This is a genomic window from Sphingomonas sp. UBA978 (genome assembly GCF_002292295.1).
In the GTDB taxonomy this organism is placed as follows: Bacteria; Pseudomonadota; Alphaproteobacteria; order Sphingomonadales; family Sphingomonadaceae; genus Sphingomonas.
On record NZ_DBBS01000020.1, the window covers coordinates 1 to 57,671 of the forward strand.

At 67.1% G+C, this 57,671-nt stretch carries 45 protein-coding genes and 9 pseudogenes (1 of these 54 running past the window's edge); 36 read left to right on the top strand and 18 right to left on the bottom strand.

From position 1 onward, the window contains the following. The 3 genes and pseudogenes from B2515_RS12635 to B2515_RS12645 form a co-directional block, all read right to left on the bottom strand. A pseudogene (locus tag B2515_RS12635) lies at positions 1-334 on the bottom strand (electron transfer flavoprotein subunit alpha/FixB family protein); the annotation flags it as partial. Beyond that, the gene (locus tag B2515_RS12640) at positions 331-1,080 is read right to left on the bottom strand and encodes an electron transfer flavoprotein subunit beta/FixA family protein (RefSeq protein WP_293876833.1); all 750 of its coding nucleotides are present in this window, start codon (positions 1,078-1,080) and stop codon (positions 331-333) included. The gene B2515_RS12640 and the pseudogene B2515_RS12635, both read right to left, overlap by 4 nt. 52 nt (positions 1,081-1,132) lie before the next feature. Next, positions 1,133-3,556, bottom strand: coding sequence for a GcvT family protein (locus tag B2515_RS12645; RefSeq protein ID WP_293876835.1), 2,424 nt, complete (start codon positions 3,554-3,556; stop codon positions 1,133-1,135). 269 nt (positions 3,557-3,825) lie between these two features. Here B2515_RS12645 and B2515_RS12650 point away from each other — a divergent pair, with 269 nt between their 5' ends. Further along, on the top strand, positions 3,826-4,140 hold the full coding sequence (locus B2515_RS12650) for a hypothetical protein (protein WP_293876837.1): 315 nt from the start codon (positions 3,826-3,828) through the stop codon (positions 4,138-4,140). On the opposite strand, the gene B2515_RS12655 is transcribed toward B2515_RS12650, so the two are convergent. Together B2515_RS12655 and B2515_RS12660 are read right to left on the bottom strand one after the other, a co-directional pair. Beyond that, a complete protein-coding gene (locus tag B2515_RS12655) occupies positions 4,108-4,428 on the bottom strand; it encodes a hypothetical protein (RefSeq protein WP_293876839.1) in 321 nt (106 codons plus the stop codon). The genes B2515_RS12650 and B2515_RS12655 overlap by 33 nt on opposite strands. A gap of 53 nt (positions 4,429-4,481) precedes the next feature. Beyond that, a complete protein-coding gene (locus B2515_RS12660; RefSeq protein ID WP_349676249.1) occupies positions 4,482-5,183 on the bottom strand; it encodes a transposase in 702 nt (233 codons plus the stop codon). Here B2515_RS12660 and B2515_RS12665 point away from each other — a divergent pair. The 4 genes and pseudogenes from B2515_RS12665 to B2515_RS12680 all read left to right on the top strand — a co-directional run. Beyond that, positions 5,142-5,462, top strand: a pseudogene (locus B2515_RS12665) (IS701 family transposase); the annotation flags it as partial. The gene B2515_RS12660 and the pseudogene B2515_RS12665 sit on opposite strands and share 42 nt — an antisense overlap. Positions 5,463-5,659: 197 nt before the next feature. Then, complete coding sequence (locus B2515_RS12670; protein ID WP_293876843.1) at positions 5,660-7,180, top strand: methyl-accepting chemotaxis protein; 1,521 nt, start codon at positions 5,660-5,662, stop codon at positions 7,178-7,180. A 58-nt stretch (positions 7,181-7,238) separates the two neighbouring features. Continuing rightward, positions 7,239-7,744 (top strand): annotated as a pseudogene (locus B2515_RS12675) (helix-turn-helix domain-containing protein); the annotation flags it as partial. Beyond that, the gene (locus tag B2515_RS12680) at positions 7,699-8,445 is read left to right on the top strand and encodes an ATP-binding cassette domain-containing protein (protein ID WP_293876845.1); all 747 of its coding nucleotides are present in this window, start codon (positions 7,699-7,701) and stop codon (positions 8,443-8,445) included. The pseudogene B2515_RS12675 and the gene B2515_RS12680, both read left to right, overlap by 46 nt. Before the next feature lie 527 nt (positions 8,446-8,972). Here B2515_RS12680 and B2515_RS12685 read toward each other — a convergent pair. Beyond that, positions 8,973-9,838: pseudogene (locus B2515_RS12685) on the bottom strand (IS3 family transposase); the annotation flags it as partial. 21 nt (positions 9,839-9,859) lie between these two features. On the opposite strand from B2515_RS12685, the gene B2515_RS12690 reads away from it, so the two are divergent. The 11 genes and pseudogenes from B2515_RS12690 (at position 9,860) to B2515_RS12740 (ending at position 19,028) form a co-directional block, all read left to right on the top strand. Then, the gene (locus B2515_RS12690; RefSeq protein WP_293876847.1) at positions 9,860-10,285 is read left to right on the top strand and encodes a hypothetical protein; all 426 of its coding nucleotides are present in this window, start codon (positions 9,860-9,862) and stop codon (positions 10,283-10,285) included. Positions 10,286-10,290: 5 nt separating this feature from the next. Beyond that, entirely contained in the window at positions 10,291-11,523 is a 1,233-nt protein-coding gene (locus B2515_RS12695) for an ROK family protein (RefSeq protein ID WP_293876849.1), read from the top strand. 328 nt (positions 11,524-11,851) lie between these two features. Further along, positions 11,852-12,148 carry a helix-turn-helix domain-containing protein gene (locus B2515_RS12700; RefSeq protein ID WP_293876851.1) on the top strand — a complete coding sequence of 99 codons (297 nt, stop codon included), beginning with the start codon at positions 11,852-11,854 and terminating at the stop codon, positions 12,146-12,148. Between the two features lie 13 nt (positions 12,149-12,161). Then, positions 12,162-13,268, top strand: coding sequence for an NAD(P)-dependent alcohol dehydrogenase (locus B2515_RS12705; RefSeq protein ID WP_293876852.1), 1,107 nt, complete (start codon positions 12,162-12,164; stop codon positions 13,266-13,268). A gap of 5 nt (positions 13,269-13,273) precedes the next feature. After that, positions 13,274-14,079: pseudogene (locus B2515_RS12710) on the top strand (NAD(P)/FAD-dependent oxidoreductase). 115 nt (positions 14,080-14,194) lie between these two features. Further along, positions 14,195-14,799: pseudogene (locus B2515_RS12715) on the top strand (nitroreductase). A gap of 160 nt (positions 14,800-14,959) precedes the next feature. Continuing rightward, positions 14,960-15,076, top strand: a pseudogene (locus B2515_RS12720) (3-hydroxyacyl-CoA dehydrogenase); the annotation flags it as partial. Next, positions 15,073-15,921 (top strand): enoyl-CoA hydratase-related protein, encoded by an 849-nt coding sequence (locus B2515_RS12725; RefSeq protein ID WP_293876854.1) that lies wholly within the window; start codon positions 15,073-15,075, stop codon positions 15,919-15,921. The pseudogene B2515_RS12720 and the gene B2515_RS12725, both read left to right, overlap by 4 nt. Continuing rightward, positions 15,918-17,039: an acyl-CoA dehydrogenase family protein gene (locus B2515_RS12730; RefSeq protein ID WP_414711396.1), complete on the top strand. Its 1,122-nt coding sequence runs from the start codon at positions 15,918-15,920 to the stop codon at positions 17,037-17,039. The genes B2515_RS12725 and B2515_RS12730 overlap by 4 nt, the downstream gene beginning before the upstream one ends. Beyond that, entirely contained in the window at positions 17,036-18,217 is a 1,182-nt protein-coding gene (locus tag B2515_RS12735; protein ID WP_293876858.1) for a thiolase family protein, read from the top strand. Before B2515_RS12730 ends, B2515_RS12735 begins: the two co-directional genes overlap by 4 nt. Positions 18,218-18,242: 25 nt before the next feature. Next, positions 18,243-19,028: an SDR family NAD(P)-dependent oxidoreductase gene (locus tag B2515_RS12740; protein WP_293876860.1), complete on the top strand. Its 786-nt coding sequence runs from the start codon at positions 18,243-18,245 to the stop codon at positions 19,026-19,028. Here the strand turns inward: B2515_RS12740 and B2515_RS17315 are convergent. Continuing rightward, positions 18,946-19,113 (bottom strand): annotated as a pseudogene (locus tag B2515_RS17315) (AMP-binding enzyme); the annotation flags it as partial. The gene B2515_RS12740 and the pseudogene B2515_RS17315 sit on opposite strands and share 83 nt — an antisense overlap. A gap of 306 nt (positions 19,114-19,419) precedes the next feature. On the opposite strand from B2515_RS17315, the pseudogene B2515_RS12750 reads away from it, so the two are divergent. The 5 genes and pseudogenes from B2515_RS12750 to B2515_RS12770 form a co-directional block, all read left to right on the top strand. Continuing rightward, positions 19,420-19,608: pseudogene (locus B2515_RS12750) on the top strand (nitronate monooxygenase); the annotation flags it as partial. Continuing rightward, entirely contained in the window at positions 19,605-19,922 is a 318-nt protein-coding gene (locus tag B2515_RS12755; protein WP_414711397.1) for a 2Fe-2S iron-sulfur cluster-binding protein, read from the top strand. The pseudogene B2515_RS12750 and the gene B2515_RS12755, both read left to right, overlap by 4 nt. Before the next feature lie 2 nt (positions 19,923-19,924). Next, positions 19,925-20,968: a CaiB/BaiF CoA transferase family protein gene (locus B2515_RS12760; RefSeq protein WP_293876862.1), complete on the top strand. Its 1,044-nt coding sequence runs from the start codon at positions 19,925-19,927 to the stop codon at positions 20,966-20,968. A gap of 368 nt (positions 20,969-21,336) precedes the next feature. Continuing rightward, complete coding sequence (locus tag B2515_RS12765; protein ID WP_293876864.1) at positions 21,337-21,588, top strand: Arm DNA-binding domain-containing protein; 252 nt, start codon at positions 21,337-21,339, stop codon at positions 21,586-21,588. Positions 21,589-21,604: 16 nt separating this feature from the next. Next, positions 21,605-21,970: a phage integrase central domain-containing protein gene (locus B2515_RS12770; RefSeq protein ID WP_293876866.1), complete on the top strand. Its 366-nt coding sequence runs from the start codon at positions 21,605-21,607 to the stop codon at positions 21,968-21,970. 34 nt (positions 21,971-22,004) lie between these two features. Here the strand turns inward: B2515_RS12770 and B2515_RS12775 are convergent, their stop codons facing one another. After that, complete coding sequence (locus B2515_RS12775; RefSeq protein ID WP_293876867.1) at positions 22,005-23,750, bottom strand: DUF5695 domain-containing protein; 1,746 nt, start codon at positions 23,748-23,750, stop codon at positions 22,005-22,007. Between the two features lie 201 nt (positions 23,751-23,951). Here B2515_RS12775 and B2515_RS12780 point away from each other — a divergent pair, with 201 nt between their 5' ends. From B2515_RS12780 to B2515_RS12795, 4 genes are read left to right on the top strand one after another with little or no spacing between them, the layout of a single operon-like run. After that, positions 23,952-26,318, top strand: coding sequence for a glycoside hydrolase family 127 protein (locus B2515_RS12780; RefSeq protein WP_349676250.1), 2,367 nt, complete (start codon positions 23,952-23,954; stop codon positions 26,316-26,318). Beyond that, positions 26,315-27,352 (top strand): Ldh family oxidoreductase, encoded by a 1,038-nt coding sequence (locus tag B2515_RS12785; RefSeq protein WP_293876868.1) that lies wholly within the window; start codon positions 26,315-26,317, stop codon positions 27,350-27,352. The genes B2515_RS12780 and B2515_RS12785 overlap by 4 nt, the downstream gene beginning before the upstream one ends. Further along, positions 27,349-29,106: a DUF885 domain-containing protein gene (locus B2515_RS12790; RefSeq protein ID WP_293876869.1), complete on the top strand. Its 1,758-nt coding sequence runs from the start codon at positions 27,349-27,351 to the stop codon at positions 29,104-29,106. The genes B2515_RS12785 and B2515_RS12790 overlap by 4 nt, the downstream gene beginning before the upstream one ends. A gap of 1 nt (position 29,107) precedes the next feature. Continuing rightward, positions 29,108-30,661 carry a family 43 glycosylhydrolase gene (locus tag B2515_RS12795; protein ID WP_293876871.1) on the top strand — a complete coding sequence of 518 codons (1,554 nt, stop codon included), beginning with the start codon at positions 29,108-29,110 and terminating at the stop codon, positions 30,659-30,661. A gap of 137 nt (positions 30,662-30,798) precedes the next feature. On the opposite strand, the gene B2515_RS12800 is transcribed toward B2515_RS12795, so the two are convergent. Then, the gene (locus tag B2515_RS12800; RefSeq protein ID WP_293876873.1) at positions 30,799-32,034 is read right to left on the bottom strand and encodes an NAD(P)/FAD-dependent oxidoreductase; all 1,236 of its coding nucleotides are present in this window, start codon (positions 32,032-32,034) and stop codon (positions 30,799-30,801) included. Between the two features lie 71 nt (positions 32,035-32,105). Between B2515_RS12800 and B2515_RS12805 the strand changes: the two genes are divergently transcribed. The 4 genes from B2515_RS12805 to B2515_RS12820 all read left to right on the top strand — a co-directional run bounded on the left by B2515_RS12805 (position 32,106) and on the right by B2515_RS12820 (position 36,180). Further along, positions 32,106-33,020 carry a dihydrodipicolinate synthase family protein gene (locus B2515_RS12805; RefSeq protein WP_293876875.1) on the top strand — a complete coding sequence of 305 codons (915 nt, stop codon included), beginning with the start codon at positions 32,106-32,108 and terminating at the stop codon, positions 33,018-33,020. Between the two features lie 12 nt (positions 33,021-33,032). Beyond that, positions 33,033-34,031 carry a 4-hydroxyproline epimerase gene (locus B2515_RS12810; RefSeq protein WP_293876877.1) on the top strand — a complete coding sequence of 333 codons (999 nt, stop codon included), beginning with the start codon at positions 33,033-33,035 and terminating at the stop codon, positions 34,029-34,031. A gap of 61 nt (positions 34,032-34,092) precedes the next feature. Then, the gene (locus tag B2515_RS12815; protein ID WP_293876879.1) at positions 34,093-34,746 is read left to right on the top strand and encodes a GntR family transcriptional regulator; all 654 of its coding nucleotides are present in this window, start codon (positions 34,093-34,095) and stop codon (positions 34,744-34,746) included. Positions 34,747-34,767: 21 nt separating this feature from the next. Continuing rightward, positions 34,768-36,180, top strand: a complete 1,413-nt coding sequence (locus B2515_RS12820) for an amino acid permease (protein WP_293876881.1) — start codon at positions 34,768-34,770, stop codon at positions 36,178-36,180. 59 nt (positions 36,181-36,239) lie between these two features. On the opposite strand, the gene B2515_RS12825 is transcribed toward B2515_RS12820, so the two are convergent. Further along, entirely contained in the window at positions 36,240-38,666 is a 2,427-nt protein-coding gene (locus B2515_RS12825) for a S9 family peptidase (RefSeq protein WP_293876883.1), read from the bottom strand. A gap of 378 nt (positions 38,667-39,044) precedes the next feature. On the opposite strand from B2515_RS12825, the gene B2515_RS12830 reads away from it, so the two are divergent. From B2515_RS12830 to B2515_RS12850, 5 genes are all read left to right on the top strand, one after another. Continuing rightward, on the top strand, positions 39,045-39,692 hold the full coding sequence (locus B2515_RS12830) for a sigma-70 family RNA polymerase sigma factor (RefSeq protein ID WP_293876885.1): 648 nt from the start codon (positions 39,045-39,047) through the stop codon (positions 39,690-39,692). Then, complete coding sequence (locus B2515_RS12835) at positions 39,673-40,638, top strand: FecR family protein (protein ID WP_293876887.1); 966 nt, start codon at positions 39,673-39,675, stop codon at positions 40,636-40,638. Before B2515_RS12830 ends, B2515_RS12835 begins: the two co-directional genes overlap by 20 nt. Before the next feature lie 98 nt (positions 40,639-40,736). Further along, positions 40,737-43,673: a TonB-dependent receptor gene (locus tag B2515_RS12840; protein WP_293876889.1), complete on the top strand. Its 2,937-nt coding sequence runs from the start codon at positions 40,737-40,739 to the stop codon at positions 43,671-43,673. Positions 43,674-43,732: 59 nt separating this feature from the next. After that, on the top strand, positions 43,733-46,558 hold the full coding sequence (locus B2515_RS12845; RefSeq protein ID WP_293876891.1) for a M16 family metallopeptidase: 2,826 nt from the start codon (positions 43,733-43,735) through the stop codon (positions 46,556-46,558). Next, a complete protein-coding gene (locus tag B2515_RS12850; RefSeq protein ID WP_293876893.1) occupies positions 46,555-48,105 on the top strand; it encodes a M28 family peptidase in 1,551 nt (516 codons plus the stop codon). The genes B2515_RS12845 and B2515_RS12850 overlap by 4 nt, the downstream gene beginning before the upstream one ends. Positions 48,106-48,488: 383 nt before the next feature. Here B2515_RS12850 and B2515_RS12855 read toward each other — a convergent pair whose 3' ends face one another. The 6 genes from B2515_RS12855 to B2515_RS12880 all read right to left on the bottom strand — a co-directional run bounded on the left by B2515_RS12855 (position 48,489) and on the right by B2515_RS12880 (position 52,291). Next, positions 48,489-48,632, bottom strand: coding sequence for an entericidin A/B family lipoprotein (locus tag B2515_RS12855; protein ID WP_414711398.1), 144 nt, complete (start codon positions 48,630-48,632; stop codon positions 48,489-48,491). A 65-nt stretch (positions 48,633-48,697) separates the two neighbouring features. Continuing rightward, positions 48,698-49,579 (bottom strand): hypothetical protein, encoded by an 882-nt coding sequence (locus tag B2515_RS12860; RefSeq protein WP_293876895.1) that lies wholly within the window; start codon positions 49,577-49,579, stop codon positions 48,698-48,700. Positions 49,580-49,613: 34 nt separating this feature from the next. Further along, complete coding sequence (locus B2515_RS12865) at positions 49,614-49,811, bottom strand: CsbD family protein (RefSeq protein ID WP_293876897.1); 198 nt, start codon at positions 49,809-49,811, stop codon at positions 49,614-49,616. Further along, positions 49,808-51,328 carry a helix-turn-helix transcriptional regulator gene (locus tag B2515_RS12870; protein ID WP_293876898.1) on the bottom strand — a complete coding sequence of 507 codons (1,521 nt, stop codon included), beginning with the start codon at positions 51,326-51,328 and terminating at the stop codon, positions 49,808-49,810. The genes B2515_RS12865 and B2515_RS12870 overlap by 4 nt, the downstream gene beginning before the upstream one ends. Positions 51,329-51,334: 6 nt before the next feature. Continuing rightward, positions 51,335-51,700 carry a CsbD family protein gene (locus B2515_RS12875; RefSeq protein WP_293876900.1) on the bottom strand — a complete coding sequence of 122 codons (366 nt, stop codon included), beginning with the start codon at positions 51,698-51,700 and terminating at the stop codon, positions 51,335-51,337. Between the two features lie 48 nt (positions 51,701-51,748). Next, positions 51,749-52,291, bottom strand: a complete 543-nt coding sequence (locus B2515_RS12880) for a hypothetical protein (RefSeq protein WP_293876902.1) — start codon at positions 52,289-52,291, stop codon at positions 51,749-51,751. Between the two features lie 503 nt (positions 52,292-52,794). On the opposite strand from B2515_RS12880, the gene B2515_RS12885 reads away from it, so the two are divergent. Further along, on the top strand, positions 52,795-53,691 hold the full coding sequence (locus B2515_RS12885; RefSeq protein WP_293876904.1) for a glycosyl hydrolase: 897 nt from the start codon (positions 52,795-52,797) through the stop codon (positions 53,689-53,691). 34 nt (positions 53,692-53,725) lie between these two features. Beyond that, complete coding sequence (locus B2515_RS12890; protein ID WP_293876906.1) at positions 53,726-55,060, top strand: glycoside hydrolase 5 family protein; 1,335 nt, start codon at positions 53,726-53,728, stop codon at positions 55,058-55,060. 8 nt (positions 55,061-55,068) lie between these two features. Here B2515_RS12890 and B2515_RS12895 read toward each other — a convergent pair whose 3' ends face one another. Both B2515_RS12895 and B2515_RS12900 read right to left on the bottom strand, forming a co-directional pair. Continuing rightward, positions 55,069-56,499, bottom strand: a complete 1,431-nt coding sequence (locus B2515_RS12895; protein WP_293876908.1) for a tryptophan halogenase family protein — start codon at positions 56,497-56,499, stop codon at positions 55,069-55,071. Next, positions 56,496-57,671, bottom strand: the 3' portion of a protein-coding gene (locus B2515_RS12900; protein WP_293876909.1) for a tryptophan 7-halogenase. The gene runs 276 nt beyond the window's last position; the window shows 1,176 of its 1,452 coding nt (coding positions 277-1,452); its start codon lies beyond the right edge, outside the window; it ends in the stop codon at positions 56,496-56,498. The genes B2515_RS12895 and B2515_RS12900 overlap by 4 nt, the downstream gene beginning before the upstream one ends.

A 57,671-nucleotide genomic window follows, 5' to 3' on the forward strand; every position in this document is an offset into this window, starting at 1 on the left:
CGCTGATCTGCATCACGTCGAGCAACGCGGCGACGCGCGGCGCGACGTTCTTGCCGGTCGTGGTCGACGGCGCGACGAAGGCGTCGTGATGCCCCATCAGTTCGACGACCAGCGGCGCGATATTCTCGGCGAGCGCATGGCCATAGGCCGCATCGTCAGCGACATGCACCTTGCCCACGCCCGCAATCTGCGCAGCGGCAGCGGCAACGCCATCGACGCCTTCGCCAGCGACCAGCAGATGCACTTCGCCGAGCTTGGCAGCGGCGGGGATGGCCGAAAGCGTCGCGTCCTTGACCGCGCCGCCCTCATGTTCAACCCATACAAGCGTCTTCATGCGGCAACTCCCATGGCCTTGAGCTTGGCAACCAGTTCATCGACATCGGCGACCTTGACGCCAGCGGTCCGCTTGGGCGGTTCGACCACCTTCAACGTCTCTAGCCGTGCGCCGATATCCACACCATAATCGGCAGGCGTCTTCTGCGCGAGCGGCTTGGACTTGGCCTTCATGATGTTGGGCAGCGACGCATAGCGCGGCTCGTTCAGGCGCAGGTCGGTGGTCACGATCGCCGGCAGCGTCAGCGCGATCGTCTCGGACCCGCCGTCGACCTCGCGGGTGACGGTCAGCGTGTCGCCGGCCACCTCGATCCGGCTGGCGAACGTGCCCTGCGCCCAGCCCATCAGCGCGGCGAGCATCTGCCCGGTCTGGCCGTTGTCGCCGTCGATCGCCTGCCGGCCGAGGATCACGAGCCCGGGCTGCACCTCGTCGGCGACGCCCTTCAGGATCTTGGCGACCGCCAGCGGCTCGACCTCGACGTCGGTTTCGACCAGCACCGCGGTATCGGCGCCCATCGCCAGCGCGGTCCGCAGCGTATCCTGCGCCCGCGCCGGCCCGATCGATACCACGACGATCTCGCTGGCGATGCCCCGCTCCTTCAGCCGGATGGCTTCCTCGACGGCGATCTCGTCGAACGGATTCATGCTCATCTTGACGTTGGCGAGGTCGATGCCGCTGCCGTCCGCCCGGACCCGCGGTTTCACATTATAGTCGATCACTCGCTTGACGGGTATCAGTACGCGCATATCGTCCTCGCACGGTGCCGGCTGGCACGGAAATGGGCAGGGAAACGGGGGCTCAGGCCTTGATGCGAAGTCCGGCCGGGTCGTACCAGGGGCGCAACTGCGCCTGCACCGCATGGCGTTGCCATGCGATCTCGACCTCGAAGTCATGCGCGTCGAGGAACGCCTGATCGACGCCGGCCTCGTGTTCGATGAACGCCATCCCCAGCGACGCCCCGAGGCGGTGACCATAGGCGCCCGACGTCACCTGGCCGACGATCCGGTCACCGATCCGGACCGGTTCGTTATGGTACATGAACGGGCCGTCGGCATCCTTCAGCCGCAACTGGACCAGTCGCCTGGTCAGCTTGCCCGCCGCCTTCTGCCGGAGCAGCGCGTCGCGGCCGATGAAGCCGCCGGGCTTGTCCATCGCGACCGCGAAGCCCAGGCCGCCCTCCAGCGGCGTATCCTCCTCGCCGACGTCATGGCTCCAGTGGCGATAGCCCTTTTCCATGCGCAGCGAATTCAGCGCGAAGAAACCGGCATTGCCCAGCCCGAACGCCGCGCCGGCCTCGACCAGCACGTCCCAGACATGCTGGGCGAACTCGGCGGGCATGTACAATTCCCACCCCAGCTCGCCGACGAAGGTGACCCGGCTCGCGCGGACCTTCGCATAGCCCAGATCGATCTCGCGGCTGGTGCCGAACGGGAACGCCGCGTTCGAGAAATCCGCCGGCGATACGGCCTGAAGCAGCGCGCGCGCCTTCGGCCCCATCACCGCCAGCATCGGCATCCCGGACGTCACGTCCACCACGAAGGCATGCGCATCGTCCGGAATATGCCGTTTCAGCCACGCCATGTCGCGACGCTGCGAGGCGGCGATGCTGACGATCATGAACGACGTTTCGGACAGGCGGGTGATGGTGACGTCCGCCTCGATCCCGCCGCGGTGGTTCAGCCACTGGGTATAGACCAGCTTGCCGACCGGCACGTCGACCTGGTTCGCGCAGACCGTGTTGAGCACCTTCAGCGCATCGCGGCCCTCGATCAGATATTTCACATAGCAGCTGAGATCGAAGACCGAGACGTTCTCGGCGACGTTCGCGCATTCCAGGGCGGTGCGCCCGAACCAGCTGGGCCGGCAATAGGAATATTCCGCGACGGGCGTGGTGCCGGGTTCGGCGAAGAAGCCCGGGCGCTCGAAGCCGTTCATCTCGGTCATCCACGCGCCGCCGGCGATCAGGCGGTCGTGGAACGGGCTGCGCCGCACGTTGCGCGCGGTTTCGAACTGCAGGTTGGGCCAGTGCATGTTGTACATCGCGCCCACCGTTTCGACGGTGCGATCATGCAGGTATTTCCGGTTGGTCTGGAACGACACGGTGCGGCGCACGTCGACATCGACCAGCTCGACCGGCGGCATCCCGTCGACGATCCAGTCCGCCAGCACCTTGCCGACCCCGCCCGACGACAGGATGCCGACCGAGTTGAATCCGCAGGCGGTGAACAGCCCCTTCACCTCCGGCGTTTCGCCCAGCAGGTAGCGGTCGTCCGGGGTGAAGCTTTCCGGGCCGTTGAAGAACAGCTGGATGCCGGCATCGGCCAGCAGCGGCACGCGGTTGATCGCCATTTCGAGGATCGGTTCGAAATGATCGAAATCCTCGGGCAGCGTATCGAAGCAGAAATCGGGCGAGATGCCGTTCATGCCCCATGGCTTGGCCTTTGGTTCGAAGCAGCCGAGCAGCAGCTTTCCGGCATCCTCCTTGTAATAGGCATGTTCGTCGCCGACGAACATCACCGGCAGGTCGCGCGGCAGTTCGGGGATATTCTCGGTCACGATGTAGAAATGCTCGGCGGCATGCAGCGGCAGGCTGACACCGATCTGCGCGGCGAGATCGCGCGACCACATGCCGCCGGTGATGACGACCTTCCTGGCGCGGATCTCGCCCTGCGCCGTCATGACGCCGACCGCCTTGCCGCCCTCGACGATGATGTTCTCGACCAGGCATTGCTCGATGATCTTCGCGCCGCCCATGCGGGCGCCCTTGGCATAGGCCATCGTCACGTCGATCGGGTTGACCTGGCCGTCGTCGGGGAACCAGAATCCGCCGACGATGTCGTCGACGTTGACCGGCGACCAGCGCTCCTTGATCTCGCCCGGCGTCACGGGCTGGACCGGCAGCCCGAAATTGCGCCCCATCGACGCGCCGCGCGCGAGTTCCTCGTAGCGCGCGGCCGTCTTGGCGAGGCGCAGCGAGCCGCGCTGGACATAGCCGGTCGCCATGCCGGTTTCCTCCTCCAGCGTGCCGAACAGCTTGCCCGTGTAGTAAGCGAGTTCGGTCATCCGCCGGTTCGCGCGCAACTGCGTCACCAGTCCCGCCGCATGCCATGTGGTCCCGCAGGTCAATTGCTTGCGTTCGAGCAACACCACATCGGATACGCCGAGTTTGGCGAGGTGATAGGCAATCGAGCAACCCGCGATACCGCCGCCGATGATAACCACTTCAGCGGAGTTGGGAATCGATGTCACTGGCCAGTTCCCTTGTTATATAGCGTGCGTGGATAGTCGGAAGTTTTATACTTTTGCATGCCTGGAAAAATATTCTGCAATACCGTAATTATTAATCATGACATGCTTTACTTGCACAGCTTATCGTTAAGTGAAATATTATATAGATTTGCATTGTCTGATATCATCGACAGTAAGCGCAATCGAGAACGTAGGAAAATACCCCTCATGTGGTATGGCTTTCCGTTCGGTGATTATATACCTTGCGTAAAAAGTACCAGATGCCGGAAAAGCCAAGCCCGGCCGTGGGACAGATTACCGATGCGATGATCGTTGCCGGGCGTGATGTGATTTTCCGCGAACTGACCTATCCCGACATTGACGACATCGGCTTTTACAAGCCGGCCACGGTGTCGAAAGCTGTTTTCTGTTCAATGCTCGCCGTGCAACGTGTCGATAAAGTTCAGAACGCTCATCTCGAGGGCCCTGAACGTTTCGGAAACCTTATCGATGTCGGCAGTGTTCCAGACATCTGGGCATACCCATCAACGTGTATCAGGGCGCTGATAATGGCATGAGGGAGCCGCTGCGGGTGCCATTGGCGGGCTGATCAGGCCGTTCTTGGGGGGCATGACCGAAACCTGTTCGCCAGGCGCAGCTATCCCATGGCGGCGCGTCGTTCGTGGAAAGATCCGGCGGTCGATGTCGTAGACCAGGTTCGCGAGGCCGGCCTTTATCTCGGCGCAAGCGATGCCGATGGTGCGGATGAACAGCCCCATCTGCTCCTTCTGGCGGGCAAAGACGTGCTCGATGCGGGCCCGCACGGCGGAGCGTTTCGCGTTGGCACCGGCGGTGCGCGGCGACATCGGCTTGCCCCTGGGTTTCTTGCGGTGGATGCGACTGACCCGGCCCAGCGATTTCAGCCAGGCTTCGTTGGCGCGGCTGCGTACGCCGTATCCGCCCAGACATCGGAGGCGGTGTTGTCGCGGGTGACCACGTCGCGCAGCATGCGCCCGTCGAAGCGCGCACCATCGGTGACTTTGCCGCGTCGGATGAAGCCGTAGCGCCGGCAGATCGCGATGCTGCTTTCATACCCGAAGCCGGGAATGGCGATGTCGATCCCCGGCCTGCCGTCGGGCAACATGGGCGCCTTGGCGAACTTCAGCGTCCAGCGCGCATCGGTATCCTTCTGCGCCGCCCTAGCCGGCTCGTTCGGCCAGATCTCCGCCGCGGTTCTGCCGGCCTTGATCGCTTGCCTCTCGGCCGCGGTATTGCGCTGTTTGGGCGGGGCCACCAGCGTGGCGTCGACGATTTGCCCTCCTATCCCAGTCCTGAGCGAAGTCGAAAGGGGCAAGTACCCATGCTCGCGCAAGGATCGGTCAACGGCGGCGAACAGCGTATCGATCGCCCCGGCGCGCGTCAGCTTCTCGTGGAACAGCCGGATCGTGTTCTCATCCGGCGTCGGTGCGCCCGGATCGAAGCCCGGAAACCGCAGCCAGCGCTGTCGGTCGCGGATCAGGAACGCCATGCGCGCATCGCGCACCGTGTTCTGCGCTGCCAGGATCAGGATCTTGAACATCGCCTGTCGGCCGGCCAAGGCACCAAAGGCGAACGATTCCATGACTGGGCCTATTTCGAACTCGCCGATCTCGAGGCCGACGAATACGCCGACGGCGCGTCCGGCACATGGACCAGAGGACTGCTGATCCGCCGCCACATCGCCGATGATGACCTCGCCTTCTTCACCACCTGGCGTCCGGCCGGTACGATCATCGAAACCCTCATTGACATCAAGGGGCATCGCTGGGCAATCGAGGACAGCTTCGCGATGCTGGCGGCGATCCGCACCCGCGCCAATGCCACGTCCTCAAAAAGAACCCGGACGAGATCACAGACCTGATCCGCTGGTCCGTGCAGGAAATTCGCCGCGTCACCATCAGACTGGCTCAGCGCCGTATCTAATCCCGCCACGTCATCGCATGGTCATGCTGGCGACGCGCCCGTCAAGCTGCCGCACGACGCGCACATATCCGCTCAAAAACGCAACTGTAATGCTAGGGGATCGCCCTATCAAAATAAGCCGGCAACATAACCGGAATGGCCGGATCGTTTCTACAATATGGGAACGCAACCCTGGCCGAGATGATCCGCATGTTATATGTAATTGGAAAAGAACGACAAGGATCCCTGGAATGGCTTGATATGTTGGCGTCGTCCTGTGGGGTGGGTCTGTGGGACGCCGTATTCCATGAGGGCGATTCCCTGCACCCAGAGGCGCGCTGGATATGGTCGGCCGAGTTCCGCCGCCTGTTGGGGTTTGAAACGGAGGTCGATTTCCCCAACGTCGCTCAATCCTGGTCGGATCGTCTACATCCGGACGACGCCGAACACGCATTTGCGATATTTGGCGCGGCTGCTGCCTCAGGGTCGCGCTATGACACGACGTACCGCATGAAGATGAAAAACGGTACGTATCGCTGGTTCCATGCAACCGGAAGCGTCTTGCTGGACAAGAACGGCCGGGGGCGCCGGGCTTGCGGCTCGCTGGTGGACATCCATGAAGCCCGGTTGCTTCAGCACGAACAGCAGCGATCGGTCGAACAGATCGTCGAGATCACGAAACGCCTTGCGGCCGGCGACCTGACCGCATCGCTCGGCGACGATTTTCCCGAAAGCATGACCACGCTGAAGACAAGTCTCAATACGGCCTTGCACAATCTGCGTGAAATGATCGGATCGGTCTCGGACAGCGCCATCGTGATCAACACGGGGTCGAACCAGATCGCACAGGCATCCGAGGATTTTGCGCGCCGTACCGAGAGCAACGCGGCCTCGCTGGAGGAAACCGCTGCGGCGCTGGCACAGATGGATGGCCGGCTCAAGGCATCGGCAGTCGCGGCTGGCCGAACGGTGGAATGCGCCGATCAGGCGGGTACGACGGTGGGCGCCGGTCGCGCCGTGGCGGACGAAGCGGTGCAGGCGATGGAACGGGTGTCGGGAAGTGCAAAGGGCATAGACAACGTCATCGAGGGAATGGACAAGATCGCGTTCCAGACCCGCGTGCTGGCCATGAACGCAGCCGTCGAGGCCGGGCGGGCCGGCGATGCGGGTCGGGGTTTCGCGGTCGTCGCCGACCTTGTGTCGGCACTGGCGATGCGGGCGGAGGAAGAGGCCAAGCGCGCCCGTGACCAGCTTACCGTCACGCAGGCCGAAATCATCACTGCGGTACATGCCGTAACCGAGGTTGATGGCGCGCTTGCCGCGATATCGGGCGATGTCGCGCAGGTGCACGACCTGCTGTCGACGATGGCGGCGGACAACCAGGCGCAGTCGGCGGCGATCACGCAGATCTCGTCGGCGATCGGGACGATGGACCAGTCGACGCAGCAGAACGCGGCGATGGTCGAGGAGACATCGGCGGCTGCGCGCAACTTGGCCAGCGAAGTGGGCAGCCTCGCCGAACAGACGGGACGGTTCAAGGTCGGCAACGATGGTCGTTCCGCACCGGCGCGCAGACCCGACTATGCGACGCCGGCGGCGTACACCGCGCCGATCAGGCCGCTGCCGGCCGCCATCCGGGCGGTGGCGCGCACGGACGACAACTGGACGTCGTTCTAGTCATCTGGAACTGAAGTAAGCGTCATTGTAAGATGTGCGTTCTGGACAGGGGCGCGGCATGGCGGATGGGCGTGGTCGGCGGACGGCTCCTCTGGTTCTTGAACCGGAGGAACGTGAGTATCTGGAGCGGCAGGTCCGCCGACGTCGGGTGGCTCGCTCGATGTTCGAGCGGTGCGGATCATCCTGCGCTGTGCGGACGGCACCCCGAGCAAGGTCGTTGCCGCCGGGCTGGGCGTACATGAGTATACCGTTGGCAAGTGGCGGCGGCGATTCCCGAACGAGCGTGTCGAAGGACTTCTGGACGAGGCTCGACCCGGCCGGTCGCGTACGATCGAAGACGATCAGGCTGCCGCTTTGATCGAGCGGACGCTGCGCTCGACGCCTGCCGATGCGACCCACTGGCCGATCCGCTCGATGGCGGGCGTCACCGGCTTCTCCCATACCACGATCCGACGCATCTGGACGGCGTTCGGGTTGCAGCCGCATCGCTCGGAGACGTTCAAGCTGTCGAGCGACCCTTGTTCGTCGAAGGTGCGCGACATCGTCGGGCTCTATCGGTCACCATTCCCGCCGGGCAGCGCATCGGGCTGGTCGGACCATCGGGACCGGGAAAGACCAGCTTCGTGAAGCTGGTCCAGCGGCTGTACGACGTGGACGCCGGCCGGGTGACGATCGATAGTCAGGACGTGGGGCACGCGACGCAGGCATCGCTGCGGCGGCAGGTCGCTATCGTGCCGCAGGAGCCGGTGCTGTTCCACCGCACGCTCGCCGAGAACATCGGTTATGGGAGCGCGGACGCAACCCAGACGGAGATCGAGGAGGAGGCGCGGCTCGCCAACGCGCACGACTTCATCGTGGCGCTGCCCAAGGGAAATCGCACTCGGGTCGGCGAGCGCAGGGTGAAGCTGTCAGGTGGTGAGCGCCAGCGTGTCGCCATTGCGCGCGCCTTCCTGGCCGACGCACCGATCCTGATCCTCGACGAGGCGACCTCCAGTCTCGATTCCCGAGTCCGAGGGGGCGATCCAGCAGGCGATGGAGCGGCTGATGGTGAACCGCACCGCGATCGTCATTGCGCACCGGTTGTCGACGGTGCGTGCGCTCGATTGGATCCTCGTCTTCTCGGGGGACGGATCGTCGAGGACGGCACGCACGACGCTCTCCTTGGAACAGGCGACGGGCATTATCGCCGCCTGTTCGAGCGGCAGGCGGGAACGGCAGCGCCGGTGATCGTGATGGATCAGATGGATCAGACTGCTGACCGATAACGGATCAGGTTCGATGACTGACTACGGTAGGTGGATCAAGCTTATCGATCCTCTTGAATGGAGGCGCGTCGCGGAGGCGGCTCCGGTACAAAGGCGAGGCAAGGAGATTGCCTGCGTCCAATGGTGCTCGATGTCCTCCTCACGCAACTGACGATGTAGGCATTCCCGGAGGCAGTGCACTACGATCGACCGACAGGGCAGGAGATCTGGTAAGCATTCCTATCGAGGCTGTTCCAAATTCATAAGAAGCAGGTCGTAAGCCGTTACACACCGAACGAAACATGGCTTAGATCCACGCTGTGATTGATTGTCGGTCTCGGTGGTATCCTGTCCCCGCAACCAAACATCACAATGCCACAACCGCCCCGGACATCCCGCGGCGGTTTTTTTGCCTTTTTTCTACACATTAGCCCTCGGTCAGGGTCTCTCATCGCGTCCGAGGCGACACCTCTGGATGCCAGAACGTCGATTTGCCTTTGGGGGTATTTTCGTGGGTATCTTTGCCCCCTCTGACCTGCTCCCCGTTTTCAGGCCGCTGATAATTTAGCTTCGGTGTCCATATGCCCCTGGCGGGGGCGGTTCGTAAAATCAGTGGGTGCCAACCCGCCCAGGCTGCTGTGCGGACGCACGGTGTCGTAGTCGGTCCGCCATGCCTCGATCAGGACCCTTGGCCTCGGCGAGGCTGTAGAAGATCTCGCCATTGAGCAGTTCGTCGCGCAGGGAGCCGTTAAAACTCTCGTTGTAGCCGTTTTCCCATGGCGAGCCTGGCGTGATGTAGAGCGTTTTCACGCCCATCTACCCGAGCCAGGTCTGGACCGCGGTGGCGATGAATTCGCTGCCGTTATCAGACCTGATATGGGCTGGCGGGCCCCGCTCGATAAACAGCTCGGCAAGTGCCGCCAGCACATCCTCATGGTTGAGCCAGCGCGCAACCACCAGCGCCAGGCACTCTCGGCTGGCCTCGTCGATGAGGGTGAGGATGCGCAACTTGTGCCCGTCGTGGGTGCGCCCCTCGACGAAGTCGTATGCCCATACATGACCCGGATACTCCGGTCGCAGCCTGATGCACGAACCGTCATTCAAACCACAGCCGCCCGCGTTTTGGCTGCTTCTGCGGCACCTTCAGCCCTTCGCGCCGCCAGATCCGTTCCACCCGCTTGTGGTTCACCGACCAGCCCGCCGCATGCAACAGCGCAGTCACCCAACGATAGCCGTAGCGCCCGTACTGTCTGGCCAGCACGACAATATCGTCCGTCAGCAGTTGCTCGTCATCTGCCCCGCACGGGACCTTGCGCTGCGTCGACCGGTGTTGGCCGAGCACGCGGCATACCCGCCGCTCGGACACGTCCAGCACCTCTCGAACCTGGTCGATGCAGCGTCGGCGCCGTGCGGGGCGAGCGGCACATCGGTCCTTTTGCTGCTGATCGCCGGCCGGACGTTATCGGCGTTCCTGCCGATCCGCATCGGATCGCCGCGCCGTGGGCTCATGCTGCTGGCGGCCGCCTATGGCGGCGCGGCGGCGGTGGCTGCCGGATTCGCGTTCGGTGCCGCGCCGGGCATGCTGGTGCTGCTCGGCCTGTCGCTGGGGGCGACCAACCTCGTCGGTTGGGCATTGCTGCCCGCGATGGCGGACGGTCCGGGCGGCTATGGCGTGTACACGATGACGTCGAAGCTGGCGCTGGGGGCGGCCGGGCTGGCGCTGGCGGGAGGACTGGGGCGGTCACCGGCCTTCTCACCCGATGGCTTTGCGCGGTTCGCCTGGATTGTCGCGGTCGCGTGCATCGTCGCGGCCCTGCTCGCCGGGCTACGCTTGACTTCACCGGCGGTGCGACGCTTCTGATCGACATGAATGGCATCACAGCGGGCGAATTCCCGCCCCGATTCCTGCGCGATGACGGCCGGCGCACGGCCACCACCAACGAACGGGTGATGGTCGACCTGCTGTCGCGATACGGACCGGCGAGCCGTGCAGACCTGGCACGCTGGACCGGCCTTGCGCCGCATTCGATCACGCGGCTGGTCGAACCTTTGCTGGCGCGGGGACTGCTCAGCGAGAGCGCGCCGGTCGCAATGGGACGCGGCAAGCCCGCGACCAAAATATCGCTGGTCGGCGCTGCCGCCTTTTCGGTCGGGGTGTCGGTGATGACCGATGCCGTGTCGCTGGTGCTGCTCGACCTCGCCGGGACCGTATCGGGCGCCTGCGCCGAACGCCTGGACGATACGGACCTGCCGACGGCCTGTGCGCAGATCGACCGGATGATGCAGGGCGCGATCGCCGCCGACGGTCGGGACCCGTCCACGCTGATCGGCATCGGCGTGGGCGTCACCGGCTATTTTATCGGCGACGGTGCACGGCTCAATCCGCCGCGGTTGCTCGATCCATGGGCGTTGCTGCCGCTCGACACGATCCTGGCAGAGGCCTTCGGTCACAAGGTGTGGATCGACAACGACGGCAACGTCGCGGCGATCGGCGAGGCGATGCTGGGGCAGGGCCGCGAGGCGCGCGATTTCGCCTATCTGTATTTCTCCGCGGGGTTCGGCGGCGGCGTCGTCTCCAACGGTCAGTTGCTGCGCGGTCGCCACGGCAATGCGGGCGAATTCGCCTCCATCCTGCCGGCCGATTGGCAGCAGCCCAATCTGGAAGCGTTGCGCACGGCGTTTGCCGATGGGGGGGGTGCCTATCCCGATCTCCATGCCATGCTTGGCGGGTTCGATCCCGGACATGCCGCGGTCGACGCATGGCTCGACGCGATCATGCCCTCGCTCGATCTGGTCGCCTCCTCCATATCCGCGACGCTCGACCCCGAGGCGATCGTGCTGGGCGGGCGCCTGCCGGACGAACTGGCGCGGCGGATCATCGAACGCATTACCTTCATCAATCCCGACCGGCGAGGGCATCGCCGCCCGTCTGCGCGGGTCGTCGCGTCGATGATCGATGGCGACGCGGCCGCGATCGGCTCGGCCACGCTCCCGCTGAAGGCGGCCTTCTTTCCCTTGCTCGACACGTCTGCCGGGGGTGGGGGCGGGGATCGCTTGGCCGGCGGAACTGCAGGGTACGGCATGGCAACCGGAGGCTGATGTATTCTCAGTGTTTGGCCCGCCTGTTAATACGAGAAAGAACCCTGCGCGTCGGGCCGCTCGCTGCCCCTTGGCGACTGATGCGTAACATCGAGGGTCTCAACAGCGTGCTTCTGCTGGACCGGTTAGTAGCTTCGCCGATCCGCTCGGCATCGCGCTTACACGCCAGATACTGAGCGAACTCTACGGCGAGCAGACGCCCGAGCGGACGTCGTACATCGGCACGCTGCTCGACGCGCTGAAGGCGCATACGCTTCGTGGTCCGGCGCCTACCGGGGAAGCGCTGTTCCCGAGCGCCGACTTCTCCGCCTATCGCATCCATCAGATCATGAACGATATCCAGACCCATCCCGAACACGAGCATTCGCTCGAAGCCCTTTCCGCTCAGGCGGGCCTGACCCCGTCGCACTTCTGCCGCGTCTTCAAGCGCGCGACGGGCGCGACGCCACACCAGTATGTGATGAAGGCGCGCCTCGACCGCGCGCGGGATCTTCTGGGTCAGTCGGACCTCTCCGTCGCGCAGGTGGCCGAGATGACCGGCTTCACGAGCCAGAGCCACTTCACGCGCGCTTTCCGCCAGTATGCCGGTCACACGCCGAGCGGCTGGCGACACACCATCCAGTAGACAGAGGTACATCATGCAGACCACCGCCGCGGTCGCCCGGGAGGCCAAGGGTGATTTCACGATCGAGACGGTGGACGTGGGGGAACCTCGCGATGGCGAGGTTCTCGTCCGCATCGCTGGGGTCGGGCTCTGCCACACGGACATCGTGTTCCGCGACCAGTTCGTGCCGTATCCCCTGCCGGCCGTGCTAGGCCATGAAGGCGCCGGTGTCATCGAGGCCGTCGGCGGCGGCGTGACCGGGCTCGCCCCAGGCGACCGGGTTGTGCTCGGCTTCTCGAGCTGCGGCCATTGCGCACGCTGTGACGAGGGGCTGCCGAGCTACTGTCGCGAGTTCCCTCCGTTGAACTATGCCGGCATGCGGCTGGACGACGGATCGAAGGCCTTCTCCAGCGGCGACGAGCCGATCTCGTCCCACTTCTTCGGCCAGTCGAGCTTCGCCGCCCGCGCCATCGTGCGAGCACGCAACGTCGTGAAGGTCGATGATCCAGGCGCGCCGCTCGAGATCCTGGGCCCGCTCGGCTGCGGATTCCAGACGGGGGCCGGCGGCGTCATGCGGTCCATGGCCTGTCCGGCCGGCTCTTCCATCGCCATCGTTGGCGGTGGGCCGGTCGGTCTGGCCGCCGTCATGGGGGCAAAGATCCAGGAGTGCTCGACGATCGTCCTGATCGAACCTGTCGAAGCACGTCGGAACCTCGCAATCGAGCTCGGGGCGACGCACGTCATAGATCCCACCGCCAACGGGGTCGCAGCCGCTCTGCGTGCCATCCATGCCGACGGCGTCGATTACGCCTTCGATACCAGCGGCCGCGTCGACGCCATTCAGGCAGTGCTCGAGGCGCTCGCACCGCGCGGCATGCTAGGCCTGGTGGGCGTACCCCCGAGCGCGGAAGACGCGCTGCCCGTCAATATCGCAGCCATGATCACCTTCGGCCAGCGTCTGATCGGCATCATGGAAGGCGACAGCGACCCGCAGACGTTCATCCCGGAGCTCATTGCGGCACATCGTGACGGCCGCTTCCCGTTCGACCGTCTGATCCGGACATACCCGCTCGCCGAGATCAACGAGGCCGTCGCCGCGCAGAAGCGGGGCGACTGCGTCAAGGTGGTGCTGATCCCGTGACCGCGATCCGCTACGACGTCGTGATCGTCGGCGGCGGTCATGCCGGCGCGCAGGCTGCCATCTCACTTCGGCAGGAGAGGTTTGCCGGAACCATCGCCATCGTCGGTGCCGAACCGGAGCTGCCGTACGAGCGGCCTCCGCTTTCGAAGGAGTACCTCGCCGGCGAGAAGACGTTCGAGCGCATGCTGATCCGTCCGGCGACGTTCTGGGCCGAGCGCGGAGTGGAGATGATTCTTGGTCGCCAGGTCACGCGTGTCGATGCCGGGAGCTGCTGGCCGCCGACGTCGTCATCGTTGGGATCGGCATCGTCCCCGCGATCGAGCCCGTGGTGACCGCGGGAGCCGAGAGCGGGAACGGGATCGTCGTCGACGAGGGCTGCCGGACGACGCTCCCGAACATCTACGCGGTCGGCGACTGCGCCGCCCACGTCAACCGGTTCGCTGACGGCGCACGGATACGTCTCGAGTCGGTGCAGAACGCCAACGACCAGGCCGTCACCGCCGCGCGCAACATCGCGGGCGGCGAGGCGAGGTATGATGCAGTTCCATGGTTCTGGTCCAACCAGTACGATCTCAGGCTTCAGACGGTCGGGCTCTCCGTCGGACATGACAAGGCCGTGGTGCGTGGCGATCCCGCTACCCGCAGCTTCTCGGTCGTCTACCTGCGGGGCGGACGTGTCGTCGCCATCGATGCCGTCAACGCCGTCCGCGACTTCGTTCAGGGCAAGGCGCTAGTAGCAGGCGGAGCGGTGATATCACCCGACCTGCTCGCCGATGCCGCCCGCCCCCTCAAGGAACTCGTCACCGGTTGACGGGGGTCCGGTCGGATAGGACGGATGAGGGCATCATGGACGAGGAAGGAAGAAAGTGCAGCTGAAGGACGCGATCGCCGCGAGGCGCTCGGTGCGGGGCTTCCTGCCGACGCCGGTGGCTGCCAATACACTCCAGTCCATCGCCGTGGAAGCAGCGCGAGCGGCTTCCGGCGGGAACCTCCAGCCATGGCACGTCGACATCGTGACCGACGCGTCGCTTGCCGAGCTGAAGTCCGTAATGGCAACGAAGCTCGCCAAGGGCGAGGTCGAGGTGCACGGCTACGACATCTATCCTGCGGCCCTCGACGGTCTGTACGATCAGCGAAGAAGAGCTGTCGGCGAGGCGCTTTACGGGCACATCGGCATACCGAGGGAAGATAGAGCACGCCGTAAGACATGGTTCGCTCGGAATTTCGCGCTGTTCGGCGCCCCGGCCGCCTACTTCGTCAGTGTCGAGCGGCGGATGGGCCGCCGCAGTGGGCGGACCTGGGCATGTTCCTGCAGAACCTGATGCTTATCGCGGTCGACGAAGGCTTGGCGACCTGTCCGCAGGAAGCCTGGGCGATGTACCCGGCGACCATGGAAGGCTTTCTTGGCATACCCGCCGACCGCATGCTGTTCTGCGGCGTCGCTATAGGCGTCGAGGATCCGGGCGATCCAGCGAACAGGACGCGAAGCGACCGCGCACATTTCTCGGAGTGGCTCCGCCATCATCGCTGATCGACAGGATCACCGACCCGTGGACAGGCTGCATCCAACGGCAGTCCTCCGGCGGATGCAGCGCTTCATGGCGATCAGGCGCAGTACTGGTCTCGCAGCTTGCGCTTGAACAGCTTGCCTGTCGGTTCCCGCGGCAGCTCATCCATGAAGTCGACGCGCTTCGCGCCTCGGCCAGCCGGACGAGTACGCGCAGCTCGTTGAGTCGATCGTGACCAATCCGATGCTCAACGGCGAGACGATCCGGCTGGACGGTGCCATCCGCATGGCGCCGCGATGAGCGGGACAGGTCCCGCGCCGACGGAACGCGCCGGCGAGATCGGCGCGCGCGTCGAGGCGTTCGTGCGCGAAACGGTAGCCCCGTACGAGCACGACCCCAGGCGGGACGCTCACGGCCCGAGCGACGTGCTTGTTGCGGAACTGCGCGCGAAAGCCCGCGAGGCGCACGAAGAGCTGGCGGCCGTGTTCGACGCGTTCGCCGCCGATCCGGATCAGTGGGTCGCGATCATCACGGGGTCGGGCTTGAAGGCGTTCTGCGCAGGTCATGACCTCAAGCAGCAGGCGTCGGGCGGCGGAATGGCGACGCCTCCGAGCGGCTTCGCCGGACTCACCTCCCGCTTCGACATGACCAAGCCGGTCATCGCGGCGGTCAACGGCGTCGCGATGGGCGGCGGCTTCGAGATCGTGCTCGCCTGCGACATCGTAGTCGCCGTCGCGAGTGCCTCGTTCGCGCTGCCGGAACCGCGCGTCGGTCTCGCGGCACTTGCGGGCGGACTGCAGCGGCTGCCGCGCAGCATCGGCCTGAAGCACGCGATGGGGATGATGCTGACCGGCCGGCGGGTGACGGCCGAGGAAGGCATGCGGCTGGGTTTCGTCAACGAGGTCGTCGAAGACGACGTGGTGGAGGCGGCGAAGCGCTGGGCTCAGGACATTCTCGCCTGCAGTCCCATGGCTATCAGGGCGACCAAGGAGGCCGTGCTGCGGGGGCTGGACGAACCGACCGAGGTATTTCTCCACCGGCAGTGGTCGATGCCCGCCATGACGGCGATGCTCGCCTCCCAGGACGCAGTGGAGGGCCCCGCGGCCTTCGCCGCCAAGCGGTCGCCCGAATGGGGTGGGCGATGACCAACGCGCTGGATCAGGCCGCGAACGCCGGAACGACGCCGGTACGGCCGGCGAGCCACAGCTTCGAGGCGGCCGGGGGCTACCCGCCCGAACTCTTCCGCGAGCTAGGCGGCCTCGGCATGATGGGCATGACCGCGCCGACCGACGCTGGCGGAGCCGGAGCGGACTATGTCTCCTATGCGCTGGCCCTGATCGAAGTGGCTGCGGCGGATGGTGCGCTGTCGACCATCGTCTCCATCCAGAACTCGATTATGGTCACCGGGCTGCTGAAGGACGGCTCGCAGGTCCAGCGCGATTCGTGGCTACCCAGACTGGTGTCCGGGGAGGCGATCGGCGCCTTCGCGCTGACCGAGGCGGACGCCGGTTCCGACGCCGCGGCCATTCGAACACGGGCGGTCAGGGTCGACGGGGGATGGCGCATCGACGGTGCCAAGCAGTTCATCACCTCGGGACGGATCGCATCGGTCGTCATGGTGATCGCCGTCACCGACCCTGATGCCGGCCGGAAGGGCATATCGGCATTCCTCGTACCCACCGACACGCCCGGCTATTCGGTCGACAAGGTGGAACACAAGCTGGGGCAGTCGGCGTCGGATACCTGCGGCATCCGCTTCGAGAACTGCGTCGTGTCGGACGATGCCCTTCTCGGCGAGGAGGGGCGCGGCTACTCGATCGCCCTGTCGAATCTGGAGGCCGGGCGCATCGGCATCGCGGCGCAGTCGGTGGGCATGGCCCAAGCCGCGCTCGAAACTGCAGTGACGTATGCACGCGACCGCCGGAGCTTCGGCAAGTCCATCATCGAGCATCAGGCGGTCGGCTTCCGTCTTGCGGACCTCGCCACGCAGCTCGAGGCGTCTCGTCAGCTCGTGCTGCACGCAGCAGCGCTGAAGGACGGCGGGGAGCCGGCGCTGCAGGCGGCGTCGATGGCCAAGCTGTTCGCGTCGGAAGCGGCCGAAGCCATCGTGTCGGGCGCGATCCAGACCCTCGGCGGCTATGGCTATCTGGAGGAGTTCGGTCTGGCCAAGATCTATCGCGACGTCCGCGTCTGCCAGATCTACGAAGGGACGTCAGACGTTCAGCGCATGGTGATCGCTCGCGGGCTGGGGCAGGCGGCATGACCGATGCCGTAATCATCGCCGGATATGCACGCACACCCATGGGCGGATTCCAGGGCGCGCTGTCGGGCGTAAGCTCTGTCGAGCTCGGCGCTGTCGCCGTTCGCGCAGCCGTCGAACGGGCCGGTATCGTGCCGGACGACGTCGAACGGATCTATATGGGCTGCGTGCTGCCCGCAGGCCTCGGTCAGGCACCGACTCGCCAGGCTGCCCTTCGAGCCGGACTACCGGAGTCGGTAGAGGCCACCACGGTGAACAAGATGTGCGGCTCGGGCATGCAGGCAGCGATCATGGCGGTCGACGCCCTGGCCTCGGCGAATGTCGAGATCGTCGTCGCCGGCGGTATGGAGAGCATGTCCAATGCCCCGTTCCTGCTGCCGAAGCATCGGTCCGGCGCTCGCATCGGCCATGACCGCGTGATCGACTCCATGATGATGGACGGACTCGAGGACGCATACCAGCCCGGCAAGCCGATGGGGGCCTTCGCGGAGGATACGGCGCGCCAGTATCAATTCACCCGCGAAGAGCAGGACGCGTTCGCGCTTGAGAGCCTCTCTCGAGCACAAGAGGCGATCGCCACCGATGCCTTCGCCGGGGAGATCGCAGCCGTCTCCGTCACCACGCGGAGAGGCGTCGTCGAGGTGGCCGAGGACGAGCAGCCCGGCAACGCCAGGCCCGAAAAGGTCCCCGAGCTGCGGCCGGCGTTCGCCGGCGACGGGACGATCACGGCCGCGACATCTGCTTCGATCTCCGACGGCGCTGCGGCGCTCGTCCTTGTCCGGGAAAGCGTTGCAGACGAACGGGGCATCCCCAAACTGGCGCGGATCGTCGCGACGGCCGGCCATGCGCATGCCCCCGCACTGTTCACGACCGCCCCGGTCCCGGCCATCCGCAAGGTGCTCGAAAAGGCCGGCTGGCAGGTCGGGGACGTGGATCTGTTCGAGGTAAACGAGGCGTTCGCAGTCGTCGCGATGATCGCAATGCGGGAACTCGGCATCCCGCGTGAGCGGATCAACGTGAACGGCGGCGCGACGGCGCTGGGTCACCCCATCGGTGCGAGTGGCGCAAGGATTATCGTGACGCTTGCCGCTGCGCTCAAGGCGCGGGGCGCAACGCGCGGCGTGGCCGCGCTGTGCATCGGCGGCGGCGAGGCGACGGCGGTCGCGATCGAACTGCTCTGACGGCATCTAGGAAGGAAAGACGGCAATGGAATTGAACGGCGCAGCAGCCATCGTGACCGGCGGGGCCTCCGGGCTGGGCGGTGGAACTGTCGAGCGCCTCGCTCGCGGCGGGGCGAAGGTCACGATCTTCGACCTGAACGCTGATCTAGGCGTTGCGCTCGCCGAGAGGGTAGGTGGACACTTCATCAAGGTCGACGTCACCGACGAGAACGCGGTAGCGGCCGCAATAACGGAAGCCGAAGGGCTGAACGGCAAGGCGCGCATCCTGGTCAACTGCGCCGGCATCGGACCTCCGGCCAAGGTGATCGATCGCGACGGCAACCCGCTGCCGCTCGGATCCTTCTCCAAGATCGTCACGATCAACCTCATCGGCACCTTCAACGTACTGTCCAAGTTCGCCGCCGCGCTGCACGCCGCCGACCCGGTCGGCGAGGAGCGAGGAGTGGTGATCAACACCGCCTCCGTCGCCGCCTACGACGGCCAGATCGGGCAGGCGGCCTATGCCGCGTCGAAGGGTGGGGTCGTGGGCATGACCCTGCCGATCGCGCGCGAACTCGCCCGGTACGGCATACGCGTCATGACGATCGCACCTGGCATCTTCTGGACGCCGCTGCTCGCCACGCTGCCTCAGGAAGCGCAGGACAGCCTCGGCGCGCAGGTCCCGTTCCCGTCGGCGTCTTCACGCCGCCCAGCTCGCGACGGGCGAACGTCTGCAACTCGGCAGCGAGGGGGGCGTCTCCGGCAACTCCAGGTGCGGGCTGTACTACGGCTAGCACCATCTCGCCCATTTCGTCGCAGGGGATGCCGATGACCGCGACGTCGGCGACGGCCGGATGAGTCACGAGAAGATTCTCGATCTCCTGCGGATAGATGTTCACGCCGCCCGAGATGATCATGAAACTGCGCCGGTCGGACAGGAACAGGAAGCCGTCGTCGTCCAACCGTCCGATGTCGCCGAGTGTCGCCCAGCCGCGCGCGTCGTGAGCGTCGGCCGTCTTCTGGGGGTCGTTGAGGTAGCGGAACGCCGGGCCGTCGCTGAAAAATACGTCGCCGGTCTCGCCTGCGGGAAGCTCGTGACCGTCCGTACCGACGATGTGGACGACACCCAGCACGGCTCTGCCGACCGATCCAGGCTTTCGCAGCCACTCCTCGCTGGAAAGCGCCGTGATGCCGCAGCTCTCGGTGCCGGAATAATATTCGTGAAGGGCAGGACCGCGCTCGAAACCGGCGATCTTGACGCCGGCCTTATCTGGGCTGGTCAGATCCAGGGGCTCATCCACGACGTACCGACCTGTGCGGATCTGATCGGCCGAATCGTGTCGGAGGCCGAGGCGCTGATCGGCGGCAGGCTAGCAGAACTCATGGCGAGAACGCTGGAGAAGGCCGCGTGACGCCAATCATCACCCTGACGACGCGCGACGGAGCCGAGCACGAGATCAAGGGATCGCCGGATGCGACTGTGATGGAGGCCATCCGGGATGCAGGCTTCGACGAGCTGCTCGCGATCTGCGGCGGCTGCTGCTCGTGCGCGACATGCCATGTCTACGTCGAAAACGGCGGTGATCGCCTGCCGCCGATGAGCCCGGACGAGGACGATCTGCTCGACAGCAGCGATCATCGGACCACGACCTCGCGTCTTTCGTGTCAGCTTCGCCTCCACGACGCTGGCGACGGGCTCCGCATCCGCATCGCGTCGGAGGACTGACCATGGCCGATCCCGGCGGGCCGCTCGTCGGACTTCGCGTCGTCGAGTTCGCAAGCATCGGGCCGGGCCCGCACTGCGCCATGCTGCTCGCGGACCAGGGCGCAGACGTCGTCCGCGTCGACAGGGAGGGCGGCAACGGCTGGCCCAACCCGGTCATGGACCGCGGTCGGACGATCGTTACGCTCGACATCCGCACCGACGAGGGACGCATGGAGGCGCTATCACGGTGCGATAGCGCCGACGTGGTGATCGAGGGGTTCCGTCCTGGCGTGATGGAACGCCTGAGGCTGGGGCCGGACGTGATGCTCGCCCGCAATCCTCGGATCGTCTATGGTCGGATGACGGGCTGGGGTCAGACCGGCCCGCTGGCGAGCACCGCTGGGCACGATATCAACTACATAGCGCTGACGGGCGCGCTCGATGCCATCGGCACGCCGGGCGAACGCTCCATACCGCCGCTGAACCTGGTCGGCGACTTTGGCGGCGGGTCGCTGTACCTGGCGTTCGGCATCATGGCCGCCCTCTGGGAACGCGAGCGATCCGGGCTGGGACAGATCGTGGATGCCGCCATCGTCGACGGCGTCAGCAGCATGATGACGATGTTTGCAGGCCTCATCCCGTCCGGCCGCATCACGCTCGACCGTCCCCGCAACCCGCTGGGCGGCAGCGCGCCCTACTACCGCACCTATCTGTGCGCCGACGGTCGCGAAATGTCCGTCGGTGCGATCGAGCCACAATTCTGGGCCGAGCTCATCCGCGTCCTAGGTGTAGAAGCCGACAGCCCGGCGTCATTGCAGCACGAGGATCGGTGGGCGGAGGCAATCAAGCTGCTGGAAGACGCGTTTCGATCTAAACCTCGCTCGGAGTGGATCGCGCGCTTCGAGGGAACTGACGCCTGCGTGACGCCGGTCCTTACGCTGGCAGAAGCGATGGCGGATAGTCATCTGCACGCTCGCGGCACCTACGTCGGTTCCAAGGCGAATCGCACCTCCGCCCCGGCGCCACGATTTTCCCGAACACCTGGTATAATGCAGGGTCCAGTCTAGAATGTTGCTCCTGATCAGACGAGGTGCCGCACGAGGCTTATTTACCCTGTTCGCCAGGCTTGCTTCGTTCAGCAGAACTCAAGTCTACAGCGGTCAAATTCTGCCTGCGGTTCGAACCTGTCAAATGTCAATGTCAGGGAAAATGGGAGACCGTTCCGTGCGGGTCCCCGCAGCCAACACACCAAACAACCAGACCGTTTCAGGGAAACCCGGGGCGATTTTTTGTGCCCGTTTTCCGCGCCCGGACCCCGGTGCAGGGCGCTTCCGTTCGCCCCGTCCCGACCTTCCGGATGTCAGGACGTTGGTTTGCATTCGGGGGTATTTTGAGGGGTACTGCCCGGCATCACTGCCGGGGCACCTCCATGGCCATGAAAAAACTCGAAGCCCGCTACGTTACGAAGCGGGCAAGGGACTACGAGCTTCCCGATGGCGAGAGGCTGTACCTGCTCGTCCGCGCGAGCGGCTCGAAGCTGTGGCGCTTTGAGTACCGCTTTGGCGGCAAGGGGAAGCTGCTCGCTTTTGGCGTCTACCCCGCGGTCAGCCTCGCTGCCGCGCGGGCGTGGCATACGCACCGGCTCAGCGCACTGGACAAAGGCCATGCCGGGCGGTTGATGCCTTGAGCGCGATGCCTTTCCGGTGCTCGGGAGTATCGATCTGAAGGCGGTCACCGCTGCCGACGTGCTGGCGATGGTGCGGTGCGTCGAGGCACGCGGGGTGCTCGACGTCAGCCGGCGCCTCAAGCAGCATGTCAGCCAGATCTACCGCTTTGCCATCCCGCAGGGCTGGGCGGAACGCGATCCGGCCGAGCATCTTCGCGACCTGCCCAAGGCAAAGTCGCGGGTGCGGCACATGGCGCGGGTCGGCGTCGACGAGTTGCCGGCGCTGGTACGCGCAATTGACGGCCATGATGGTGACGAGACGCCGAGGCGGCGGGCGCCTGCCAGTTCGCTCCGAATGAGGACGCCCGGCTTCTGCCAGCTATCGCGCAGAGCACCGTTGTGAACGATCCACCCGCACCGGATCGTCGCTCCGACGATCAGCAGCTTGCGACCGTCGGCGCGCTCCATCTCGCCGGCTGATTCGAGCCGGGTGTTCCGTCGATGCTCGGCTTCCTCAGCGCGGCGTCAGTTCGAGATCGATCGGCGCCCCGCGCAGCGCGATCGTGTAGCCGCCGCGATCGGGCGTGCCGGTCGTGGGCGCGTAGCGACGCCCGGTGGCGGTCGTGGTTTCGAGGAGCAGCCGCGCGGCGGGCGTCGCCGGGGTCGCCGGGTCGAGCGTGAGCGTGATGCGCCCGGTCGCGGGCATGTAGCGCGCCGAAGCGATCTTGCCGGCGTCGAGCGTCACCCACATCCGGGTTGTCGAGCTGCTTCATCATCGCTGCGACCCATGCGCCGCCGCCGCCCTCGTCGCTCATCCCGGCGATCCACACGCGCGGCTCCTGCGTGAGGATCTTGTCGGCGTCGCGGTCATAGCTGAGGATCGCGGGCGCGCGGTTGAACGGATCGCTGCGGTCGTCGTAGAATTGCTTCGTGGTCGAGAAGCGGCCGATATCCGCCATCGTCTGCGCAAGCGGCTTGGTGACGAAATAGCTCACCGTCTGCACGCTGCCGTCGGCATAGGTAATCGAGACGCGGGCCCGGCCGAACTGGCGCGCCGCGACCGTGTAGCGCCGCCAGCCGTTGATCGTGCCCGCGGCGGTGACGCTGAGCGCGGCGGCGGGAAAGACGGCGATCGCCTTGACCGGTTTCGGACTGTTGAGAAACAGGCTGGCTTCCTGGTCAGTCGGTACGACATAGCCGGGCAACCCGATGGCAACCGGACGCCTGTTGGCGGTCAGCGTCGTCTCGATCGCGCGGATCGACGGTGCCTGCACGAAGCGTACCCCGACGGTGCGATGGGCACCGGGGGCCAGCGTGATGCTGGTCGGCGCATTCCATTGTTCGGCGGCGTTCTTCCACTCCTTGTCGACAAAGCCCTTGCTGGCGATCGTCCAGTCGTAGAACCCCTCCGACGTCTGTCCGCGCGGCGATCTGTCGGTAAAGATATCCCCTTCGGCCGCCACCTTGTCCTGCAGGATCGGGCGATACGCCTCGAGCGGCGAGCCGGCTTCCGGCAGCACCAGCAGCGCCGAACCCTTGCCGCTCAGTCGCGTGACCTGAAGATAGCCGGCGTCGCGGCCGATATAGGGATCGACGAAGCTCGCCTGCGTGTGTGCGGTTTCCAGATTGCGGTCGATCAGGATATTGTCGAACACCATCGGCAGGCCGAGTCCGCCGATCTCGACCGGCGCCTCGCCGCGGTTGATGAGCGTGAAGCGCAAGGCGAGTTTGCCGCCCGCGTCGACCCATCGCCGCTCGACCGCCAGCGGTGTGCCACCCAGCGAGGCGGTGATGTCGGCGGCGGAGATCGTGCCGCGAGCCGTCGGCAGCGTGCGGATCGGTCGACGCGCGCGGGAGGAGGCATAGTCCTGCCACGCGCCGCCGGCGGTACGCACGCGCAGGTTGATGTCACCGAGGTGAACATAGCCGTCACCCTGCCGTTCGGCTTCGCGCCCGCCGGGGGTAAAGTCGAACGTCGGTTCCCCCGCGGGCGACAGGCGCGCCAGGGTGCCGGTATCCTCACGCAAGGCGATACGCAGGTCGCCGACCATATAGGTCCTGGTCGCGATCGGCGGATAGGCGGGCTTGGGCTGTTCCTGACCCGATACGGCAGTGGCAAGGAACGCGGAGGCGGAAACGCCGGCCAAGGCAAGCGTGGGGAGCAGGAAGCGGAGGCGGGTCATGGGCGTTTCCAGGATGAGGGTTTGGTTGTGCTGGTGCGCTTCAAAACGATGGATCCGGGCGGACGTCCGCACGGAGGACGTATTCTATTCCGATTGGCTACCGTGGCGTTTCTGCGACCGGCATGACGCGACCGACTGTTCGAGCATTGACATAAAAGCGCTGCCGGGAAAGATAGTATACCGTATCTCAGGAGTGGGCCGGTGTTCCAGAGCAATCGTCGCGAATTGATGCTGGGGGCCGCGGCGTTGGCCTTGGCGCCCGGGCGATCGCTGGCGGCGGCGGCGTCGCTGCTTCCGGGCAAGGCACAGCCGTTGCCGCTCGGCGCGGTGCGGTTGCGGCCCTCCGACTATGCCACCGCGGTAGAGGCCAACACCAGATATCTGCACCGGCTGAGCGCCGATCGCCTGCTGCATAACTTCCGAAAATATGCCGGGCTGGAGCCCAGGGCACCCATCTATGGCGGATGGGAGAGCGACACGATCGCCGGGCATATCCTGGGCCATTACCTGACCGCCCTGGTGCTGACCTGGCAGCAGACCGGCGACGTCGAGATGCGCCGCCGCGCCGATTATATCGTCGACGAGCTCGCCGAGGCGCAGGCCAGGCGCGGCACCGGTTACGTCGGCGCGCTCGGGCGCAAGCGCAAGGACGGGACGATCGTCGATGGCGAGGAGATATTCCCCGAGCTGATGAAGGGCGACATCCGTTCGGGCGGGTTCGATCTCAACGGTGCGTGGTCGCCGCTCTACACCGTCCATAAATTGTTCGCCGGCCTGCTCGACGTGCATGCCGGCTGGGGCAATCCCAAGGCACTGGCGGTGGTCAAGGGGTTGGCGGGCTATTTCGAGACGACGTTTGCCGCGCTCGACGACAGGCAGATGCAGGAGGTGCTGGCCTGCGAATATGGCGGGCTCAACGAAAGCTACGCCGAACTCTACGCGCGGACCAACGACAGACGCTGGCTTGCGGTGGCGGAGCGAATCTACGATCGCCGCGTGCTCGATCCGCTGACGCAGCAGCAGGACAGATTGGCGAACTTCCACGCCAACACGCAGGTGCCCAAGCTGATCGGGCTGGCGCGACTGCACGAATTGACCGGCAAACCGGAGCAGGCCTCCGCGGCGCGCTTCTTCTTCGACACCGTGACGCATCATCACAGCTATGTGATCGGCGGCAATTCGGACCGCGAATATTTTTCGCTGCCCGACACGGTGGCGGATCACATCACCGAATCGACATGCGAGCATTGCAACACGTACAACATGCTGAAGCTTGCGCGGCAGTTGTACAGCTGGCAGCCGGACGGTGCGTTGTTCGACTATTACGAGCGCGCGCATCTCAACCACGTGATGTCGGCGCAGAACCCGAAGACCGCCGGCTTCACCTATATGACGCCGGTGATGAGCGGCGCCGAGCGCGGCTATTCGACGGTCGACGACGACGCCTTCTGGTGCTGCGTGGGGTCGGGGATGGAGAGCCATGCCAAGCATGGCGATTCCGTGTTGTGGGAGGGCGACGGCACGCTGATCGTCAACCTCTACGTGCCGGTCGAGGCGAGCTGGGCGACGCGCAAGGCGCGGGTTACGCTCGACACGAAGTGGCCTTTCGAGCCGGAATCGCGCCTGACCTTCTCTACGCTACCCCGGCCGGGGCGCTTTGCGGTCGCGCTGCGCGTGCCCGGATATGCCGCGGGCAGGGCGATGGTGATCGTCAACGGCAAGGCCGTGCAGCCGTCGTTCGAACGCGGCTATGCGATCGTCACGCGCCGGTGGAAAGCGCAGGACACCATCGCGATCACATTGCCGCTCGACCTGCGCATCGAACCGACGCCGGGCAATGCGAACGTCATCGCCGTCTTGCGCGGGCCGCTGGTGCTGGCGGGCGATCTCGGACCGGCGAGCGAGACGTGGGCGGGGGTCGAGCCCGCGATGGTCGGCCAGAATGTGCTGGCCGGCTTCACGCCCGCCGATCCGGCGGCGGCGATCTTTGCCACGAAGAATGTGGTGCGGCCGGGCGATCTGACGTTCGTGCCGTTCTATCGCCAGTACGAGCGACGCAGCGCGCTGTATTTCAAACGCTTCACCGATGCGGCCTGGGTGAGCGAAGAGGCCGCGTTCCTCGCCGAACAAGCCCGCGTGAAGGATATCGCGGCACGCTCCGTCGACACGATGTTCCTGGGCGAGATGCAGCCCGAGCGCGATCACAATCTGGTTTCCGAACTGTCGTATCCCGCCAGCTATCGCGGGCGGAACGGGCGCGATGCGCGGTCGGGCGGATATTTCGAGTTCACGATGAAAACGAGGCCCGGCCCGCTGATCCTGCAAGCGGCCTATTGGGGCGACGAGCGCCGCCGCGACTTCAACATACTGGTCGACAATGTAAAGGTCGCGACCCAGCATCTGGAGAACGACCGCCCGGGCAAGTTCATGGACGTCGACTATCCGCTGCCCGAGGCGCTGACCAGGGGCAAGGCGAGCGTCCGCGTGCGCTTCGTGCCGCACGACCGGAGCAGCGCCGGGCCGGTATTCGGCGTGCGAATCTACACCGCCAAGCCCGTCACCGCATGAGCGCGGTCGTTGACGGCGGTGTGCGGATGACGCTGGATGCCGTGCACACGCTGGCGGTCCGTGTGCTGCGCGGGGCGGGGCTGACGCCCGAACACGCCGATGCGGTCGCGGAGACGATGGTCGCGGGCGAGCGCGACGGATGTGCCAGCCACGGCATCTACCGCCTGTTGGTCGCGACGCGCAGCATCTCCGCCGGTGTCGTGGTCACGGATGCGGTGCCGTGCCTGAACGATTGCGCGCCGGGGCTAGTCCGTGTCGATGGCGGCGGCGGATTCGCGCAGCCGGCCTTCGCGCTGGGCCGTTCTGCACTGGCCGCGAAGGCGCGCGCGTCGGGCATCGCGGCGCTGGCGATCACCAATGTCGTGCATTTCGCCGCGCTATGGCCGGAGGTGGAGGCGCTGGCCGGCGATGGACTGGTCGCCCTGGCGGTCACGCCCAGCCATGCGTGGGTGGCGCCGGCCGGCGGGACGAAACCGGTGTTCGGGACCAATCCGATCGCGTTCGGCTGGCCGCGCGCGGGCCGCGACCCGTTCGTGTTCGACTTCGCCACCAGCGCGGTGGCGCGCGGGGAGATCGAACTGCATCGCCGGGCTGGAAAGGCTGTGCCGGCCGACTGGGGCTATGATGCCGAGGGACAGGCGACGACCGACGCGGCGGCGGTGCTGGACGGCGCGATGCGGACGTTCGGCGGACATAAGGGTTCGGCGTTGGCGGCGATGGTCGAGCTGCTCGCCGGGCCGTTGATCGGCGACATGACGTCGGCGGAATCGTTGGCGACGGACCGTGGGCGGGGCGGATCGCCGATCGGTGGCGAACTGATCCTCGCCATCGATCCGGCGGGCTTCCTGGGTGCGGAGGCGGCGCGGCATATGGCGCGTGCCGAGGCGATGTTCACCGCGATCACGGCGCAGGGCGCGCGCCTGCCGTCCGAACGCCGCTATGCCGCGCGCCGCGTAAGCGAGGCGAATGGCGTCGTCATACCGGCGGCGTTGCACGCGGAGATCATGGCGCTGGCGGGAGGGGTTCCGGCATGAGGGTTTTGATCGCTGGTCTGGTACTGGTTGCGTTTGTTGCACCGGGGCAGGCCGCACCGCGCAAGGCCGCACCCGGCGCCGACGCCCGCTTCAAGGCGCTGTACACCGCCGAATATAAATGGCGTCAGTATCAGCAGGGTCCGGGCGAGGACCGTCCCGCCGGTGTCACCGCGCGCCTGCCGGATGTCGGGCCGAAGGTGCAGGCGGAGCGGCTGGCGCGCTGGACGCGGACGGCGGCCGCGCTGGCGGCGATCCGTCCCGCGACGCTCCGTCCCGCCGCGCGTGTCGATTACGCGGTGTACAAGGGGCAGATCGACGCGCTGCTCGCCGAGCAGCGCTACCGCGACTATGAGAAGCCGTTGAATTCGGACACCAGCTTCTGGGGCGATGTGCTGGAATGGTCGCGCGGCAGTTTCCGGACCGAGGCCGACTATCGCGACTATATCGCGATGATGCGCGATATCCCGCGCTATTTCGGGCAGCAGACCGACAATATGCGCGCCGGACTGACGCGCGGTTTCACGCCAGCGGCGGTGACGCTGATCGGTCGCGACATCGGCGTCGCGCAGGTGGTGGACGCGCCGTCGGCGGAGGCATCGCCCTATTACGCCCCCTTCGCAACGATGCCGTCCGTCATCCCTGCCGCGACGCAGGCGGCGCTGCGGGCCGACGCTGCGGCGGCGATCAGCGATGCGGTGGTGCCTGCGCACGAGGCGCTGCTGACGTTCCTGCGCGGCGAATATATCCCCGGCGCGCGTACCGCGCTCGCCGCCTATGACCTGCCGGACGGTCGTGCCTATTACCGGTCGAAGGTCCGCGCGTTCACGACGCTCGACCTGACCCCCGAACAGATTCACGCCATCGGCCTCGCCGAAGTCGCGAAGATCCGTGCGCGGATGCTGGACGTCATGCGGACGGCGGGGTTCAGGGGCGATCTGCCTGCGTTTCTGACCTTCCTGCGCACCGATCCGCAATTCTACGCCAAGACGCCGCAGGACCTGCTTAACCGCGCTGCCTGGCTGGCGAAGACGTTCGACGGGAAGGCGTCGCGCTGGTTCGGGCGACTGCCGCGCAGCCGCTTCACGATCGAGCCGGTGCCGGACGATCTTGCGCCCTTCTACACCGGGGGGCGGGGCGGACCCGGCATCTACCTCGTCAACACCTACAATCTGCCTGCGCGTCCGCTCTATTCGCTGCCCGCGCTGACGCTGCACGAAAGCGCGCCGGGCCATGCGATGCAGATGCCGCTGGCCGCCGAGAACACCGCGCTGCCGCAGTTCCGCCGCGACGGTTACATCTCCGCCTATGGCGAGGGCTGGGCGCTCTATTGCGAGGCGCTGGGCGAGGAGATGGGCATGTACGGCACGCCGTACGAGGTGTTCGGCATGCTCAGCTACCAGATGTGGCGCGCGGCGCGGCTGGTGGTGGACACCGGCATCCACAGCCAGGGGTGGAGCCGCGAGCGAGCGCAGGCCTATCTGCGCGACAACACTGCGCTTGCCGAGCATGAGGTGACAACCGAGGTCGACCGCTACATCGCCTGGCCGGGGCAGGCGTTGAGCTATTATATGGGCGAGCTGGCCATCCGGAAGGCGCGCGCGCGGGCCGAGGCGGCGCTGGGGCCCAAGTTCAACATCCGCGCCTTCCACGACGCGGTGCTGGCGCTGGGATCGGTGCCGCTGCCCGAGATCGACCGCCGCATCGACCGCCTGATCGCCGAGGGTGGCAAAGGCCCCTATCCGAACGAGGAATGATGTGCGCAGACTGATGGACGGGATGTGCCTGCTCGGCCTGTCCGCTGCTGCAGGCGCGCAGCGGAGCGAGCAGATCGTCAGCAGCGGCAATCCGATCCTCGCCGATGGCCGCTTTTATTCGACCGATCCCGCCCCGCTGGTCGATGGCGACACGCTGTGGATGCTGGCCGGGCGCGATGAGGCGCCGGCGGACGTTAACGACTTCATCATGAACGAGTGGCAGTTGCTCGCCACGCAGGACCCGGCATCGGGCAGGTGGACGCACTATCCCCATGTCGCGCGGCCGGAGACGGTGTTCCGATGGGCCGAGCCCGGGCGCGCCTATGCCGGGCAGATCGTCAAGGCGCGCGACGGCCGCTTCTATTTCTACGCGCCGGTGGTGCAGCACGACAGTCAGGCGAAGGACCGTTTCGCGATCGGCGTGGCCGTGGCGGACAGGCCCGTGGGTCCGTGGATCGACGCGCATCCCGCCGGGCCGATCGTGTCGCAACGGACGCCCGAGCGCAACGACATCCAGAACATCGACCCCAGCGTGCTGGTCGATGATGACGGACGCGTGTTCCTTTATTGGGGAACGTTCGGACAGATGCGCGGCATCGAACTGGCGCGTGACATGGTGACGCCGAAGGGGGCGGAGAGGCGTATCGACGGGGTCGACGGCTTCTTCGAAGCGCCATGGCTCATGAAGCGCAAGGGCGTCTATTACATGATCTATGCGGCGAACAATGCCGGGCCGCGCTCGACCTGTACGCCGACCCTCTATCACGCCTGCATCGCCTACAGCACCGCGACATCGCCACTCGGGCCCTGGGTCTATCGCGGGGTGATGCTGAAGCCCGTATCGTCGACAACGTCGCATCCCGGCGCGGTCGAGTTCAAGGGCAAGTGGTATCTCGCCTATCACACTGCCGATGCGGTGGGCGGCGGGCATTTCCGCCGTTCGGTCGCGCTGGACCGGATCGAGTGGGACGACAGCGTCAGCCCGGCGCGAATCCGCATGGTGGTGCCGACGCGGCGGCGGCAGCCGGCCCCGGCGGTGACACGCAACGTCGCCGGGGCGGCCTTTGCCAGTGCCTCGAACGAGCCGATCCCGGTGCAATATTGGATCAGGGCGCTGAACGACGGCGTCGTCAAGACTGCGCCGTTGCCGCCCGACATGTGGGGCAACTGGACTGGCGATTCCGCCAGACGGAGCTGGATCGCATATCGCTGGAACCGGCCGGTGACGGTGAACGGGTCGCGCATCTGGTTCTTCGCCGACCAGCCGGCGGGGTCGGGGACCGGCGTCGCGCCGCCAGCGGCCTGGCGGATCGAATATTTCGACCGGGGCTGGAAACCGGTGGCGAACGCGTCGGGCTACGGCGCGATCCCGGGCGCGTATCAGGACACGACCTTCGCCCCCGTCACGACGCGCTGCCTGCGCGCGACGTTCGAGGCGTCGGGCGCGAACGGCACCCATGCGGGCGTCGCAGTGCAGGAATGGCAGGTGCTATCGCCCAGGCCGGCCGTGCCGGTGACGCCGGGTCGGGACCGCACGCTCGCCGGGTGCGAGTGACATCACCGCGGGTCCCATCCGGCGTGCCGCAGCGTTTGCGCCCGAGCGGAAGGCCACCATGGTGTCAACCGTGCGCCTCGCGCCCGCGTCTTGCGCGCCGGCGACAGTCGCCGCGTCAAGGGCGATCTGCAAGAGGGTCATGTCCGCCCCCTGCCACGCTCGAAGCGCGCGATATCGAACGGGGCGATTTCGACCGGCGGGGTTTCGCCATGCGCCAGCGCACCGACGATCCGCGCGGTAACGGCTGCGAGCGTCAGCCCAAGATGCTGATGCCCGAAGGCGTAGATCAGGTTGGAGACGCGGGTCGAGCGGCCGATGGCGGGCAGGTAATCGGGCAGGGTGGGGCGCGACCCGATCCATCTTTCGTACGGCCCGGTGACCGGCAGGCCGAGGGCGGCGACGTGACGCTCCAGCCGGTCCCATTTGCGCGGGTCGGGCGGGGCGTCGGGGTCGTTGAGTTCGACGAAGCTCGCTGCCTGCACGCATCCGCCATAGCGGGTGACGATCATCGAACGGTCCTCGAACACGACGGGGGGCATGTCGGCCGGCCACGCGCTGGCGCTGCCGCGGATATGATAGCCGCGTTCGGCGATCAGCGGGGTGCGGTGCCCGGCCGCGGCCATCAGCGCGGACGATCGCACGCCAGCGCTGACCAGCACCAGATCGGGCCTGTGGCCATCGACCAGCGCGGTGCCGTCGACGACGTCCAGCGTGGCATGCCGCCGCTCGATCCGGCCACCGAGACGAAGCAGTTCTGCTTCCAGCATATCGGCGAGCATGCCGAGGTCGGTGATCTGGCCGCTGCCGTCGAAGCGGATCGCCGCAGCGACGTGCGGCGATAGCGCGCGGAGGTCGGCCATCTCGGCGGCGGTCGCCTCGGCGAAGCGCGCCGTTCCGGTGTCGGCGGCGGCCCAGGCGGCGCGACCGATGGCGGCGCTCGCCGCGCTTTCCCAGGCGACGATATGGCCGTCGCGGCACAGGAGCTCGGGTGCGCCCATCGAGGATGTCAGCTGCTGCCACGCGGGCATCGCTTGCGCGAGCAGAGAGCCGAGTGCGGCACTGCCCTCGGCGAAACGACGCGGGCTCGACGCCGCGATCAGGCGCCACGCGAAGGGCAGCCAGTGGCGGATGCCTGCATGCGGCAGATCGAGCGCGCCGCCTCTGGCGAAATGGCGGCGGGGTGCAGACCGGATCGCGGCGCGCGAGGCGAGGGGCGCGACCTGTTCGGTCGCGATGTGCCCGGCATTGCCCCATGAGGCGGCGGTACGAGCGGGCGTCGCGTCGATCACGACGACGTGGCCGCCGCGCCGCGCCAGATCGATCGCCGCACACAGCCCGATCACGCCGCCGCCGATCACCATCGTTCGAGTCACGGGATCATCCTGTTGCACCACGACGGCGATTATAGTATACGATATTCGAACTCAAGAAGGCAGTGGGACAGATGGCGATTGGTTGGAAGGGTGTGTTCCCGGCGGTGACGACCCAGTTGCGCGAGGATCTATCGATAGACCTAGGCGATACGCAACGCGTCGTCGACGACCTCATCAAGGACGGGGTCACCGGCGTGATCGCCCTTGGCACCGTCGGAGAGAACAATTCGCTCGATTTCGACGAAAAGACGCGGGTGCTGCGCGCGATCGTCGAGGTCGTGGCGGGGCGCGTGCCGGTGATTACCGGCGTATCGGAATATGATACGCGTCGCGCCGTGCGTTATGCCCGGGCGGCGGAGGATGTCGGCGCGGACGGGCTGATGCTGTTGCCGCCGATGGTCTATGTACCGAAGCCCGCCGAGCTGGCGGCGCATTTCAAGGGCGTGGCTGGTAATACCGGCCTGCCGATCATGCTGTACAACAACCCGCCGGCCTATCGCACGATGATCGACAGCAATGTGCTTGCCGAACTGGTCGACGTGCCGAACATCGTCGCCATCAAGGAATCCGCGCCGGACACGCGTCGCTTCACCGACATCCGCACCGCGTTCGGCGACCGCTTCGTGCTCTTTGCAGGGCTGGACGACGTGGCGCTTGAGGGCCTGTATCTCGGCGCGCAAGGCTGGGTGTCGGGGCTGACCAACGCGTTTCCGAAGGAGTCGGTCGAGCTGGTCGCGGCATTCGATCGCGGCGATCATGCCAAGGCGATGGAAATCTATCGCTGGTTCATGCCGCTGCTGCATCTTGATGCCGAGCATGACCTCGTCCAGTCGATCAAGCTTGCCGAGCAGGTGATGGGCCGCGGTTCGGAGCGCGTGCTGCCGCCGCGCTATCCGCTGGTCGGCGCGCGCCGTGCCGAGGTGATCGCGATGGTCGAGCGCGCGGCGGACACCCGCCCCGTGCTGGCACCGGCCAGAGCGGGCTGACAGGCCGTGCCGATGCGCCATACGTTCTTCTGCATCGACGGCCATACGGCGGGCAATCCGGTCCGTCTGGTGGTCGGCGGTGCGCCGCTGTTGCGCGGCGCGTCCATGTCCGAACGGCGGCAGGATTTCATGGCGCGGTTCGACTGGATCCGCACCGGCCTGTGCCTCGAGCCGCGCGGCCACGACATGATGTCGGGCGGCTTCCTCTACCCGCCGACGCAGCACGATACCGATATCGGCATCCTGTTCATCGAAACCTCGGGCTGCCTGCCGATGTGCGGCCACGGTACGATCGGCATGGTGACGTTCGCGCTGGAGCACGGGCTCATCCAACCGGCCACGCCGGGACGATTGCGCGTCGAGGTGCCGGCGGGGGTGATCGAGATCGCCTATGCGACCGAAGGCGCCAAGGTCACGTCGGTGCGCATCGTCAACGTACCGAGCTACGTCGCGGCGACCGGCATCGCGATCGATGTCGAGGGGCTCGGGCCGCTATCGGTCGATGTCGCCTATGGCGGGAATTTCTACGCGATCGTCGAGCCGCAGGGGGCGTATACGTCGCTCGATGATCTGGGCGCGGCGCGCATCGTCGATCTGAGCGTGCGGGTGCGCGCGGCGGTGCGCGCGGCGTTCGAACCGGTCCACCCGCTCGATCCCACGATCCACGGCGTCAGTCATGTGCTGTGGGCGGACGTGCCGCGCGCCGACGGGGCCGATGGTCGCAACGCCGTATTCTACGGCGACAAGGCGATCGACCGCAGCCCGTGCGGTACCGGCACCTCGGCGCGGCTGGCGCACCTTGCCGCGCAGGGGCGGCTGCGGGTCGGCGAGCGCTTCGTGCACGAAAGCTATATCGGCAGCCGCTTCACGGGCCGGGTGGAATCGGCCACCTCGCTCGGTGAGAAGGTCGCGATCATCCCGTCGATCGAGGGATCGGCGGTGGCGACCGGGTTCAACACGATCTGGATCGATCGCGCCGATCCGTTCTGGGACGGTTTCTCGGTGACATGACCGGTCGCGGTCATCGTACAGCGGCGTGCGGTACGGACGTGGACGAAGGAGTGTGCGTGGCATGAGCATCGTCATCCGAACCCTGTCCGAACGGGTCTTCGAGATCGTGCGCGACCAGATCGTCACCGGCACGCTGCCCGAGGAGGTGCCGATCCGTCAGGATGCGCTGGCGCGCGATCTGGGCGTGAGCAAGATCCCGCTGCGCGAGGCGCTCGCGCGGCTGGAGCAGGAGGGGCTGCTGACCAGCCAGGCCAATCGTGGCTATTTCGTCCGCGGCATGTCGGCCACGGAGGTCGACGAAATCTACGAACTGCGCCTGGGGATCGAGCCGCGCGCCGCGGCTCATGCCTCGACTATCGCGACCGAGACGGATCGCGCCGTCGCGATGGCGGCGTTCGAGGCGCTCGATCGCGCGGCCAACGACAGTCTGGGCGATGTCGCGGTGCGCAACCGCGAATTTCACACCGCGCTCGTCCGGCCCGGTGGCCGCTTGCTCACCACGCAGATGGTCGAGCGGCTGTCGATCCTCGCCGAACGCTACGTCGTCGCGCACCTGCAGCCCGCCGGGCGCAATGCGCGCGCGCATGTCGAGCACAAGAAGCTGATCGACGCGTGGATGGCGCGCGATGCCGCGCTGCTGGACCGGCTGATGGCCGAACATATCCGAGGGACTTTGTACGATTTGCACGCGCAGTTCGGCGCACGCGCAGGCTGATACCACCAAGGGGGCTATACGATGTTCGGACCGCGCAAGTCGCCTGAGACGATTACCGAGCATCTTGCGGGGCAAAGCCTCGCGAAGACGCTGAGCTGGCCGCATCTGATTGCGCTTGGCGTCGGTGCGATCGTCGGGACCGGCATCTACACCCTGACCGGTGTGGGCGCGGAACGCGCAGGTCCGGCGGTCATCCTGGCCTTCGCGATCGCGGGCGCCGTATGCGCCTGCGCTGCGCTGGCCTATGCCGAGCTCGCGACGATGCTCCCGGCGGCGGGCAGCGCCTACACCTTCAGCTACGCCGCCCTGGGCGAGACGATCGCCTGGGTCGTCGGCTGGAGCCTGATCCTGGAATATTCGCTCGCCTGCTCGACCGTCGCTGTCGGCTGGTCCGGCTATCTTGTCGGCTGGATCCAGACCGCGGGCGTGCATTTGCCGCCTGCGTTGCTGGTCGGGCCGCATGGCGGCGGGATCATCAACCTGCCTGCCGTCGCCGTCGCGCTCGCGGTGATGGGCCTGCTGGTGGCAGGAACGCGCGAGAGCGCGACGCTCAATATCGTACTGGTCGTCATCAAACTGGTCGCGCTCGGCATTTTCATCGCTTTCGCGCTCCCTGCCTTTCAGGGACAGAATCTCGAACCGTTCATGCCCTACGGCTTTGCGGCGACCGAGACCGGCGGCGAGACGCGCGGCGTGATGGCGGCGGCGGCGATCGTCTTTTTCGCCTTTTACGGGTTCGATGCGGTGGCGACTTCGGCCGAGGAGGCCAGGAATCCGGGACGCGACCTCACGACCGGGATCGTCGGATCGATGCTGGTATGCACGATCATCTACATGCTCGTCGCGGTCGCCGCGATCGGCGCGCTGCCGTTCCAGCAACTCGCCGACTCGCCCGAGCCGCTGGCGCTCGTCCTGCGCGCGCTCGGAGAACCGCGCGCCGCGTATCTGATCGCTTTGGCCGCCGTCGTTGCGTTGCCGTCGGTGATCCTCGTGATGATGTACGGACAGAGCCGCATCTTCTTCGTCATGGCGCGCGACGGGCTGCTGCCGAGCGGTCTGGCGAAGGTTTCGCCGCGTAGCGGCGCCCCGACGCGGATTACGGTGATAACCGGCATCTCGATCGCGGCGATCGCCGGCTTCTTCCGGCTGGACGAGATCGCGGAACTGGCCAATGCCGGCACGCTGGTCGCGTTCATCTCGGTCGGCGCCTGCCTCATGGTGTTGCGCAGGACGGCACCGGATATGAAGCGGCTGTTCCGTTGCCCGGCGCCGTACGTCGTTGGTACGCTGGCGATCCTGGGTTGCCTGTACCTTCTGTTGAGCCTGCCGGGTGCGACGATTATCCGCTTCGGCATCTGGAACGCGATCGGGCTGCTGGTCTATGTCGCCTACGGCCGTCGGCACAGTTTGCTGAAGCGCGCCGCCGCCACCTGACCTTTCCGGCCCTGATCGTTGCTTGCCGGCAGCGTCCGACGAATGACGGCCGGCCTCACTCAGTTCGCCGGAGCCGGTGCGATCGGTGGTGCGGTGGCGGGAATGACGGGCGCGACCGGCCGCGGCATCGACGGCGGACGCTCCTCCAGCAGATGGATGGTGAAATAATCGCGCAGCTTGCGCCAGAAGAACGGCTGGAACACCCAGTGGGTGGTGTTGGGCAGGATGACGAGATCGACGTCGCGGCCCTTTTCGATGAGTGCGTTGGCGAGGCGCAGGCTCTCCGTCACCGGCACATTGTCGTCGATGTCGCCGTGGATCAGCAGCAGCTTGCCGACGAGGTTGCCCGCCACCGACATGTTGGAGTTGCGTTCCCACGTCGCCGCATCGGGATTGCCCATCGACACCTCCGGCCACCATGCCTTGTCGAGCCGCAGGTCGTGGTTGCCCGACGAGGCGACCGCGACCTTGAAGAAGCCCGGCCGCCTCAGCACGAACCGCGCCGCGTCATAGCCCCCCGCCGAACCGCCATAGACGCCAACCCGGTCGGTATCGATATAGGGGTAGCGCGCGGCCATCTGGCGGATCAGCGCGATATGGTCGTCCAGCCCGACCTCGCCGAGATTCCGATAGGCGTCCAGCCGGAACGCCTGCCCGCGTCGCGAGGTGCCGCGCCCGTCGATGGTGACGACGATCGCGCCGAGCTGCGCGACGCTCGCCGGGCTGTTGGCGATCGAATCGATCCAGGTCGTCGGCACGTCGGTGGTGGTCGGGCCGGTATAGACGTTGTCGATGATCGGATAGCGCCGGCCGGGGTCGAAATTGGCGGGGCGCCAGATCATGCCGTAGATCGGCGTCCTGCCGTCCGCCGCGACCCCGCGGAACGGTTCGGGCGGCGTGAAGCCGGTGGCAAGCAGCGCGCGCGCGTCCGCATGGCCCAGCGTCGCGACGATCCGGCCATCGATCGTGGAGCGGACGACGGTGACGGTCGGGCTGGTGGGGCTGGACATCGCATCGACGAACCACTGGCCGTCGGGCGAGATGCGGGTGGCATGGTCGAGCGGCTCCGGCGTCAGCAGCTGCGGCTGGCTACCGTCGAGGGTCAGGCGGTAGAGCGCGCGATAATAGGGATTGCGGTCCCCCTCGCGCCCGACGCCGCTGACGATCAGCGCACGCCCGTGCGCGCCGACATGATCCACCGACAGCACCTCCCACGTTCCGCGGGTCAGCGGAATGCCGCCATTGGCATCGTCCGGCCGCACCAGATAAAGCTGTGCCCAGCCGGAGCGTTCGGAGATGACCAGCTCGCCGCCCAGTTCGGGCGCGGGCCGGATCGCGGTGGAGGTGACGGTGACGAGCGGCTTCACCGCCTCGCGCGCGGTGATGCGCGCCCGGCCGGTATTCGCATCGGCGGCATAGACGACGAGCGAACCATAGCCGCGTTCGGTCCATTGCGCGCGGATCGTGCGATCGTCCGACCAGTCGAGATCGGGGTCGCCGGGGTAAAGCAGCGATTCCGCGGGTACCTGCAGCGGCACGAGCGTGGCGCGGCGGCGCTTCAACGCATCCTCGACATCGATGGCCAGCCGGGTCGCCTGCGGCAAATGCGGCGACCCGGCGAGCGGATAGACGTAGGAAAAGCTGCGGGGATAGAGGCTGCCCGGCGGATTCTCCTGCGTGATCGACAGGCGCGGCACGTCGCGGGTGTCGAGCCGCCAGGTCGCGATCCGGCGGCTGTCGGGCGACCAGCGCACCGATACGGGCATCGGCGGCTCCTCGGTCCCCGCGCTCAGGATGTCGGCGAGGGGCGGGATGCCACGGCCATAGGGTTGATGGCGGGTGCCGTCGGTGGTCAGCGCCACCTCGCGCCCGGATTTCCGATCGCGTGCGAACAGGTTGAAATCGCGCGCCACGATCTCGAACCGTCCGTCCGGCGATACCATGCCTTCGCTGCCGGACGCCCGCCGCGGCACTTCGGCAAGCGTACCGGCACGGTCGATCGTCACGCGGCGGTCATCGACGGAGAGGGAGAGGATACCCGTTTTCACGTCATAATCGGGGCGGGTGAGGCTGAGCATCCGGGGATCGATCTCCCGTCCGACCCTCTTGCCGACCGCGGCGGCGATGGTGGCCTCGTTGATGACGGGCTGTATCGCTCCGGTCGTGAGGTCAAGATACAGGAAGTCGCGCTTGCCGGCAGGGCCACGGCGATAGAGCAGCCCGGCTCCGTCCGACGTGAACGCCGTGCGAAGATCGGCATCGACAATCAGACGATCGATCGCCGGGCGCAGATAGGCATCGGCCCTGGCGTAGCGTTCGGCGACGCTGGGCCAGTGAGGTGCGGTCGGCGACGCAGTCGGCGTCGAGGGAGCCGCCGCTCGCGGTGTCGCCTGTTGCGTGTGCGCGGCTGTCACCGGCGCCATCGTCGCCAGCATGACGGTGGCGAGCAGCATGCCGCGCAAGCTGCGCCCGTTCGATCGTATCATTCGACCCCCTGTTTGCCAGCGACGAATACACGCGCGCCGGACTCGCAACAATTAAATTATACGATATAATATTGTCTCGCGTTGTTGGATATTTGGCTGGTTGCCGATGATCCGGTCATTGTCAGGGATCGCCCGTCGGCCACGCAAGGGCATGTCCGTCCGATGCAACGCGGCTGCGGCGGCAGCATCGATCGACCGGTGTCGTAATCGATATGCGTGACAATGGGATAGAGGCGAACCTAGCCAGCGTCCGGCGCTCAGCCCCTCCCAGAATCGTATACACTATGGCGGCGCGACCGATCCTGTGCAAAGATCGTCCCGTCGATCCGGCGATCTGCCAACAAAAAGCGTCGCGATGCGGGCGGCGGATGTCGGAAAGTGCGGCGTCGCGCATCTCTAGCAACAGGCCGGCAGCGCAGCCGGGAGGAGGCAAGCATCTCGTCGCAACGACAGGCTCGTCCCGAGGTTATTGCGTGGGTTGGAGACCATATTCTGCCGAACGAAGCGCATGTACGCGCCCGCCTCGCGCGGATGGGCGTTCCCGACAGCGAGATCGGCGACATCGTGCAGGATGCCTATGTCGCGCTCGCGCGGCTGGACAGCGTTGCGCACATTCGCAACCCGCGGGCCTATTTCTTCACCGCCGCGCGTCATGCCCTTCTGCAACGCGTCCGTCACGATCGTATCGTCCGCATGGATGCGTTGACCGAGGCCCAGGCGCTGGTGCTGGCCGACGACGAACCCGATCCGTACCGTCACACCAGCGCACGGCTGGAATTGCTGCGTGTCCAGCGCCTGATCGACGCGCTGCCGCAACGATGCCGGACGATATTCCTGCAGCGGCGCGTGCACGGCGTGCCGCAACGCGAGATCGCCGAACGCATGGGGGTGAGCGAAGCGGTGGTCGAGGCGCAGGCGATCCGCGGGCTGCGCCTCGTCATGAAGGCAATGGAAACAGAGGACACGGCCGCCGCCCAGGCGTGCCCCGTCGCGATCGAGCAGGACAATGACAGAAACCAACGATGAGGGCGCAGCCTATTGGGCGAGCCGCCTGGACGACGGCGCGCTGGACGCCGCGGCCACGGACGCCCTGCAGGCCTGGCTCGACGCCGATCCGCGGCGGTGCGGCACGTTGCTGCGTGCGCAGGCGGGTCTCTCCCGGGTGCAGCGGTTGCGGGCGGCGGGCGTCGCCGCGCCGATCCCGGCGACCGGGCGGATGGTGGCCGCGCTGCGCCGGCATGCCGGCCGGATGATGCTGGTCGCCGCGGCGCTGGTCGCGGTGGTGGCATCGGGGCTGGCCCTGTGGCCGTCGGACCAGCATCTCGTCACCGCGCTTGGCGAGGTGCGACGTGTGCCATTGAGCGATGGATCGGTGGTGGCGATCAATACCGCGTCCAGCCTGCACGTCGCCATGGAGGCCGCGCAGCGCCGCATCGTGCTCGATCGCGGCGAGGCATGGTTCCAGGTCGCGCACGACCGGTCGCGCCCGTTCGTCGTGGCCGTGGGCGCGATCGAGGTCGAGGCGGTCGGCACCGCCTTTTCGGTCCGGCGGCGCGACGACGGCATCGATCTTCTGGTCACGCAGGGGGTGGTCGAGGTTCGCCGCGGCGGCGCCGGGCCGGCGCTGCGGGTACGGGCCGGCGAAAAGATGGTCGTTCCGACCGCAGGCGTTCCTGCGCCACCCGTCGCGATGCCCGCCGCCGTCGAACGCGACCTGGCATGGCGTAAGGGGGAGCTCGCGCTCGAGGGACAGACGCTCGGCGACGCGGCGAACGAGATCAATCGCTACAACCGCATCCAGATCGCGGTCGATCCGGCCGTCGCCTCGGCACCGCTGATCGGATATTTCCGCACCGACGATCCGGTCGCCTTCGCCCGCTCCGCCGCAGCGGTCGCCCAGGCGGACATGATCCAGGACGGCGAAACCATCCGCATCACCGTCCGGCGGCAGTTTCGCGACAGTTCGAAATAATTTCTGTGACGGTGGCGTAGGAAAGTTTCGGGCGGCGCATCTTGATGTGTGGGGACGCTGCGGCCGGGGGGCTGCGGCGTCGAGGGGGAACACATGTGATGCCTTATTATCGCTATCTGACCTTGCCGATCGCCATGGCCGCCGTCAGCCTGTCGGCAGCACCTGCGGTCGCGCAGAACCGCAGCTTCGACATCGCGGCACAGTCCGCCACCCGATCGATTCCGTTGTTCGCCCGTCAGGCCGGTATCCAGTTGCTCGCGCGCGGCGACGTGGTGCAAGGCAAGCGCACTCGCGCGGTGCGTGGCATCCATTCGGTCGACGATGCGCTGCGTCTGCTGCTGCGCGGCACCAACCTGATCGCCCGACGGCAGGACGACGACGGCGCGACCTATGTCATCGAAGCGGTGTCGGAGCATGTGGGAACCGGCGACGACGGTGGCGAGATCGTCGTCACCGGCAGCAACATCCGCGGTGCCGAACCGACCGCGCCCGTCACCGTCGTCACGGCAAAGGACATCGCGCGCAGCGGCTTCACCACGCCCGACCAGCTGATCCGCTCGCTGACGCAGGTGGGCACGTCGAGCGCCGCGACCGGGTTCGGCGGCGTCAACGCCGCGCTGAATACCGAGGCGGCGTTCGAAGGTGGCGCGCTGACGCTGCCCGACGGGTCGTTGCCCAATTCGGTCAGCGCGGGCAGCGGCATCAACCTGCGCGGACTGGGCGAGGGCGGCACGCTCGTCCTGCTCAACGGGCGGCGCATGGCCGCGGCCGGTGCGAGCGGCGGGCAGGGCGTCGATATCTCGACGATCCCGCTCAACGCGATCGAACGGATCGAGATTCTGTCGAACAGCGCATCGGCGGTCTATGGTGCCGATGCGGTCGCCGGCGTCGTCAACATCATCCTGAAAAACGGGTATCGCGGTTTCGACATGACCGTGCGCTATGGCCTGTCACAAACGAGCGCCGACGATGCGTCGATCGTCGCCAGCGGCGGGTTCAACTGGAATAGCGGGTCGCTGATGTTGTCGGGCAGCTATCGCCGCGACGACCCCGTGCTGATTGCGCGGCTCGACGGCCCGATCGGCGACCAGCGCTCGCGCGGCGGCAAGGATTTTCGCAGCCAGCGCTGTTCGCTGGGCGAGCCGGGCAATCTGCCGGTGTTCATCCTGCCGGCCAACAGCGGTCGCCCGCGCACCTGCGTCTATGGTCCGGCCGGTCCCGGCACCAGCCTGACCGCCGCCGATTTCATCCCGGCGGCACAGGCAGGCGAGGTGCGCTATACCGATTACCGCTCGGTCGAACTGACCCCGTCGAGCGACAATCTGGCGTTTAGCGGCACGCTGTCGCAGACCCTGGTCGGCAGCTGGACGGTCGACATATCGGGCCTGTGGTCGCAGCGGACCTCGCTCGCGCGCATCCAGCCTGCCTCGGGCAGCATCCTCGTCCCCGCGACCAATCCGTTCAACCCGCTCGGCCGTCCGGCCCGCACCTATTACGACTTTCGCGGCGAAATCGCGCTGGGGACCTTTCCGCGGACGCTGCAATCGAGCACCTTCACCAGCTTCGGGGGCAGCATCGGGTCGCGGGTCAAGCTGCCGTTCGGCAACTGGCGTGCGGCCGTCGATGCAACGTTCAGCCGCAACATCACCCGCGGTTATACGACCGGCCTCAACGCCGCCGCGTTGGTCGCGGCGGCCGCCGACACCAACCGGGCGACCGCGCTCAACCTGTTCGGCGACGGATCGGCACAGAATCCCGAGACGCTGAAGAAGCTGGTGTCGCGTCGCGACTTTCCGCGCTGGATCAGCGAGGACCGCCAACTGGTCGCCCGCGCCGACAGCACCCTGCTGACATTGCCGACCGGGGAAATCCGCGCTGCTGTCGGTGGGGAATATCGCAATCCGGTCATCACCCGGACCCTGTCCACGGGGGTCCGCCTCGTGGCAGACGGCACCTATTCCCGCGCGCAATATGCCGCGTTCGGGGAAGTGCAGATCCCTTTGATCGGCAAGGACGTCGCCTTCCCCGGCATGCGGTCGCTGGTGGTGACGCTGGCGGGCCGGGAGGACTGGTACGACAGGATCGGAACCGTCGATTCCGTCCATGCCTTTACCAAGCGGGCCGGCGTGGCGTGGGAAATGGTGAAGGGGCTGACGGTGCGCGGGCAATATTCGACCGCCTTCCGCGTCCCCTATAACGACCAGCTGTTCGCGCCGCAGACCAACAGCAACAACCGGGTCAACGATCCGAAGTTCGGCGGCCAGACCGTCGTCACGACCTTTCGCACCGGCGGCAACCCGATGCTCGACAACCAGACGTCGAAGACGTGGTCGGGCGGCGGCGAACTGTCGCTGTTCAACCGGATCGTCACGCTGTCGGCCGATTACTACAACATCCACTATCGCAACCTGGTGTTCCGGCCGAGCGCGGACGACTTCATCCAGATCGAGGATCTCTATCCGCAATATTTCCGCCGCGCGGCGCCCGCGGCGGGGCAGAGCGCGGGTGTGCTCGAGTTTCTCGACAACATCCCGATCAACGCCGCGACCTTCAAGAGCAGCGGTATCGATGCCCGGCTGAACGTCCGCCTGCCTGAAAACAGGCTGGGGTCGTTCAACCTCAACGTACAGGCGAGCGAGGTGCTGACCCGCAAGCGCCGGTTGCTCCCGCGCACCGAAGAGACCGACCTGCGCCGCAACCTGCTGTTCGGATCGCCCTTTTCGCTGCGCGGCACTCTCGACTGGAGCAAGGGGGCGGTCGGCGCGATCCTCGCGGTCAATCACAAATCGGGGACCGACAATCCGGTGTTCGGCGCGAAGGTGCTGACCGTCGGCAGCATCACCACGCTCGACGCGCAGCTGCGGGTCAAGATGGGGGAGCGCACGGGCCTGATGCAGGGGACGACGTTGTCGATGGGCGCGACCAACCTGCTCGGCACGCGGTCGCCGTTCCTCGATTCCGATTATGGCATCGACTTCTTCCGGTGGGATCCGCGCGGGCGCGTGGTCTATCTCACCATCGGCAAAAACTTCTGATCGATCCGGACGGGGCCGCGCGATCCGGCCCCGTCCGCGACGCATGGGGACGACCTTTCTTGACCAGCCTTCTCCGTTCCGTTCTTGCGGCAACGCTGCTTGCCACCACCGCCACGGCCGCCGTCGCACAGACCGCCCGCGGCACGGCGTCTGCGACCGAGCCGGCACCGCTTGCCGATCTGATTCGGTCGGTCGACGTGCCGTATCGATCCTTCGTCCTCGCCAACGGGCTGCGCGTCATCGTCAGCACCGATCGCAAGGCACCGGTGGTGGCGGTGTCGGTCTGGTATGATGTCGGGTCGAAGCACGAACCGGTCGGGCGGACGGGGTTCGCGCATCTGTTCGAGCATCTGATGTTCAACGGATCGGAGAATGCGCCGGGCGAATTCTTCAGCCGGCTGAAGGACATCGGCGCCACCGGTGCGAACGGCACCACCTATTTCGACCGGACCAATTATTACGAGACGGTGCCGAGCGAGGCGCTGGCGCGCGCGCTGTTCCTCGAAAGCGACCGCATGGGCCATCTGCTGGGCGCGGTGACGCAGCAGTCGCTCGATACCCAGCGCGGCGTCGTCCAGAACGAGAAGCGGCAGGGCGACAACGAGCCTTATGGCCTGATGCAATACCGGACGGACGCGGCGCTGTTTCCCCGCGACCACCCCTATGGCCACGCGCCGATCGGGTCGATGGCCGATCTCGATCGCGCCAGCCTGGGCGACGTGAAGGCGTGGTTCGCGCGCCATTACGGCCCGAACAACGCGGTGCTGGTGCTGGCCGGCGACATCGACGTGGCGACCGCCCGGCCGCTGGTCGAGCGCTATTTCGGCGACATTCCCGCCGGTCCCAGGACGCCGCGCCCGGCGATCGCGATCCCCGCCCTGCCCAGGGCGATCGCCGAGACGATGACGGACAGCGTCTCGGCGACGCGTGTCGCCCGTTCGTGGGCGATGCCCGGCATGGGATATCGCGATGCGGTGCTGCTGGAGCTTGCAGCGGCGATCCTCGGCGGCACCGAAACGGCGCGACTGCCGCTGGCGCTGGTCGATCGCGCGCCGGTGGCGTCGCGCGTGACGGCCGGCACCGACATCTATGCACAGGGCGGGCGGTTCGAGATCGAGCTGGACGTGCGCCACGGCGTCGATCCGGCCACGGCGACGCGCGCACTGGATGCACAGCTTGCCGCGTTCCTGCGCGACGGCCCGACCGGGGAGGATATCCGCCGCTATGTGACGCGATCGGTGGTCCGCACGATCCAGAGCGTCGAATCCGCCAGCGGCAAGGCATCGGTCCTCGCCAATGGCGCGCTCTACACGGGCGATCCGGGGCAGTTCCGACGCGATCTGGCGATCATGGCGGCGGCGACGCCCGAGACGGTGCGCGCGGCGGCGCGGCGCTGGCTTTCGCGTCCCGCCTATACGCTGACGGTGCAGCCCGGCACGCGCGCGGCCTATGCCGAGGCGGCGATCACACCCAGGCCGGCTACCGCCGCGACGACCCCGCCCGCCGCAACGACCGCGCCCGCCGCCGGCACGCGTGGCGCGATGCCGCCGGTCGGCGCGGCGGCGGACGTCGGCTTTCCCGTGGTCGAACGCGCGCGTCTGTCGAACGGGATCGAACTGGTCCACGCGCGGCGGCCGTTGCCGATCACCTATGTCACGATGGATTTCGATGCCGGTCAGGTCGCCGATCCAGCGGACGGTGCCGGTATCCACGACCTGGCGATGGCGGTGCTCGGCCGGACCAGCGGAACGCTCGACGCCGCGGCGTTCGGCGCGGCGCGCGACCGGCTGGGGATGCGGACGGGGGCGGCAGGGTCGCGGGACCGGACGCGCGCGATGATGAACGTGCCCAGCGTCAACCTGACCCCCGCGCTCGCGCTGTTCGCCGCCATGGTACGGCGGCCGGCCTTCGCCCCCGAAGAGATCGAGCGCGCGCGTGCCTTGCAGATCGCCGGGTTGAAGACGGTGCTGGCCACACCGTTCGGCCTGTCCGGACGGGTCGGCGATCCGTTGGTCTATGGCCCGGCATCGCCTTATGCGCGTGCCGGTAACGCCGACCCCGCAGTGGTCGCGGCGGCGACGCGCGACCAGTTGATGGCGTTCCACCGCGCCTGGGTACGGCCCGACAAGCTGCGCGTCTTCGTCGTCTCCGACCGGTCGCTCGCCGACATCCGCGATGCGCTGGAACGGGCCTTTGGCGACTGGCGCGCAGACGGCCCCGCGGGCGTCAAGGCGATGCCGCCGCTCGCACCGGCATCGCCGCGCATCGTCCTGATCGACCGGCCGGGCGCACCGCAGTCGCTGGTGACGGGGTGGATTCCCACCAACGCGCCCGACGATACCGATCTGCTCGCCGAAACGACCGCCAACGAGGCGCTGGCCGGCAATTTCCTGTCGCGCGTCAATATGAACCTGCGCGAGGACAAGCACTGGACCTATGGCGCGTCAGGCCGGTTCCGCCGGGTGGAGCACGCCATTCCCTATTCGGTGACGGCATCGGTGCAGGCGGACCGGACCGGGGACAGTATCGCCGCGATCCGCAGCGACATCGCCGCCTTTCTCGGCGACCGGCCGATGACGCAGGCGGAGTTCGACCGGACGATCAACGGCGCCACCCGCGAATTGGCCAGCCGGTTCGAGGAAAGCTCGGAAGTCCTGTCGGTCATGCTCTCCAACGACCTGTACCGCCGGCCCGACGATTATTATGCGACCATCGCCGCGCGTTATCGCGCCTTCACCCTGCCGCAACTGCGGGCGGCGTTGCCGCACATGCTCGATCCCGCGAAGACGATCTGGATCGTCGTCGGCGACGCGGCCAGGGTCGCGCCGCAACTGGCGTCGATCGGCCTGCCGGTCGAGACGATCCGTGCGGAGGACGTACGATGAGGGCGGCCGTGCTAGCACTCGCCGCCGTGCTGCTGATCGGCACCGCGTCACCCGCCCGGCGGGTCGGGATCGCGTCGTCCGCGTCGCGATTGCGTGCCGATGTCACCTGGCTGTCGGCGGATGCTCGGATGGGGCGCGATCCCGCCGGATCGGGCTATGCGCAGGCGTCGGCCTATGTGGCGCGCGCCTTCGCCGGGGCCGGGCTTCGCCCCGCCGGCGATAGCGGCTTCTTCCAGCCGGTGCCGCTGGTCCGCTATGGCGTCGGCGGGCCGGTGACGGCGACCTTCATGGTGCCCGGGCGGCCGGTCGTGACGTTGCGACCGGGCGTGGACATCTATCCCGAAGCCGATCCGACCGCACCGGGGCAGCGCGTGTCGGCGCCGGTGGTCTTCGTCGGCGACGGTATCGTCGATGCGAAGGGGCGCGACGATTATCGCGGGCTGGACGTGCGCGGACGGATCGTCGCGGTCCGCTTCGGCGGCGCGGGCATCGACGATCCGGTCGATCGCGCCATCTTGTGGGATATCGCCCGCAAGCGGCGCAGCGCACGGGCACGCGGCGCGATCGGTATGATCGGAATCCATGTCGCCGATCCCGGCAATGCGTCGTTCGCGACGGCGGGCAAGGTCGCGGCCTATCCGGCGCTCGGCTGGCGGACAAACGACGGCGAGAGCGGAGGCGGACCGGCCGCCACGCCGATGCTGGCGACGATCAGCGAAGCGGGCGCGGCCGTCCTGTTCGGCGAGGATTGGCAGCGGCGGCGCGGTGCGACCCTCGCCGGAGCGGTGCTGACGATCGCGAGCGAGACGCGGATCGAACCGGCGCCGAGCCGCAACGTCGTCGCGTTCCTGCCCGGCCGCGATCCGCATCTGGCGGGCGAGACGCTGGTCCTGTCGGCGCATCTCGACCATATCGGCGTATCCGCGGGGCCGGGGGACCGGATCAACAACGGCGCGCTCGACAACGCGATCGGCGTTGCGGTGATGCTGGAGGCGGCGCGCAACCTGGCGCGGGCGCATCCGCGCCGTTCGGTGTTGTTCGTCGCCCTGACCGGCGAGGAAGCGGGTCTGCTGGGGTCGGATTATTTCGCCGCTCATCCGCCGCGCGGGGTGGGCCGGATCGTCGCCGACATCAACGTCGACATGCCGATCCTGACCTATCGCTTCGCCGACATGATCGCGTTCGGGAGCGACCTGTCGACGCTGGGCGAACCGGTGCGCGCGGTGCTGGAGCATGCCGGGGTGGCGCTATCGCCCGATCCCGAACCGGGCCAGGCGTTTTTCGCGCGGTCCGACCAGATGAGCTTCGCACGCCGGGGCGTCGCGGCGGTGATGCTGTGGCCGGGGCGGCAGGGTGCCGGCGCGGCCGCGACCGATGCCTTTCTGGAGCATCGTTATCACCGGCCCTCCGACGACATTGCGCAGCCGATCGCCTGGGCGCAGGCCGCGCGGTACGGTGCGATCATCACGACGATCGCGCGGCGCGTCGGCGATGCGCCGCAGCGTCCCCGTTTCCTCGATCCGCGCCGGTTCGCGCCGGCAGGATGAAGGCGATGGCGCGTGCCATGTGCGACGCGTGAGCGTGACGATCACGGGACCGCAGCAGCGGCGTCACCGGCGGACGGTCATCAATTGTTGTCGAACCTGCCCGGTAACGCGGTGACGCTAGGCCGGGAACGCCATGCTGCGGAACGCCGCGCCGATCCCGTATGGTTCGGTTCGGCTTGCGGAGGATCTGCGCGGGCGGGGGCGAACGACCGGCGCGCTCCCGGCGTCGCGGTCGGGAAGATCACCGGATTGGCGCCCATCTCGCCGAGGGCAGCCTCGACCGCGAGAGCGCAATGGACACGACGGTCGCCCGTCATGCCGTCCAGTCGCTCGGCGATGGTCGATGCGGGCGGGCTTTGGCGGGACGGGGCCCGCCGCCGCCGTCACTTCTTCTTGTTCTGGCCGGATGCGTCCGAGACGGCCGATCCGGCCGATTTCATATCCTTGCCGGCGCCGTTGACCGTATTGCAGGCCGCGAGCGACACCATGCTGGTCAGCGCGAGCGCAAGGCCGATTGTCTTCGTCATGATACTCTCCTTCCGTGGTGAAACGCGATGCGGCGGGTCCGGTACGCTGGACCCGCCGCGGACACTCAGCGCAGCCGGCGGCGCGTCGCCGCCGTTGCACCGAAACCGGACGCCGCCGCGCCGATCAGCAAGGCCAGCACGAGGACGAACGAGGTGCCGGCCGCCGCGCCGGCCGCCTTGTCGGTCGCCGACTTGGCGGTCGCGATCGTGTCGTTCTTGGTCCGGACGAACTGCTGCTTGGCCCGCGTCACCTGGGCCTGCGCCTCGGGACGGCTGATCTTGCGCTGGGCTGCGACGATATCGACGATGCGGCCCTCGGCCTGCCGGCCGTCGCTGCCGCCACGCGCGAGCGCGGGGAGCTGCTTGGCGATTTCCGTCTGCGCCTGTTCCGGCGTCATCTGCGCCGGATCGCTCGGCGCGTCCGACAGATAGGCCGCAGCCTCGCTGCGCACGTCGCCCTCGTCGATGCCGGCGATCGACGCCGCCTTGGGTGCGGCCGTACCGACCGTCGTCCCCGCCGCGCCGGCGACCGCGCCGACCGTGCGGAAGGCACCGCCGATGATGCCACCGACCGCCGACGTCAGGAGATAGAGGGTCAGGATGAGGGTGACGCCCCAGACGACGAGACCGTGGATCAGCGCATCGAACCGCTCGTGGACGCCGGCGACCCGCGCCGCGGCATAGCCGCCCGCACCCAACGCCAGGATCGTGGTGATGAGCCAGTAGATGCCGGCGCCGATGCCGAACCCCGTCGCTCCGGGCGTCGTGCCGTCGACCGGATCGACCATCGTCAGGCCGATCCCGGCGCCGAGAATGCCGAGGACGAGCTGCACCGCGACGGCGATCACGACGCCGGCGAAGATCGCGCCCCATGACAGGCGGGTCGGGGTCTTGCCGGGACGTGCTTCATCGACCGGCGCGAGGCCGGTGGTTACGTGGGTCGCCATAGTATCTCCTGTTGAAACGAATGTGTCGCCGCGGTCAGGGCCGCGATGATTCCGGAATGTCGGAGGCATCGGCCGCGCCGGCCTCTTTCTCGGCCGTGCCACGTCTGCGCACGGCATCGTCGCCGATCAGCTTGCCGATCGCCTCCTGCACCGACCCCTTGGCCTCGCGGGTCGCGGCAGCCTTCGTTCGGTCCTCGGTCGGCTTTTGCGGGCCGCTATGTCGAGCCGTCATGCTGCCGTCTCCTGTTCGGTTTTCTCGTGTCGAACGCCCTCGCCGTCGAAGCCACGCGCGCGTGCCCAGGCGACCGCGGCGATGCGACGATTGACGCCGATCTTGGCGTAGATGCGCGCCACATGGTTGCGCACGGTATTGCCAGCCACGTCGAGCGTCCGCGCGATCGTCTTGTCGTCATAGCCGCGGCAGATCAGCGCCAGCACGTCGCGCTCGCGTGCGGTCAGGTCATCGAGACCGGGGCCCGCGACGTCGGGCTGGGGCGCGCGGAGTCGAGCCAGCTTGTCCATGATCGAGCGGCTGAACCAGCTCGTATCCTTCATCACCGCCTCGATCGCCTCGACCAGTTCGAGTTCGGTCGCCTTGCGCTGCGTGATGTCCTGAAACGCCCACAGGACGCAGGCGTCGTCACCCAGCCGAATGGCTTCCGTGGAGACGATGCAGTCGATCGTGGTGCCGTCCTTGGCCTGGACGCGCGCTTCGTGGCCGCGAAGGTCATGGCCGCCGTCGATCGACGCCTCGATCTCGCGACGTTTGGCGTCGCTTTCCCACAGCTCGATCTCGCCGAGCGGACGATCGATGATCTCGGCCGCGTCGTAGCCGGTCATCTCGGTGAAGCTGGCGTTGACTTCGCACAGCAGATGGCCGTCGCGCACGCCGATCGCCATCGGCACGGGCGCGAGCTGGAAAGTGCGCGTGAACCGCTCCTCGCTATGCCGCAGCGCGCCTTCCGCCTTCCGGCGTGGCTCGAGGTCGGCGAAGGTGAACAGCATGCAGGGCTGGTCGCCCATGTCGATCGGCTGCCCTGCCACGATGACGAGCCTGGTTCCGCCATCGGGCATGGCGAGTTCGGCCTCCATCTGCGGGATGGTCCGCCCCTCGGCGAGACGTTCCTTGGCCAGATCGCGCTGGTCCGCGGCACGCAGCACGTCGATGTCGTACACCGTCCTGCCCAGCACCTGATCGCGGTCGTGCCCGGTCATCTCGAGGAAGCCCTGGTTGACCTTCACGAAACGCAGGTCGCTCAGGCGGCAGATCACCGCAGGCGCGGGGTTCGCGTTGAACGACTGCTCGAAGCGGTCTTCCGCCTCGAAGCGCGCCGACACGTCCTGCATGATGAGCACAAGGCAGGCCGGTTCGGCGTCGTCGGCATCGTTGAGGACGAGGCTGCGCACCTGATGCACCCAGCGCGGTGCATCCTCGCCCGCGACGGTCACTTCGACCACGACTTCGGAAAAGGCGTCGCCGGCGACCACGCGTTCAATGGGATAATCGTCGGCCTCGAGACGGTGATTGTTGCGGTAGCGCAGCTGAAACCGTGAACGATACTCGTCCACCGTCGCGCCGAGATCGGCAATGTCCTGCACGCCGTGCATGGCCAAAGCGGCGTCGTTCGCCCAGAGCAGGCTCTGGTCGGGATCGATCAGGATCACGCCCTCGTCGAGACCGACGATGATCTGGCGCAGGTGGCGCAGATCTGCGGTCTCGCGCAGGGATTTGAACGAAGCCTCGGCCATGACGGATCAGTCGCGGCGACCGTGGACGAGCCAGGCAAGGCCATAGCCGACCATTGCCGCGGCAAGGGCCCAGATTACGGGCTGATCCTGCACGGTCTGGGCCGCGATCTTGCCCCCCTTCTGCGCACCGTCGGCAACCCGCTCGCCGGCCGCCTTCAGACGCTCACGCGCTTCCTCGGCCAGTTCGGGGGCGCTGTCGATCGCGTCTCCGACGATCGACCTGGCACGGCCGTAGCTATGCTGCGCGCCGCCTGCGACCTGATCGACCACGCCGTCGACCTTCCAGTCGCGGCTGTCGACGGCATCGCCGACCGCCTTCTCGACCTTGCCGCCCACATAGCGGGCGCCGCCCTGAAACTCGTCCTTGTTCATGATCGATTCCTGGTAAAATGAAGAGTAGAATGAAGACGCGGCCTATCGTTACGGCGCGACGCCGCAGCCTGCGGCGGCCTTGCCGACGGCCAATACGATGGCGGGATCCTTCAGCTCTCCCGCGACCCGCAGGAGGTCGCCGACCGTCAGCACACCGGGCGTGGCGTCGCCCCGGCGATAGGCCGCGGCGGCACGGCCCAGCGTCTGAAGCTGGCCGAGCGACAGGTCCGATTGCAGCCGGGTGCCGACGCAGTCCGCACGTTGCTGATCGAGCCCGTAGCGCTGAAGACCCGTCGAGATACGGGTTGCGGGCGCAGCGCACGCGGTCAGCGTCAGTGCACCCATGCACGCCATCACCAATGTCTTCATGCGCTGTTCCCTCGGCCGGGATCGCTGCGTTGCGGCCGGTTCGAGCGTTTCAACCGTCGATAGGATGTCGCGTTCCTGGTATTTTTGCCGGTGCGCTTGGTTGTAAAATACCATCGCTGTTGCCGCGCGCTCGATCCCAATAGAGTTGCTCGAAGCGCAAATGGAGCGATCGCGACGTCGGGTCCGAACTCTCCGCGGCCAGCCGGCGATGATCGTCTGCACGCTTGAGAAGATAGTCTCGCTCTTCGGCGTCGGTTCGTGGTGTCGATTGGGACGGGGCAGGATCGGTCATGGCACCAACTGCTACCACCGCACCGCGCAGGCCCATATCGTGCCAAAATACCCAGTGCCTGGTAGATCTGTATCCGCGAACGAAAGCCGGGGCGGTTCGATGCCAGGGGCGTCTGCTCGGTCAGGCGGGAGCGCGCCCGTGGCGCGGTTCGTTCGCAAAAGCCGATCCCGTCGTTGTGCGTCGGCAACGACACGAACAGAAAATGATTTTCTTTTATCGTTCTGCCTGCCACCCTGCCGTCGGGAAACGAGGATGTGGATCGATGGGCGGCGACGAGACCGTTTGCGGCAGGATGGATGGGTGCGCCGTGACGACCGACGGGTCGACTGGCGGCGGGGCCGGTGGGCCGATGTGGACGCGCCGCAATACGCTCTTGTCCGCCGTTGCCTGCACGTTGCTCTCCGCAACGGCGTCCGCCGGGCATGGTGTCGCCTTGGCGACGCCCGCTGCCGATGCGGGGGCCCGCGCGCTCTATGCCTGGCTATGGTCGCAATATGGCAAGCGCACGCTGACCGGCCAGCAGGAGAACCCCGGCCTGCCACGCGACGAACTCGCGTATATCGCGCGGGTTACCGGTCGCCAGCCGGCGCTGCTCGGCCTCGATTACATCGACCCGGCGGACTGGGGCGGCGTGCGGGAGCGCGCCCTGGCGTGGCATCGGCGCGGGGGTATCGTGACCCTGTGCTGGCATTGGGGCGCCCCGACGACCGGCACCGGCTACGAGAATTCCAAAAAGGACTTCGACGTCGTGGCGGCGCTTCGCGCGGGGACGGTCGAGAACCGCGCGATGCTGGAGCAGATGGATGCGGTCGCCGGCGAGCTGCGCTGGCTGCGCGATCGCGGCGTTCCGGTACTGTGGCGGCCTTTCCACGAATTCAGCGGCGACTGGTTCTGGTGGGGCAAGCACGGGCCGGATGCGTTCCGGCGATTGTGGTCGACGATGTTCACGCGCTTCGGCGACAGGCATCGGCTGACCAACCTGATCTGGGTGCTGGGCTGGGCCGGGCAGAACGTCGACCCCCGCTATTATCCGGGCCGGTCGATGGTCGACGTCGCGGGGGCGGACATCTACGCAAGCGACCACGGCAATCTGGCGCCGATGTTCGCCGCGGTGAAGCGCATCGTCGGCGAGACCGTGCCGATCTGCCTGCACGAGAACGGGCCGATCCCCGACCCGGCGCTGCTCGGTCCCGACGCCGACTGGCTGTGGTTCATGACGTGGCATACGCGCTGGCTGACCGAGGCCGTGCAGAACCGGCCGGACACGCTGCGTGCCGCCTATCGGGCAGAGCGCTATCTGACCCTGGACGAGATCGCGCGGCGGCGATGATGTCGCTGCCGCCTATTCACATGAGGACGAAGACATGACGATCGATCGACGCACGCTGCTGGGATCCTCGGCGCTGATAGCGGGCACCACGGCGTTCGCGGGGCTTCATGCCGCGGCCCCGGCGCGCACGCCCTTCGTCACGCGCGAGGGGATGCGGCTGATGGCGGGCGGGCGCCCGTATCGCTTCGTCGGAGCGAACATCTGGTACGCCGCCTTTCTCGGTGCCGATGCTCCGTTCGGCAACCGTGCGCGGCTGCGGCGCGAACTCGATGCGCTGAAGGCGATGGGCGTCACCAACCTGCGCATCCTGGCGTCGGGGGAGGAGGGGCCGTTGCGCAATGCGATCAAGCCCGGTTTCCGGGGCCCGGGGCCGGACTATAACCAGGCGCTGCTCGGCGGGCTCGACTATGCGCTTGCCGAGATCGGCCGTCGCGACATGCGCGCGACCTTGTACCTGACCAACTTCTGGGAATGGTCGGGCGGGATGATGACCTATCTATGGTACGTCAACGGCGGGCATTATATCGATGCGAACGATCCCGCGCACCCCTGGCCCGCCTTCGCCAACGCCAATGCCGCCTTCTACGGCAACGACAAGGCGGTCGGCCTCTACCATGATTACGTCCGCGCGATCGTCACCCGGACCAACGGCGTGACGGGCAAGCCCTACGCCCAAGACCCTGCGATCATGGCGTGGCAACTCGCCAACGAACCGCGACCGGCGGGGGACATGGCGCATGCCGACCTGCCGACCTTCTACGCCTGGGTCGGCAGGACCGCGCAGTTGATCCGCTCGCTCGATCCGCATCACCTGATCTCGACGGGATCGGAGGGGCTGAAGGGCGCGCTGGAGCAGGGCGACATCGTGCTTGCCGAGCATGGCATCGCCGAGATCGACTATCTGACCGCGCACATCTGGCCCAACAACTGGGGTTGGGTCGAGCAGGCCGACCTGCCGCGCACCTTTGCGCGCGGCGAAACGCTGAGCGCGGACTATCTGCAACAGCACGTCGGCTTCGCACGCCGGCTCAACAAGCCGCTCGTCGTCGAGGAGTTCGGTTTCCCGCGCGATGGCGGCAGCAACGATCCGGCGGCGGCGACCACCTATCGCGATCGTTTCTACGGCCTGATCTATGCCGCCGCGGAGCGCGACATGGCCTCGGGCGGGCCGATCGCCGGCACCAATTTCTGGGCGTGGAACGGGGAGGGGCGGGCGGAGCATGCGGATGCGCGGTTCAAGCCGGGCGATCTGCAGTATCTGGGCGATCCGCCGCATGAGCCGCAGGGCTGGTACGGGGTGTTCAACAGCGATCGGTCCACCGTCCGGCTGATATCGCGGCATGCGGCGGCCGTCGCGGCGATGCGCTGAGGCGGCGGTCAGCCGACCCTTGGCATCTGCTGCGCCATCGCGGCATTGGCTGCGCGCATCTGGTGGAGCGCGCCGGTGATCCGGTCTTCGTCGAGCGCGTCGACGACCGGATCATAGCCGTCGGGCACGATGCCCTGGCCCAGCATCACCGCGACCCAGCTGGGGATGGCGAACAGTTCGTCGTCGTAGCGGAAGATGCGACCCTTTTCCCGGAACAGCGCGATCTTGCGGCGGAGCGTGTCCGGCAGCGGCATCGTGCGGACATGGTTCCAGAAGGGCGTGTCGTCGCGGCGGGTCGCGGCGTAATGAAGGATGATGAAGTCGCGGATCGCCGCATATTGATCGCGCATCAGCCGATTGTATTCGTCGCGCTCGACATCGGTGAAGCGGCGGTCGGGGAACAGCCCGAACAGCTTCGAGATACCCGCCTGGATCAGGTGGATGCTGGTCGATTCGAGCGGTTCGAGGAAGCCGCCGGCAAGCCCGAGCGCGACCACGTTGCCCTCCCACAACCGCGTCCGGCATCCCGCCTTGAACGACAGCCGCCGCGGCTCCCCGCTCGGCGCGGCGTCGAGATGGGCCATCAGCACGCGCTCGGCCTCGTCGTCGTCGACGAAGGCGCTGGCGTAGACATGGCCGTTGCCGGTCCGGTGCTGAAGCGGGATTCGCCATTGCCAGCCGGCGCGATGCGCGGTCGACCGGGTGTAGGGCAGCAACGGCTCGGTCCGTGCGGTCGGCACCGCGATCGCCCGGTCGCAGGGCAGCCAGTGAGACCAGTCGTCGAACCCCACGCCCATCGTCTCGCCGAGCAACAGACTGCGAAAGCCGGAACAGTCGATGAAGAGGTCGCCGGCGATGCGGCGATCGTCGTCGAGCCTGACCGCCGCGACATGGCCCCGCGCGTCGCGCTCGACGCCGACGATCCGGCCCTCGATCCGTACCGCGCCCTGCGTCTCGGCATGGCGGCGCAGCAACGCCGCATAAAGCGAGGCATCGAAGTGATAGGCATATTCCAGCCCCGACAGCGGCGACCGCGGATCGGGCGAAGGATGCGCGAAGCGGCCGTGCCGTGCCGCCACCGCCGACATCGCGTAATCGTCGATCGGGCCGATCCCCTCGCGGCCGCGGAGCTTGAGCCAGAGCTGGTGGAAGTTCAGCCCTTCGATATCGCGGCCGTGCGTACCGAAGGGGTGGAAATAGCGGTCCTTGCCATCGGTCCAGCCGACGAACTCGATGCCCAGCTTGGGGGTGCCGCCGGTCGCGCGCAAGAAATCGGCCTCGTCGATACCGAGGCGCGCGTTGAAGCCGCGGATCGGCGGGATCGTCGCCTCGCCGACGCCGACGGTGCCGATCNNGAAACGGGCGGCGGCGGCGGCGGCCATCCAGCCCGCCGTCCCGCCGCCGACGATCACGACGCTCTCGATCGGTTCACCGCTCATGCCACCGCCTTCATCATGCCGGCCAGGTAATCGGGATAGCGCGGCAGCGTCGCCGGGAGGGCCGCGACCGCGCGCCGCAGCTGGCTCAGCGCGGCCACGGCGCTGACCGCGGATACCGAGCCCGCGACCGGGTCGGCGATCTGGGGACGGACGCCGAGGCCGATCAGCGTCTGCTGCCACAGGCCGCGCGGCACCATCGCCTCCTCGATCGGCGGCAGCGATCCGCGCCGGCCGAACTGGACCAGCGCGCTCGCCAGTTCCGGCGGTGCGGTGCGGTCACGCATCGACCGCCAGAACGCGCCCCNNCCCCGCCGCAGCGGCTTCGCGAGATAGAAGGCCGCGGCATAGGCATGGATATGATCCGCCGCGAGGGTGGCGCGTCGGTTATACTCCGACGCCAGCAACGGGCCGTCGCCCCGCGCAGGCATCAGGTGGAGCGCGATGTCCAGCTGCGCCAGGGCGAGCGGCAGGCCCAGCCAGCCGAGCGGGCCGACCGCGGCGGCGGCATCGCCCAGCGCCAGCACGTTGCCGGCGAAGGGCGCGACCTGGCGGCGGGGGCGGATGTCGATGCGCTCGGTCCTCGCGGGCGCCAGCCGCTTCGCGCGCGCATCGCTGGCCGCGTCCGCGGCGAAGGCCGTCCCGACCAGCGTCCGATCGAGCAGCGGCCATCGCGCCGTCCAGCCATCGTCGGTCGCGTCGTAGCGGTCGCAGGGCGAGGGGGCGGACGGCACGGTGCCGAGCAGCAGGCGATCGATCGGCAGCGTCGCACTCCAGTCGATCCACGCCGTCCGGTCGGATGCGAGCAGCGCGCGCGGTCCGCTCGCATCGATGAACAGATCCGCCTCGACCCGCGTACCATCGACGACGAGCGCCGCGCAGCGGCCGTCACGCCATTCCGGCGACACGCGTGCGGCGGGGCTGACGACGATGCCGGCACGCTCGGCGGTGTGGCGCAGCCAGGACGAGGCGCGATCGGGATCGAGCCTCAGGGCATAATCGACGTGCGACAACAGCGAGTCCGGCCTATCGTCGGGATGGACGAACCGCTCCGCCTTCGCCAGCGCGGCGCCGGGCACGACATCGTCGAACGCGCCGTCGCCGTGCGCATGCCACAGCTGGTGCAGCGCCGTGCCGGCGAGCATCGCCACGCCGTCGCCTTCGCCGATGGTGAA

Coding starts and splice junctions, on each gene's coding strand:
- B2515_RS12640 (WP_293876833.1), bottom strand. CDS start 1,080: ATGCGCGTACTGATACCCGTCAAGCGAGTGATCGACTATAATGTGAAA.
- B2515_RS12655 (WP_293876839.1), bottom strand. CDS start 4,428: ATGTCGCCGCGCACCGCCGGTGCCAACGCGAAACGCTCCGCCGTGCGG.
- B2515_RS12660 (WP_349676249.1), bottom strand. CDS start 5,183: ATGGAATCGTTCGCCTTTGGTGCCTTGGCCGGCCGACAGGCGATGTTC.
- B2515_RS12670 (WP_293876843.1), top strand. CDS start 5,660: ATGGCCGGATCGTTTCTACAATATGGGAACGCAACCCTGGCCGAGATG.
- B2515_RS12695 (WP_293876849.1), top strand. CDS start 10,291: ATGAATGGCATCACAGCGGGCGAATTCCCGCCCCGATTCCTGCGCGAT.
- B2515_RS12700 (WP_293876851.1), top strand. CDS start 11,852: ATGAACGATATCCAGACCCATCCCGAACACGAGCATTCGCTCGAAGCC.
- B2515_RS12705 (WP_293876852.1), top strand. CDS start 12,162: ATGCAGACCACCGCCGCGGTCGCCCGGGAGGCCAAGGGTGATTTCACG.
- B2515_RS12725 (WP_293876854.1), top strand. CDS start 15,073: ATGAGCGGGACAGGTCCCGCGCCGACGGAACGCGCCGGCGAGATCGGC.
- B2515_RS12730 (WP_414711396.1), top strand. CDS start 15,918: ATGACCAACGCGCTGGATCAGGCCGCGAACGCCGGAACGACGCCGGTA.
- B2515_RS12735 (WP_293876858.1), top strand. CDS start 17,036: ATGACCGATGCCGTAATCATCGCCGGATATGCACGCACACCCATGGGC.
- B2515_RS12740 (WP_293876860.1), top strand. CDS start 18,243: ATGGAATTGAACGGCGCAGCAGCCATCGTGACCGGCGGGGCCTCCGGG.
- B2515_RS12760 (WP_293876862.1), top strand. CDS start 19,925: ATGGCCGATCCCGGCGGGCCGCTCGTCGGACTTCGCGTCGTCGAGTTC.
- B2515_RS12765 (WP_293876864.1), top strand. CDS start 21,337: ATGAAAAAACTCGAAGCCCGCTACGTTACGAAGCGGGCAAGGGACTAC.
- B2515_RS12775 (WP_293876867.1), bottom strand. CDS start 23,750: ATGACCCGCCTCCGCTTCCTGCTCCCCACGCTTGCCTTGGCCGGCGTT.
- B2515_RS12785 (WP_293876868.1), top strand. CDS start 26,315: ATGAGCGCGGTCGTTGACGGCGGTGTGCGGATGACGCTGGATGCCGTG.
- B2515_RS12790 (WP_293876869.1), top strand. CDS start 27,349: ATGAGGGTTTTGATCGCTGGTCTGGTACTGGTTGCGTTTGTTGCACCG.
- B2515_RS12805 (WP_293876875.1), top strand. CDS start 32,106: ATGGCGATTGGTTGGAAGGGTGTGTTCCCGGCGGTGACGACCCAGTTG.
- B2515_RS12810 (WP_293876877.1), top strand. CDS start 33,033: ATGCGCCATACGTTCTTCTGCATCGACGGCCATACGGCGGGCAATCCG.
- B2515_RS12815 (WP_293876879.1), top strand. CDS start 34,093: ATGAGCATCGTCATCCGAACCCTGTCCGAACGGGTCTTCGAGATCGTG.
- B2515_RS12820 (WP_293876881.1), top strand. CDS start 34,768: ATGTTCGGACCGCGCAAGTCGCCTGAGACGATTACCGAGCATCTTGCG.
- B2515_RS12825 (WP_293876883.1), bottom strand. CDS start 38,666: ATGATACGATCGAACGGGCGCAGCTTGCGCGGCATGCTGCTCGCCACC.
- B2515_RS12835 (WP_293876887.1), top strand. CDS start 39,673: ATGACAGAAACCAACGATGAGGGCGCAGCCTATTGGGCGAGCCGCCTG.
- B2515_RS12840 (WP_293876889.1), top strand. CDS start 40,737: ATGCCTTATTATCGCTATCTGACCTTGCCGATCGCCATGGCCGCCGTC.
- B2515_RS12850 (WP_293876893.1), top strand. CDS start 46,555: ATGAGGGCGGCCGTGCTAGCACTCGCCGCCGTGCTGCTGATCGGCACC.
- B2515_RS12855 (WP_414711398.1), bottom strand. CDS start 48,632: ATGACGAAGACAATCGGCCTTGCGCTCGCGCTGACCAGCATGGTGTCG.
- B2515_RS12860 (WP_293876895.1), bottom strand. CDS start 49,579: ATGGCGACCCACGTAACCACCGGCCTCGCGCCGGTCGATGAAGCACGT.
- B2515_RS12865 (WP_293876897.1), bottom strand. CDS start 49,811: ATGACGGCTCGACATAGCGGCCCGCAAAAGCCGACCGAGGACCGAACG.
- B2515_RS12870 (WP_293876898.1), bottom strand. CDS start 51,328: ATGGCCGAGGCTTCGTTCAAATCCCTGCGCGAGACCGCAGATCTGCGC.
- B2515_RS12875 (WP_293876900.1), bottom strand. CDS start 51,700: ATGAACAAGGACGAGTTTCAGGGCGGCGCCCGCTATGTGGGCGGCAAG.
- B2515_RS12890 (WP_293876906.1), top strand. CDS start 53,726: ATGACGATCGATCGACGCACGCTGCTGGGATCCTCGGCGCTGATAGCG.